Source organism: Mesorhizobium sp. NPDC059025, assembly GCF_042739655.1.
Classification (GTDB): Bacteria; Pseudomonadota; Alphaproteobacteria; order Rhizobiales; family Rhizobiaceae; genus Mesorhizobium.
Window position 1 is genome coordinate 791854 of the sequence record NZ_JBHYIM010000001.1, and the last position, 56453, is coordinate 848306.

The 56453-nt window shown below is 61.5% G+C and carries 51 protein-coding genes, 1 tRNA gene and 1 pseudogene (2 of these 53 only partly in view); 20 read left to right on the plus strand and 33 right to left on the minus strand.

The genetic code is table 11. The features are described 5' to 3' along the window. The 3 genes from ACFWYE_RS03790 to ACFWYE_RS03800 form a co-directional block, all read left to right on the plus strand. Positions 1 to 730 carry the 3' portion of a 3-keto-5-aminohexanoate cleavage protein gene (locus tag ACFWYE_RS03790; RefSeq protein WP_379109639.1) on the plus strand. It extends 95 nt beyond the left edge of the window, so 730 of the gene's 825 nt are visible here — the last part of the coding sequence; its start codon lies off the left edge, out of view; it ends in the stop codon at positions 728 to 730. Continuing rightward, complete coding sequence (locus ACFWYE_RS03795) at positions 723 to 1607, plus strand: siderophore-interacting protein (RefSeq protein WP_379109640.1); 885 nt, start codon at positions 723 to 725, stop codon at positions 1605 to 1607. The genes ACFWYE_RS03790 and ACFWYE_RS03795 overlap by 8 nt, the downstream gene beginning before the upstream one ends. A gap of 85 nt (positions 1608 to 1692) precedes the next feature. Further along, positions 1693 to 2853 (plus strand): serine hydrolase domain-containing protein, encoded by a 1161-nt coding sequence (locus ACFWYE_RS03800; protein WP_379109642.1) that lies wholly within the window; start codon positions 1693 to 1695, stop codon positions 2851 to 2853. Here ACFWYE_RS03800 and ACFWYE_RS03805 read toward each other — a convergent pair. Continuing rightward, the gene (locus ACFWYE_RS03805; protein WP_379071058.1) at positions 2850 to 3533 is read right to left on the minus strand and encodes a GntR family transcriptional regulator; all 684 of its coding nucleotides are present in this window, start codon (positions 3531 to 3533) and stop codon (positions 2850 to 2852) included. The genes ACFWYE_RS03800 and ACFWYE_RS03805 overlap by 4 nt on opposite strands. Before the next feature lie 369 nt (positions 3534 to 3902). Here ACFWYE_RS03805 and ACFWYE_RS03810 point away from each other — a divergent pair, with 369 nt between their 5' ends. The 3 genes from ACFWYE_RS03810 (at position 3903) to ACFWYE_RS03820 (ending at position 7534) form a co-directional block, all read left to right on the plus strand. Continuing rightward, on the plus strand, positions 3903 to 4754 hold the full coding sequence (locus ACFWYE_RS03810) for an alpha/beta hydrolase (RefSeq protein ID WP_379109643.1): 852 nt from the start codon (positions 3903 to 3905) through the stop codon (positions 4752 to 4754). Between the two features lie 53 nt (positions 4755 to 4807). Continuing rightward, positions 4808 to 6382: an ABC transporter substrate-binding protein gene (locus tag ACFWYE_RS03815; RefSeq protein ID WP_379109645.1), complete on the plus strand. Its 1575-nt coding sequence runs from the start codon at positions 4808 to 4810 to the stop codon at positions 6380 to 6382. A gap of 93 nt (positions 6383 to 6475) precedes the next feature. After that, a complete protein-coding gene (locus ACFWYE_RS03820; RefSeq protein ID WP_379109647.1) occupies positions 6476 to 7534 on the plus strand; it encodes a C45 family autoproteolytic acyltransferase/hydolase in 1059 nt (352 codons plus the stop codon). 82 nt (positions 7535 to 7616) lie between these two features. Here the strand turns inward: ACFWYE_RS03820 and ACFWYE_RS03825 are convergent, their stop codons facing one another. The 4 genes from ACFWYE_RS03825 to ACFWYE_RS03840 are packed head-to-tail and all read right to left on the minus strand — an operon-like array spanning position 7617 to position 12229. Beyond that, a complete protein-coding gene (locus tag ACFWYE_RS03825) occupies positions 7617 to 9242 on the minus strand; it encodes a dipeptide ABC transporter ATP-binding protein (RefSeq protein ID WP_379109649.1) in 1626 nt (541 codons plus the stop codon). Between the two features lie 40 nt (positions 9243 to 9282). Beyond that, positions 9283 to 10110, minus strand: coding sequence for an ABC transporter permease (locus ACFWYE_RS03830; protein ID WP_379109651.1), 828 nt, complete (start codon positions 10108 to 10110; stop codon positions 9283 to 9285). Next, the gene (locus ACFWYE_RS03835) at positions 10107 to 11048 is read right to left on the minus strand and encodes an ABC transporter permease (RefSeq protein WP_379109653.1); all 942 of its coding nucleotides are present in this window, start codon (positions 11046 to 11048) and stop codon (positions 10107 to 10109) included. Before ACFWYE_RS03835 ends, ACFWYE_RS03830 begins: the two co-directional genes overlap by 4 nt. Then, on the minus strand, positions 11045 to 12229 hold the full coding sequence (locus ACFWYE_RS03840) for a C45 family autoproteolytic acyltransferase/hydolase (RefSeq protein ID WP_379071079.1): 1185 nt from the start codon (positions 12227 to 12229) through the stop codon (positions 11045 to 11047). The genes ACFWYE_RS03835 and ACFWYE_RS03840 overlap by 4 nt, the downstream gene beginning before the upstream one ends. Positions 12230 to 12363: 134 nt before the next feature. Between ACFWYE_RS03840 and ACFWYE_RS03845 the strand changes: the two genes are divergently transcribed. Continuing rightward, on the plus strand, positions 12364 to 13272 hold the full coding sequence (locus ACFWYE_RS03845) for an FCD domain-containing protein (protein WP_379109654.1): 909 nt from the start codon (positions 12364 to 12366) through the stop codon (positions 13270 to 13272). A 53-nt stretch (positions 13273 to 13325) separates the two neighbouring features. Here ACFWYE_RS03845 and ACFWYE_RS03850 read toward each other — a convergent pair whose 3' ends face one another. Then, the gene (locus ACFWYE_RS03850; protein WP_379109655.1) at positions 13326 to 14189 is read right to left on the minus strand and encodes a hemin ABC transporter substrate-binding protein; all 864 of its coding nucleotides are present in this window, start codon (positions 14187 to 14189) and stop codon (positions 13326 to 13328) included. Positions 14190 to 14456: 267 nt separating this feature from the next. Here ACFWYE_RS03850 and ACFWYE_RS03855 point away from each other — a divergent pair, with 267 nt between their 5' ends. Together ACFWYE_RS03855 and ACFWYE_RS03860 are read left to right on the plus strand one after the other, a co-directional pair. Continuing rightward, entirely contained in the window at positions 14457 to 16550 is a 2094-nt protein-coding gene (locus ACFWYE_RS03855; protein WP_379109657.1) for a TonB-dependent hemoglobin/transferrin/lactoferrin family receptor, read from the plus strand. A 32-nt stretch (positions 16551 to 16582) separates the two neighbouring features. Then, complete coding sequence (locus tag ACFWYE_RS03860; protein ID WP_379109659.1) at positions 16583 to 17659, plus strand: DUF2218 domain-containing protein; 1077 nt, start codon at positions 16583 to 16585, stop codon at positions 17657 to 17659. Between the two features lies 1 nt (position 17660). Here the strand turns inward: ACFWYE_RS03860 and ACFWYE_RS03865 are convergent, their stop codons facing one another. Then, positions 17661 to 18167, minus strand: a complete 507-nt coding sequence (locus ACFWYE_RS03865) for a hypothetical protein (protein ID WP_379109661.1) — start codon at positions 18165 to 18167, stop codon at positions 17661 to 17663. A gap of 22 nt (positions 18168 to 18189) precedes the next feature. Here ACFWYE_RS03865 and ACFWYE_RS03870 point away from each other — a divergent pair, with 22 nt between their 5' ends. Next, positions 18190 to 18438 (plus strand): hypothetical protein, encoded by a 249-nt coding sequence (locus tag ACFWYE_RS03870; protein WP_379109663.1) that lies wholly within the window; start codon positions 18190 to 18192, stop codon positions 18436 to 18438. Between the two features lie 92 nt (positions 18439 to 18530). Here the strand turns inward: ACFWYE_RS03870 and ACFWYE_RS03875 are convergent. From ACFWYE_RS03875 to ACFWYE_RS03920, 10 genes and pseudogenes are all read right to left on the minus strand, one after another. Further along, positions 18531 to 19024 (minus strand): annotated as a pseudogene (locus tag ACFWYE_RS03875) (glutathione peroxidase). Between the two features lie 13 nt (positions 19025 to 19037). Continuing rightward, a complete protein-coding gene (locus tag ACFWYE_RS03880) occupies positions 19038 to 19850 on the minus strand; it encodes an MBL fold metallo-hydrolase (RefSeq protein ID WP_379109665.1) in 813 nt (270 codons plus the stop codon). 5 nt (positions 19851 to 19855) lie between these two features. Continuing rightward, positions 19856 to 20650 carry a TatD family hydrolase gene (locus ACFWYE_RS03885; RefSeq protein ID WP_379109667.1) on the minus strand — a complete coding sequence of 265 codons (795 nt, stop codon included), beginning with the start codon at positions 20648 to 20650 and terminating at the stop codon, positions 19856 to 19858. Continuing rightward, positions 20650 to 22203, minus strand: coding sequence for a methionine--tRNA ligase (metG, locus tag ACFWYE_RS03890; RefSeq protein WP_379109669.1), 1554 nt, complete (start codon positions 22201 to 22203; stop codon positions 20650 to 20652). Before metG ends, ACFWYE_RS03885 begins: the two co-directional genes overlap by 1 nt. Positions 22204 to 22300: 97 nt before the next feature. After that, positions 22301 to 23356, minus strand: coding sequence for a DNA polymerase III subunit delta' (locus ACFWYE_RS03895; protein WP_379109671.1), 1056 nt, complete (start codon positions 23354 to 23356; stop codon positions 22301 to 22303). Further along, on the minus strand, positions 23353 to 24027 hold the full coding sequence (gene tmk / locus ACFWYE_RS03900; RefSeq protein ID WP_379109673.1) for a dTMP kinase: 675 nt from the start codon (positions 24025 to 24027) through the stop codon (positions 23353 to 23355). The genes ACFWYE_RS03895 and tmk overlap by 4 nt, the downstream gene beginning before the upstream one ends. A 153-nt stretch (positions 24028 to 24180) precedes the next feature. Beyond that, positions 24181 to 25353: a D-alanyl-D-alanine carboxypeptidase family protein gene (locus ACFWYE_RS03905; RefSeq protein WP_379109675.1), complete on the minus strand. Its 1173-nt coding sequence runs from the start codon at positions 25351 to 25353 to the stop codon at positions 24181 to 24183. A gap of 82 nt (positions 25354 to 25435) precedes the next feature. Further along, positions 25436 to 26629: a septal ring lytic transglycosylase RlpA family protein gene (locus ACFWYE_RS03910; RefSeq protein WP_379071116.1), complete on the minus strand. Its 1194-nt coding sequence runs from the start codon at positions 26627 to 26629 to the stop codon at positions 25436 to 25438. Positions 26630 to 26842: 213 nt separating this feature from the next. Continuing rightward, on the minus strand, positions 26843 to 27733 hold the full coding sequence (locus ACFWYE_RS03915) for a PhzF family phenazine biosynthesis protein (RefSeq protein ID WP_379109677.1): 891 nt from the start codon (positions 27731 to 27733) through the stop codon (positions 26843 to 26845). Between the two features lie 18 nt (positions 27734 to 27751). Further along, a complete protein-coding gene (locus ACFWYE_RS03920) occupies positions 27752 to 28906 on the minus strand; it encodes an epoxide hydrolase family protein (protein WP_379109678.1) in 1155 nt (384 codons plus the stop codon). A gap of 99 nt (positions 28907 to 29005) precedes the next feature. On the opposite strand from ACFWYE_RS03920, the gene ACFWYE_RS03925 reads away from it, so the two are divergent. Beyond that, positions 29006 to 29890, plus strand: a complete 885-nt coding sequence (locus tag ACFWYE_RS03925; protein ID WP_379109680.1) for a LysR substrate-binding domain-containing protein — start codon at positions 29006 to 29008, stop codon at positions 29888 to 29890. Between the two features lies 1 nt (position 29891). Here the strand turns inward: ACFWYE_RS03925 and ACFWYE_RS03930 are convergent, their stop codons facing one another. After that, positions 29892 to 30533, minus strand: coding sequence for a nucleotidyltransferase domain-containing protein (locus tag ACFWYE_RS03930; RefSeq protein ID WP_379109682.1), 642 nt, complete (start codon positions 30531 to 30533; stop codon positions 29892 to 29894). A 26-nt stretch (positions 30534 to 30559) separates the two neighbouring features. After that, a tRNA-Ser gene (locus tag ACFWYE_RS03935) sits at positions 30560 to 30649 on the minus strand. A gap of 245 nt (positions 30650 to 30894) precedes the next feature. Between ACFWYE_RS03935 and ACFWYE_RS03940 the strand changes: the two genes are divergently transcribed. Continuing rightward, on the plus strand, positions 30895 to 31581 hold the full coding sequence (locus ACFWYE_RS03940) for a TerC family protein (protein ID WP_379109684.1): 687 nt from the start codon (positions 30895 to 30897) through the stop codon (positions 31579 to 31581). A gap of 161 nt (positions 31582 to 31742) precedes the next feature. Further along, positions 31743 to 33059: a 30S ribosomal protein S12 methylthiotransferase RimO gene (rimO, locus tag ACFWYE_RS03945; RefSeq protein ID WP_379109685.1), complete on the plus strand. Its 1317-nt coding sequence runs from the start codon at positions 31743 to 31745 to the stop codon at positions 33057 to 33059. A gap of 92 nt (positions 33060 to 33151) precedes the next feature. On the opposite strand, the gene ACFWYE_RS03950 is transcribed toward rimO, so the two are convergent. From ACFWYE_RS03950 to ACFWYE_RS03985, 8 genes are all read right to left on the minus strand, one after another. Beyond that, positions 33152 to 34219 carry a BMP family ABC transporter substrate-binding protein gene (locus ACFWYE_RS03950; protein ID WP_326892048.1) on the minus strand — a complete coding sequence of 356 codons (1068 nt, stop codon included), beginning with the start codon at positions 34217 to 34219 and terminating at the stop codon, positions 33152 to 33154. Positions 34220 to 34269: 50 nt separating this feature from the next. After that, on the minus strand, positions 34270 to 35190 hold the full coding sequence (locus tag ACFWYE_RS03955) for an ABC transporter permease (RefSeq protein ID WP_379071135.1): 921 nt from the start codon (positions 35188 to 35190) through the stop codon (positions 34270 to 34272). Between the two features lies 1 nt (position 35191). Next, positions 35192 to 36307, minus strand: a complete 1116-nt coding sequence (locus ACFWYE_RS03960) for an ABC transporter permease (RefSeq protein ID WP_379109687.1) — start codon at positions 36305 to 36307, stop codon at positions 35192 to 35194. Next, positions 36304 to 37878 (minus strand): ABC transporter ATP-binding protein, encoded by a 1575-nt coding sequence (locus tag ACFWYE_RS03965; RefSeq protein ID WP_379109688.1) that lies wholly within the window; start codon positions 37876 to 37878, stop codon positions 36304 to 36306. Before ACFWYE_RS03965 ends, ACFWYE_RS03960 begins: the two co-directional genes overlap by 4 nt. 121 nt (positions 37879 to 37999) lie before the next feature. After that, complete coding sequence (locus ACFWYE_RS03970) at positions 38000 to 38977, minus strand: quinone oxidoreductase family protein (protein ID WP_379109690.1); 978 nt, start codon at positions 38975 to 38977, stop codon at positions 38000 to 38002. A gap of 2 nt (positions 38978 to 38979) precedes the next feature. Further along, positions 38980 to 39747, minus strand: a complete 768-nt coding sequence (gene pcsA, locus ACFWYE_RS03975) for a phosphatidylcholine synthase (protein ID WP_379073045.1) — start codon at positions 39745 to 39747, stop codon at positions 38980 to 38982. Positions 39748 to 39782: 35 nt separating this feature from the next. Beyond that, positions 39783 to 40397: a DUF1326 domain-containing protein gene (locus ACFWYE_RS03980; protein WP_379071147.1), complete on the minus strand. Its 615-nt coding sequence runs from the start codon at positions 40395 to 40397 to the stop codon at positions 39783 to 39785. 17 nt (positions 40398 to 40414) lie between these two features. Beyond that, the gene (locus ACFWYE_RS03985) at positions 40415 to 41308 is read right to left on the minus strand and encodes a DUF2182 domain-containing protein (RefSeq protein WP_379109692.1); all 894 of its coding nucleotides are present in this window, start codon (positions 41306 to 41308) and stop codon (positions 40415 to 40417) included. Between the two features lie 220 nt (positions 41309 to 41528). On the opposite strand from ACFWYE_RS03985, the gene ACFWYE_RS03990 reads away from it, so the two are divergent. Then, positions 41529 to 42737: a UbiH/UbiF family hydroxylase gene (locus ACFWYE_RS03990; RefSeq protein ID WP_379109694.1), complete on the plus strand. Its 1209-nt coding sequence runs from the start codon at positions 41529 to 41531 to the stop codon at positions 42735 to 42737. Here ACFWYE_RS03990 and ACFWYE_RS03995 read toward each other — a convergent pair. Then, complete coding sequence (locus ACFWYE_RS03995; protein WP_379109695.1) at positions 42714 to 43676, minus strand: AEC family transporter; 963 nt, start codon at positions 43674 to 43676, stop codon at positions 42714 to 42716. The genes ACFWYE_RS03990 and ACFWYE_RS03995 overlap by 24 nt on opposite strands. A 121-nt stretch (positions 43677 to 43797) precedes the next feature. Here ACFWYE_RS03995 and hspQ point away from each other — a divergent pair, with 121 nt between their 5' ends. Then, positions 43798 to 44121, plus strand: a complete 324-nt coding sequence (gene hspQ, locus ACFWYE_RS04000; RefSeq protein ID WP_180882864.1) for a heat shock protein HspQ — start codon at positions 43798 to 43800, stop codon at positions 44119 to 44121. Positions 44122 to 44205: 84 nt separating this feature from the next. Here hspQ and aspS read toward each other — a convergent pair whose 3' ends face one another. Together aspS and ACFWYE_RS04010 are read right to left on the minus strand one after the other, a co-directional pair. After that, a complete protein-coding gene (aspS, locus tag ACFWYE_RS04005; RefSeq protein WP_379109697.1) occupies positions 44206 to 45996 on the minus strand; it encodes an aspartate--tRNA ligase in 1791 nt (596 codons plus the stop codon). Between the two features lie 169 nt (positions 45997 to 46165). Next, positions 46166 to 46582: a GNAT family N-acetyltransferase gene (locus ACFWYE_RS04010; RefSeq protein ID WP_379109698.1), complete on the minus strand. Its 417-nt coding sequence runs from the start codon at positions 46580 to 46582 to the stop codon at positions 46166 to 46168. Positions 46583 to 46807: 225 nt separating this feature from the next. Between ACFWYE_RS04010 and rnd the strand changes: the two genes are divergently transcribed. After that, positions 46808 to 47965 (plus strand): ribonuclease D, encoded by a 1158-nt coding sequence (gene rnd / locus ACFWYE_RS04015; RefSeq protein WP_379109699.1) that lies wholly within the window; start codon positions 46808 to 46810, stop codon positions 47963 to 47965. Between the two features lie 45 nt (positions 47966 to 48010). Here the strand turns inward: rnd and guaB are convergent, their stop codons facing one another. Next, positions 48011 to 49513: an IMP dehydrogenase gene (guaB, locus tag ACFWYE_RS04020; RefSeq protein WP_379109701.1), complete on the minus strand. Its 1503-nt coding sequence runs from the start codon at positions 49511 to 49513 to the stop codon at positions 48011 to 48013. Positions 49514 to 49764: 251 nt separating this feature from the next. Between guaB and ACFWYE_RS04025 the strand changes: the two genes are divergently transcribed. The 3 genes from ACFWYE_RS04025 (at position 49765) to ACFWYE_RS04035 (ending at position 53525) form a co-directional block, all read left to right on the plus strand. Further along, on the plus strand, positions 49765 to 50871 hold the full coding sequence (locus tag ACFWYE_RS04025) for a YjgN family protein (protein ID WP_379109760.1): 1107 nt from the start codon (positions 49765 to 49767) through the stop codon (positions 50869 to 50871). After that, on the plus strand, positions 50843 to 51940 hold the full coding sequence (locus ACFWYE_RS04030) for a M48 family metallopeptidase (RefSeq protein ID WP_379109703.1): 1098 nt from the start codon (positions 50843 to 50845) through the stop codon (positions 51938 to 51940). Before ACFWYE_RS04025 ends, ACFWYE_RS04030 begins: the two co-directional genes overlap by 29 nt. A gap of 169 nt (positions 51941 to 52109) precedes the next feature. Next, the gene (locus ACFWYE_RS04035) at positions 52110 to 53525 is read left to right on the plus strand and encodes a DHA2 family efflux MFS transporter permease subunit (RefSeq protein WP_379109705.1); all 1416 of its coding nucleotides are present in this window, start codon (positions 52110 to 52112) and stop codon (positions 53523 to 53525) included. A 10-nt stretch (positions 53526 to 53535) separates the two neighbouring features. Here ACFWYE_RS04035 and ACFWYE_RS04040 read toward each other — a convergent pair whose 3' ends face one another. Next, positions 53536 to 54246: an RlmE family RNA methyltransferase gene (locus ACFWYE_RS04040; RefSeq protein ID WP_129415311.1), complete on the minus strand. Its 711-nt coding sequence runs from the start codon at positions 54244 to 54246 to the stop codon at positions 53536 to 53538. Then, positions 54243 to 55544, minus strand: a complete 1302-nt coding sequence (locus ACFWYE_RS04045; protein WP_379073047.1) for a Ppx/GppA phosphatase family protein — start codon at positions 55542 to 55544, stop codon at positions 54243 to 54245. Before ACFWYE_RS04045 ends, ACFWYE_RS04040 begins: the two co-directional genes overlap by 4 nt. A 336-nt stretch (positions 55545 to 55880) precedes the next feature. Between ACFWYE_RS04045 and ACFWYE_RS04050 the strand changes: the two genes are divergently transcribed. Further along, positions 55881 to 56453 carry the 5' portion of a lysylphosphatidylglycerol synthase domain-containing protein gene (locus tag ACFWYE_RS04050; RefSeq protein WP_379071177.1) on the plus strand. It continues 378 nt past the right edge of the window, so only the first 573 of its 951 coding nucleotides appear in the window; the start codon lies at positions 55881 to 55883; its stop codon lies off the right edge, out of view.

Here is a 56453-nt window from a genome sequence, read left to right on the forward strand (position 1 = left end):
GGAAATCGCGGCGAGTGCCGAAGCCAGCTTTGCGGCGGGGGCTGTTGCCATTCATCTTCACGTGCGCGATGCGGTCGGTCGCCATGTGCTCGATGCGGACCTCTACCGGCAGGTTATCCGACGGATCAACGTGGTTGCGCCGGAAATGATGGTCCAGGTGACGACCGAAGCCGTGGGCCTTTACAGGCCGGTGGAACAGATGGGGCTGGTGCGCGATCTCGAACCGCATGCGATTTCCGCCGCTGTCCGCGAACTGGTTCCCGATGCCGATGCCGAAGCGGCTGCCGCCGTTTTCTATGAATGGTGCGTCGACCGCAACATCGCCGTGCAGCACATCCTCTATGATGCCGCCGATGTTCTCCAACTTGCTGATCTCACCAGGCGCGGCATTGTCCCGGAAGCCGGGCTTTCGGTGCTTTATGTCCTTGGCCGCTATTCCGCCGGGCAGGAGAGCAGTGCGAGTGACCTTGCCCCGTTTCTGGAGGCCGCCTCGTCACTGCCGGTTCAACCTGACTGGATGGTGTGCGCTTTCGGTCGCGGTGAGACCTCTGCGCTTTCCGCGGCCCTGTCCGCTGGCGGCAAGGTGCGCGTGGGTTTCGAGAACAGTTTGTGGAATGCAGACGGATCGACCGCTGCCTCCAATGAGGAGCGTGTGGCCGCCATCGCTGCGATCGCCAGGCAGCTGGACGCTCGAAGGGACGTCGTGGAAGGAGAAGTCGAACGTGGCTGAACAGAGCGCCTATCGCATTTTCGACGTTCGGCATGCCGGCAGGCAGATTCTGTCGCCGCATATGGCGCGCATCACCTTTGCCGGCGAGGATGTTGCCGCGATGGCGACCTTCGCGCCGGATCAGCGTATCAAGCTGTTTTTCCCGAGAGCGGACGGGACGCTGCCGGCGATCCCGAACCGGCCAGACTGGTACGATATCTATCGCACCGTGCCGCCGCGTGAGCGCGCGCCGATGCGCACCTATACCATACGGTATCTGCGAGCCGACCGCTGCGAGGTCGATGTCGATTTTGTGCTGCATGGCGACAACGGGCCGGCGTCGCGCTGGGCCCTCAACGCAGAACCCGGCGACCCGATCCAGATATCGGCTCCGAACGCCAGATACGACGGCGACATTGGTGGCTATGAATGGCAGCCGCCGGCAGGTGTCCGGCATGTCCTGCTGCTTGCCGACGAAACCGCGTTGCCGGCGGCTGCTGGAATCCTGGAGGAACTGGCTGCGCTGGACGCGCGGCCGCGTGTCGATGCGTTCCTGGAGGTGCCGGACGAGGCGGACAAACTCGACCTGCCGTCCTGGGATGGCCTCGACCTGCGCTGGCTGGTTCGTGAAGGCCAGACGGAAGAGACGCACGCCTATGGCGACAAGATGATTACGGCTGCCAGTCAGGTTGAACTGCCGCGTGATGTCTTGTCCGGTTCGAATGCCGAGGCTCTTGTGGAACCCGATAGCGACGACCTGCTTTGGGATCGCGCTTCGTCCGCACCCGGCAAATTCTACGCCTGGGTGGCCGGCGAAACCGGAGCCGTGAGCCGAATCCGCACGGCGCTCGTCAAGGAGCGGGGCATCGATCGCCGGCTGGCGAACCTCATGGGCTAATGGAAGCTTGGCAGAGAGCGCGAGTAGCCGTGATCGGCCAGACCAGTACAGCGCCCCATCTCTCTTGTTCAATACGGAAGTGAAAATGCAAAACGCCATAACAGACCGCGCACAGATCGACCTGGCGAACTGGCGGACCAGACCGCATTCCTCCTGGGCGTTTCACAATGCTGCCGAGCTTGTGCCAACTGCGACGGTCCGAGGTGCGCGGTTGCAGGAAAGTCCGGCGTGCGAACTGGGTGATTTCGCTGATATCCAGGTCAACGACCTCGACGGGCAGACACGCAGCCTGCGTGAATTCCTGGTGAAGAACCACACCGATGCCTTCGTCATCATGCGAGGTGGCAAGTTCATCGCCGAATGGTGCGCGGATCATAACGACGCTGCCAAGCCGCATCTTGTGTTCTCGGTGTCGAAGTCGATCACCGGCCTGCTCGCGGGCGTGCTGGTCGGAAACGGCAAGCTTTCGTTGGACGCTGTCGCCGGCGACTATGTTCCCGAAGCAATCGGTTCCGCCTATGGGGACGTGCTCGTGCGCGACCTGTTCAACATGCAGGTGAGCCTCGATTTCGATGAGATCTACCTCGACCGCAGCGGTGCCTTCGACCGCTACAGGCGAGCCATGCTCTGGAACCCCGAGCACAGGGATGAGGCGACGCCGGACCTCAAGAGTTTCCTGTGTACCTTGCCCAAGGCCTCGCATCCGCACGGTACCAGGCATGTCTATCGCTCACCCAACACCGACATGGCTGCGCTGGTGATCGAGCGGGCCGCGGGCGAGCGGTTTGCCGAGCTCCTGGGCCGTTTGCTGTGGCAGCCGATGGGGGCGCATACCGATGCGCAGATCACCGTGGACCGCGCCGGCAATCCGCGAGCATCCGGTGGTATTTCAATGACGGCACGTGATCTGGCCCGCGTCGGCGAACTGGTGCGGCTGGGTGGTTGCGGCGTGATTCCCGAGGATTGGGTCGCAGGTCTCTGGGAAGGTGGCGATCGCGCAATCTGGGCAGCTGGCGACCAGGCCGATTGTCTGCCGACGGGCAGCTATCGAAATTACTGGTACGAGACCGGCTCCGGTGAGCTGGCGGCGATGGGCATTCATGGCCAATGGTTGTGGATCGATCCGAAGACGGAAACGGTTATCGTCAGGCAATCGGCGGAAAGCAAGCCGATCGACGAAGCGATGGATCAGGTGATGATCAAGCTGCTGAGGAAGGTCTCGGCTTTCACCAGGAGCGCAGGCTAGCCGGCTTCAGGGAACCTGGCGTGCCTCAGCAGATGTTGATAGCCGTCATTGATGTCCCGGACGATGGCGGCGCGTGCGCGTGCGCCATCGTGTTCCGCAATCGCCGCCACGGCCTCGTCGTGGTAGTCGATGTCGAGGATCGAGGCGAGATTGTCCTCGAAACCGGTGGTGAGGTTGCGCAGGAACGGACCAACCTGCATCCACACCGTTTCGATCAGGAAGATCATCTGGTCGTTGCCGCAATGGCGATAGATCGAGAATTTGAAGTTGAAGTTCTTGCGCAGATAGTCGTTGATGACGCCGGCCTGCGCTGCGTCGGTCAACTCGGCACAGTTGCGGCGTATCGTGCGCAGAGCATTGCCGTTTATGCGCTGCGCGGCAAGTTCCGTCGCCGATCCCTCCAGAAGGGTGCGCACCGCCGTCAGCTGGGAAAACCGTTCGGCCGAGATGACGGGCACCTCCATGCTGCCGTTGGGCAGGGGGCTCAGTGCCCTCAGCGCCTGCAGGCGCATGAAGGCACTGCGCACCGGCATGTCGCTGGTCCCCAGCTCCTTGGCGACCTTTCGCGACGTCAGTTTCTGGCCAGGCGCAAACTGTCCCGACATCAGTGCGCGGACGATTTCCAGATAGACTTTTTCGTGCAGGGGGGCGGTGTCGACCGCAGTCAGTCCAAGTTGCATCTTTTCGGCCATTGGCGGTGCGCTACTTCAGCTTCTGAAATCCACGCATCTAGCTACAGTTTCAAATTGCGAAAGCCACAATGCGTGTCGATTGCGCTCAAGCGGTCGGCGGCCGAAGCTCGCATCATTTCAAGGACATAATGGCTGCTGGCGCGAGGTATCGCAAGCACCGTGGTGGCGACAGGCGGCTTTTGCCGAAGGCATGCACATGATCTTGCCAGCTCGAGGAACCTGGTCCGGGTCCGAGTCCTGATGTTGATGGATGCAAAGTGCGACATTGGTCGCAAAATTCTCGATAAATATGCTTTTCAGTTAAACAAAATCATGAAATAGTCATCATTAACAAAAAGGGTTTCGACGGAGGGTGATATGCGAAACGTCCAGGGGCATGGCAAGAAGCTCTCTTATTACGACTTCGGCCATACGACCGTTTACGCTTCGCGTTACGACCAGCGCTTCGCCTACTGCGCTTATGTGCCGAACGACTATGAAGAGGATGGCGACAAGACCTATCCGCTTGCCGTGATCGTGCACGGCACCGAGCGCGGCATGGAGGCCTATCGCAACGCTTTCGCTGATTTCGCCGAAGCCAACGGCGTCATCGTGCTGGCGCCATTGTTTCCGACCAGCATCTGTTTCCCGGGCGACCTTTCATCCTACAAGATGCTGCGCCACGGCGACCTGCACTACGACGCGGTCATGCTCGACATGATCGAGGAGATGCGCGAGCGCTATCGTATCCGTGGCGAGCGCGTGATGATGTATGGTTTCTCGGGCGGCGGGCATTTCACCCACCGCTTCCTGTTCCTGCATCCGGAGCGGCTGCTTGCTGCCTCGATCGGTGCCCCGGGCGTGGTGACGCTGCTCGACTTCGACAATGATTTCTGGGTCGGCGTGCGCGATTTCGAGAAGGTCTTCGGCAGGAAGATCAACCTCGATGCGATGCGCAAGGTCGCCGTGCAGATGGTGATCGGCGGAGACGATCTGCAGACCTGGGAGATCACCATCACCAAGGATGACGCCTGGTGGATGCCGGGAGCCGACCTTGCCGGCGCCACCCGAAATGATCGCATGCGCGCGTTGAAGGCGAGCTTCGAGAAGCATGGCATCGCGGTCCAGCACGACATCGTGCCGGGCATCACGCATGACGACGAGCACCTCGTGCCCAAGGTCAAGGAATTCTTCGCCCGGACGCTGAAGCAGACTTCGGCGTCCAGCTAGGAACGAACACAATTCGTCAGCTGGAGAACAAAAGAATGGGAACAGCTTTGTTAATGGGAAGACGGGAAGTCCTCAAGGCGATGGCGGCCACGCTGATGGTCAGCGTTGCCTTGCCTGCGATGGCAGAGGAGGCGCCAAGGAAGGGTGGAACGCTCAACGTCCGCCTGAATGCCGATATTCGCGCCACCAACGGCATCCAGCGTGATGCCAACACCGATACGGTTATGCATCAGATCTTCGAAACCCTCGTCGGCTATCGCACCGACCTGTCGATCGGGCCGGTGCTGGCCGAAAGCTGGAAAGTGTCCGAGGACGGCAAGGCCTATACCTTCACGCTGCGTGAGGGGGCCGTCTACCACAATGGCGACAAGGTCATCGCCGCCGACGTGAAATGGAATTGGGAGCGCCGGATGGACCCGGCCAACGAATGGCTGTTCGTCACCAGCTTCGATGGCACCCAGGGTCTCAAGGTCGAATCCGTCGAGGCGATCGACGAGCGTACGGTCACCTTCAAGCTGAATGCGCCCAACGCGCTCTTTCTGCCGTTGCTGGCCGGCGTTCAGGCCAATGTCTGGGTCGCCAGCCCGAAGAATGTCGGTGCCGACGGCAAATGGATCGATGGTTCCGCCATTGGCAGCGGACCGTTCAAGCTGAAGGAATGGGTCAAGGCACAATATATCGCACTGGATCGCTTTGACGGCTACAAACCGATCGCCGAAAAGCCAAGCGGCTTTGCCGGCAGCCGCGAGGCCTATGTCGATCACGTTCGCTTCACGGTCATTCCTGATACATCCGCTGCCGAGACCGCGCTTTTTGCCGGCGAAATCGACATCCTGCCCAATTTCGAAACGACACGGCTCGATGAAGCCAAGTCTCACGGCATGAACGTGGTTTCGTCGCCAGGATTGTCGTGGACAGCGATCCTGATGCAGACCACGGATCCGTTGCTGTCCAATCCGAAGATGCGGCAGGCAATGGCGCATGCGGTGGACATTTCGCAGATCGCTACGGCCCGCACGAATGGCCTGGCCCAGGCCGATCCTTCGGCGGTGGCGCCGGCGAGTGCCTTCTTCGACGACAGCTTTGCATCGCTGTGGCCGCAATACGATCCCGAAAAGGCCAAGGCGCTGGCCGCGGAGGCTGGCTACAAGGGCGAAAAGCTGAAGATCCAGACCAACACGCGTTACCAGGGCATGTACGAGAACTCGGTTCTGCTGCAAGCCATGCTGACGGCTGTCGGGTTCAATGCGGAACTGGAAGTGCTCGACTGGGCGACCCAGCTCGACAACTATCTCGCCGGCAAGTTCCAGCTGCAATCGTTCGGCTATTCCGCCCGCTTCGACCCGTCGCTGATGTACAGCACGATCATGGGTGACAAGAAGACCGACCCGACCGCGCAGTGGGACAGCCCGAAGGCCTGGGATCTTTACCTCAAATCGGTGGCCACGGATAAGTTCGACGAACGCAAGGCCGTGTTCAAACAGCTGCATGCCCTGATGGCCGAAGAGGTACCGATGCTTGGCCTCTATTTCGAACCGTCGGTGGAGGCTGTCTCGCCGAAGGTGAAGGGCTATGCCGCCTGGCCGGCCGAGAACACGCGCACCTGGGGCGTGTGGAAGTCAGAATAGGTTGTCCCGACATCAGACGATCAGATCGGGGGCTCTTTGCCCCCGATCCCGTTTCAAGGAGCAGGTCCGGAATACGGGCAAAGGAGGAAGATCATGCGCACGGAAAGTCTGCCAATTGTCGATTGTGCCGGGGATGCGCGACGACGCGGCCAGGCGCATGGCGAGGCGCTGCGCAGCGCGATCCTTGCCAAGGTCGAACGCTGGCGGGGGGCGATCGGTGAAGCCTATGGAGTGCCGGCTTCATTGTTCCTGCCGCGGTTCCTGGAGGCGACGGATTTCCGTGGAGCGATCATGGCCCATGCGCCAGATCTTGCCGATGAAGTTGTCGGCATCGGCGAAGGCGCTGGATTGCCCGAAGAAACCGCCTATGCGCTGCAGTTGATGGATGAAGAATGGTGGTGGGGCCGTTCGAATGCCGCTCACTGCAGCAGCCTGGCGGTGGCGCCTGCCGATGGCAGGCCCACGCTGGTCGCTCAGACAATGGACCTGCCACGCTGGCATGATGGCGCCCAGGCGCTGCTGAAGATCGAGGATGCAGGCCAGAAAAGCCTCGTTTTCACCTCCGCGGGAATGATCGGACTGATGGGTGTTTCCGGCCGAGGGCTCGGCATCTGCGTCAACACGCTGAGCCAGCTCGCCGTCAATCCACGCGGCCTGCCGGTGGCGTTTGTGATGCGGGGCGCGCTTGCACAGGGTACGGTCGCGTCTGCCGCGGAGTTTTTGGGCCAGGTGCCGCACGCCTCCGGCCAGAACTACCAGTTGGGTGACCGCAGCGAGGCACGCACCTTCGAATGTTCGGCGGGCGGGGTTGTCCCGGTGTCGTTTTCGAATGGCTGTTCGCCGCACACCAACCATCCGTTGGTCAGCAGGGATGGGCGTGATGCGACCGCACGCATGGAAGGCAGCGAGGATTCCCGCGGCCGGCTGCAAAGCCTGCGAACGGATATCGCCATCTTGCCCGACGTGGCCGCCGTAAAGGCAAGTCTTGCGGCACGGCGGACTGGCGGCATCGTCTCGATAACGCCGCAAAGTGCGGCATTGACCGCTCCGATGACGATCGGCTCGGTGGTCTATTCGTTCGGCGAAGACGTCGAGCTTTCCGTCTGTGCCGGTCCGCCAAGCCATGAAAGCTGGCGCGAGATCGCTGTGTGACAAGGCCGCTCGACGCAACCAGCCGGCGAGTGGTGGCTGGTTGCGTCGAGGCTGCAGCCGTTGCCGGTTTGAAAGTCGGGTGTCAGAGCGCCATCACTTGTCTGGTTGGATCGTTCTCGGCGAAACGGCGGTCGATCAGCATCGCCGCCTCCAGCAGCTGGCGGGTGTAAGGATGTCGCGGCCGGTCGATGACATCGTCGCGCTCGCCGATCTCGACGATGCGTCCATCCTGCATGACCGCGATACGGTCGGCAACCTGCTCGACCGCACCGAGATCGTGCGAAACGAACAGGCAGGCGAAGTTGTGCCGGGCCTGCAATTCGCGGATCAGCAGCAGGATCTGCTTCTGCACGGTCATGTCGAGCGCCGAAACCGGTTCGTCAGCGACAACGAAAGCAGGGCGTCCGACAATGGCGCGGGCAATCGCCACACGCTGGCGCTGGCCTCCCGACAACTGGTGCGGAAAGCGGCGACCGAAATCCGGCGACAGTCCAACCTCTGAAAACACCTCTTCGACCCGTTTCTCGCGCTCGGCGGCATTCATCGATCTGGCGAGTTTCAATGGCTCCGCGATGATATCGGCAATTCGCTGGCGCGGATCGAGTGAGGAGTAGGGATCCTGGAAGACGATCTGCATCTCGCGATGCCGCTCCTGGCGATTCGCCTGCTCACGCCCTTCGGCGCCGAGAAAGGCGATCTGACCCGATGTCGGCCTGACCAGGCCGACAATGGCGCGACCGAGCGTGGTCTTCCCGGATCCGGACGCGCCGACCAGCGCCAGCGTCTCACCGCTTCGGACTGTGAGATCGACACCGTGCACGGCGCGCTTGGCTTCGGTCCTGGAAAAGAGCCGGTTGCGACCGGGATAGTCGATGACGACGTTGCTGACCTCTACCACCGGTTTGCCACGACTGCCGCCACGCATGCCGCCGGCACTGCGCCGCGGCAGCGCGTCAAGCAGGCGGCGCGTGTAATCGTGCTTCGGTGCGTGCAGCACTTCCGAGCTCGGACCGCTTTCGATCGCCTTGCCTTCGCTCATCACGATGACGTTGGGGATGTAGTGGGAAACCATGCCGAGGTCGTGGCTGATCAGGAGGACCGCGGTGCCGTTGGCCTGGGTGAGCTCCACCATCAGGTCCAGAACGTCGCGCTGCACCAGCGTGTCCAGCGCCGTGGTTGGCTCGTCGGCGATAAGCAGTCGTGGCTTCAAAAGCATGACAGAGGCCAGCATGATGCGCTGGCGCATGCCGCCGGAGAATTCGTGCGGATAGGCGGCCAGGCACTTTGCCGGTTCCTTGATCCGGATGCGCTCCAGCATTGCCAGCGATCGATCACGGATTTCGGCCTTGCCGAGCTTGTGATGCAATCGCAGGCCTTCGGCCATCTGCTCACCGATGGTGATTGCCGGATTGAGCGAGACCATCGGCTCCTGGAAAACCATTCCGATCTCCGCGCCGCGTATCTTGCGCAGGGTTCTCGGTTCGATGCGGGTGATGTCGTTGTCCTTGAACAGGACACGGCTCTCCGCAGCCGTTACCAGGGGTTGTGGCAACAGGCCGAGGATGGAACGAGCCGCCATCGTCTTGCCGGAACCGGATTCCCCGACGATGGCGATCATGTCGCCGGAAGCCAGGTCGAAATTCAGCGCATCGACGATCCGCTTGCCGTCTTGGCCTATGGTGATGGTCAGGTCGCGTACCGAAAGCATCGGATGTCTCACAAAGCTGGTGCCGTCCATCGTCGTGACCTCAGAGCTTGGGATCGAGCCAGTCGCGAACCGCATCACCCAGCATGTTGATGCCGAGCAGCGTGATCGAGATGCAAAGCCCCGGCAGCACGATGAGGTGCGGCGCCTGGCCGATATAGGGGCGGGCGGTCGACAGCATGCTGCCCCAGCTCGGCGCAGGCGGCGGAACGCCGAGGCCGAGGAAGGAGAGCGCGCTTTCCGAAAGGATCACCCAGCCGAACATCGTCGTCGCCAGCACGATGATCGGCGCCACGCAATTGGGGAGCACGTGGCGAGCCATGGTGATGAATTCGCTGTTGCCCATGACACGCGAGGCTTCGACATATTCGCGCTCGCGGATGGACAGGACGGCCGCGCGCACGACGCGTACGACGATCGGCATGTAGGCAAGCCCCAGCGCGAGCACGATGCCGTCTCGGCTCGCCCCGATCACGGCCATGATGCCGAGCGCGAGCAGCAGGCCGGGGAAGGCGAGAAAGGCATCGTTGATCATCATCAGGATGCGGTCGGTCCAACCGCGCAGGAAGCCGGCCGCGACGCCGAATACCGTTCCGGTGACCAGTGCGAAAAGCACTGTCGCGAAGGCGATCCAGGCGCTGGTGCGGGCCCCATACACCAGCCGGCTCAGGACATCACGGCCGAATTCATCGGCGCCAAGCAGGTGTCGCGCCGAAGGACCTGCAAGCCGCGATGGCAGGTCGAGTTTCAGTGGATCGTAGCCGACCAGCCATGGCCCGGCTATGGCCCCAACCAGAAGAAGAGTGGTCACCGTGATGCCGAAGACGGCGTTGAACTTCAAACGGGATTGTCCAAGGGCCAACGCGATCATGCTGCAACCCTTGGGTCGAGGAGGGGATAAAGCAGGTCGACGACCAGATTGACGACGACGTAGATCGCGGCAACGAACAGCATCGTGCCCTGAACCACCGGATAGTCGCGGGCATAGATGGCATCGACCAGCAGGCGCCCAAGGCCTGGCAAGGTGAACACCGTTTCGATGACGGCTATGCCGCCGAGCAGGCTGCCGAGCACGAAGCCTATCAGCGTCAGGGTCGGTGCGAAGGCATTCTTGAAGGCATGGCGCCACATGACTGCCGACTCGGAAAGTCCCTTGGCGCGCGCGTGGGTGATGTATTCCAGTCGCGCCACCTCTATGGTGCTGGCGCGCGCCATGCGAGCGATCGGCCCAGCCTCGCTCAACACAAGCGTCGTCACCGGCAGGACGATGTAGACAAGCGCCGGCCAGAAACCCTGGCTGAAAGGAACATAACCGATCACCGGCAACCAACCGAGGTGGAGGCCGAAGGCAAGCAGCAGCATGAGGCCGAGCCAGAAACTCGGGATCGACAGGAGAATGGTTGCGACCGCGATGACGCCGACATCGCCCAGGCTGTTCTGGCGCCAAGCCGCCAGCATGCCTGCTGGAACGGCGATCAAGGCAGCGATGAAGACGCCGACAAGCACGATGGTGGCTGAAACGGAAAAGGCGTTCAGCATGAGCGGCAGAACGTCCTGTCCAGTGCTGATCGACCTGCCGAAGTCGCCGGTCAGCACATTGCCGATCCAGATCAGATATTGAGCAACGACTGGCTTGTCCAAACCCATCTGGACACGCATGGCTTCAACCTGGCCAGGCTTGGCGAGGTCTCCAAGCATCAAGGCGGCAGGGTCTCCGGGGATGAAGCGGAGCAGGCCAAAGACAGCGATCGATACCAGGATCAACGTTGGTATCGCGCTGGCGATACGGGTGAGGATAAAGCGGGTCATCTTTCTCCCACTGCGCGGGCAACGGTTTCACGGTGGCCGGCCCCGCTGCGTTCGACGCGGGCAAGCACGGCTTCATCCATGGCGAGATCGTAGCGGGTGAAGTCGCGGCATTCGGCCGGCAGCGGCGCGATCTCCATGACGCCGGCAGCCGGTTCGAAGATGATCATCGCGACCGTCGCGGAGATGTTGCCGCCTTCCTTCCTGATCGGCGGTCGGCAGACGCTGAGCGGCCATGCGAACTCATCGAAGAGAGCCTCCTTGAGATCGGCCACGGTAATGCTGCCCTGGCTCCTCAACAGCCGGCGCTTTACGCGATAGTCCCGGTAGAAGCTGTCTGGAACGTCTTTAAGCCCGGTTTCCCTGAGCTTGGACAATGCAACCGGACTCTGCCAGTGGTTGGCATGCACGATGAGATCTCTGTCGGGATAGATGGAGAAGGCTTCGTCAGGAGCGCATTCGAGGTCGACGGCAAAACCTTCCGCAGTGGACAGGATCATGTTGTTGGAGCCGGACTTCGGCGTGATCGCCACGACGCGCACGGCGTCCGCGAAGTGTGCGGCTTCCAATGCCCGGCGCCTGATGAAAGGCAGGGGAATTCCGATTTCGCGGTAATCGCGATCCGATTCCAGATAGTTGGCGGTAATGCCGATGCCGGCCGCATTGAAGCCACTGCGGGCCAGGCCACCGGCTTCAGTGAAGGTGATCAGATCCGGGCCGTCGTCGCGCTTGATGCGCAGCACGATGGATGTTTCGGCGCATTCTGCCCGCCAGTCCCAGTTCTGGCCGTGGATCAACCTGCCGTCGCGTGTTGCGTCAGGCAGGATCACAGCACCGGTGCAGCCATCCGGCTCGTCGTCGGTTATGCCTTTTTCGCGCCGCGCCAACTGCAGCACTTCCGTGCGGGCGTTGACCATGAGGATCGATGTCAGGTCGACATTGGCGCCGGCGGCGATGCCCTCCATCTCTTCCACGAGATCGGGGGCCCATTCCCGCAGACGAGGGAGGAAGATCCCGGAGAACCGGCTGATCTCTTCGCGTGCAAAGCCAAACTTCTCCAACTGCGAAGCATAGAGCGAAATCGACAGGCCGATGCGCGCCCGGGCCTGCTCGCCATAGGCTTTCCCGCGCTCGGACGGAGTTCCGCTGACGTCGATGAGTGGGAAGGGTGGAACGACTGTCATGCGGCTACCTCGAAAGCAATGATTGTCGATCATAATGCATTTTGATTACATGAAAAGCACTATTTTTGACAAATCACCCTCTTCGTAATGTCTCGTGACCTGACTATAATGCTGCAAGCCAATCAGGAGGGCGCATGGATCGACATGATGAGGAGAGCGACCGTGGCGAGGCCGCAAGCCCGCTGCAGATCGATCTGGCGCGGCGCATCCTCGATCGCATCCGCGATTCCGGCTGGGGCGTTGGAACCCGTGTCTCCGTGCCGGATCTCGCACGCACCTTTGGTGTCTCCCGCTCGCCGATCAGCGGCGCTCTGGAACTCCTGGTCTCCAAAGGTATCCTGGCGCCATTGGAAACCCGTGGATTACAGGTCGCGCTCGACGTGACTGGTCTCGACACGGCGGAGGTGCTGCCCAGTTCCCCGCTCGAGGAACTCTACCGACGTATGATGCGCGAGCGTGCGCTTGGAGATCTGCCGCAGGAGGTGTCGGAAGCCGAACTGATACCGCGTTACGGCGTTTCGCGCGGCATCATCCGCAAGCTCCTGCTGCGTTTCGCGGCCGAGGGCCTGGTGCAGCGTTTGCCAGGGCACGGCTGGCGTTTCGCGGATTCGCTGGTCGGCGAGGATGCCTACCGCGAGAGCTATGAGTTCCGTGCTGCTGTGGAATGCGCAGCTTTGCGTTCACCGGGTTTCCATGCCGACCCGCAGGTGCTGATGCCGGTGCGGCGGGCGCATGAGCGCGTGCTGAGCGATCCTGGCAGCATCAGCGGCGACGAGTGGTTTCGCATCAACGCGTCGTTTCACCAGGGGCTGGCGATCTGCTCGGGCAACCGCTTCCTGGCCGATGCGGTCCGCCAGCAGAACAATCTGCGCCGCATGCAGGAATCGGCCGGTTTCGACGAGCTTCCGTCCGAGCGGATCGAGCAGTCCTGCCGGGAGCACCTCGCTATACTCGACGCCATAGATGCTGGCGAGATGGAATGGGCCGAGGCACTGCTGCGGCAACACCTGAGACAGGCGTCGGAATTCGCAACGCTGTCGTAGTGTATCTAGCCAGCACTCGCGACCTTCGAACCCGACTGCCGGCAGGGTATTTGTCAGTTCCCGACGGCGATATCCGGGTACAAGGCCTTGGCCAGGTCGCGTATGGCATCAGCGGTGCGTGGGCCGAAACCAATCATGTAGGCGCCATCGAGCACGAGAAGCGCCTTGGTCTTCGCGGCAGGGGTTGCGGCCAGTGCCGGGACGGCAAACACTTCGCTCGCTGTCGGTCCGCCTTTGCCGTCGCCCATCATCAGGATGACGTCGGGCGCGAGCTCGATCAGTTTCTCCTCCGACGCGGCCTTATAGCCAACGACTTCCGCCATTGGATTGACGCCGCCGGCATAGCGGATGATGGCATCGGCAGCGGTACCGGAACCTGCAGCGGTCAGGCGTACGAGGCCGTGGAAAAACACCACCTTCCTGCGTTTTTCCGTCGGGATGCTGGAGGTAAGCTTCGCAGCGACGTCGAATGTCTCGATCACCTGATGAGACAGGTTCGCGCCCGGTTGCTTCAGATCGAGCGCTGCGGCGACAAGCTCGATCTTGCGCAGGATTCCGTCGCGGGAGTTATCCTCCGGAACATAAACGATAGGGATCGTCAGGGACGACAACACGTCGACGGCTTCCGCTGGCCCGATGTCTTCCGCTGCGATGATCAGATCCGGATCGAGGGCTGCTACGCCTTCGACGGAGAGCTTGCGCCTGTAGCCGACATTCGGTTTGTCGGCAGCGGCTTGCGGATATTTGCTGCCTCTGTCGACAGCGACGATGCGATCTCCGGAGTCGAGCGCATAGACGATCTCCGTGATGTCGGACCCAAGTGTGAGAATCCGCTTTGCTGGGCCTGTTTCGACCTGGCGCCCGCGCGCATCGACCACTTCAGCCGCTTCCGCATTCGAGCAGGAGGAAAATGCCATCAGGAAAGAGATTGCCAGGGTTGCGAGGCATCTGGTCCACCAAAAACCCACGACGTTACCCGGATACAGGCCTGTGGCCATGGCGTCAGTCCTCGATTTGGCAGGGGTTCATTTTCTGTTTGAAGCCTATACGAATAAAGTTGACTAATGTCATCAAGTTTAAATATCTAACCGCTGCTGTCGCCGAGCGGCAGCGCATTCAAAACTGCCAGCCGCGCCCATCGGGTACCGCCAGCCATGCATTTCATGAGCGGGGGCTCGATCCGAATGAGACTGACAAACAAGACGACGTGGCTGGCGGGAACGGCACTTCCAATCCTGTGTTGTACCGTGATGGCTTTGCCCGCCAACGCCCAGGATGCTCAGCCGACAGCCAGGGCAGCCAAGACCAAGAAGCTCAATCCCACGGAAGCGCAGCAATCGACGATGCTCGATCGCATCACCATCACCGCCACCATGGTGAAAGGGGCCGTCGTCGACGCGTTGGCGGCAATCAGCGCCGTCGACAGCACGGAACTCGAGCGCATACAGCCCGACACCGCCGCGGATATATTCCGGGCCACGCCCGGCGTTGCCGCGTCGATGAACGGGGACGATCCGGCTACGGCAATCAACATTCGCGGCCTGGAGCAGTATGGCCGGGTCGTTGTGACCCTTGACGGTGCCAGACAGGATTACTGGCGTGTCGGCCACGGCTCCGGCTCGTTCTATGTGGAACCGGAGCTGATCAAGGAGGCGACCGTCATTCGTGGACCAAGCTCCAATGCTTACGGCTCTGGGGGCATCGGCGGCGTGGTTTCCTTCGATACAAAGGATGCAAGCGATTTCCTCATCGCGGAGGAGCGGTGGGCGCTTAGCGAGAAGCTCGGCTATGAAAGCAATGGCAGGGGCTTCACGACCAGCACGACCGGTGCGTACCGGTTCAGCGAGGATGCCGACGTCATCGGCAACCTCGTCTACAGAAATCGCCATGCCTACAAGGACGGCGACGGCAGCGAGGTCCCCTGGACCGGCGAAAAGGTGACAAGCGGCTACTTCAAGACCACCCTGCGCCCGGCAGACGGCCATGAGCTCAAGCTTGGCCTGATCCTGCAGAACTACAATGATTTCATCACCGGTTCGAGCGGCTCAACGTCGCCGACGCTGAGCCGCTACGATGCCGACACGGTGAACCAGACCTATACGGCAGCCTATACGTTCCGGCCCGAGGACAACCGGCTGATCGACTTCAGCGCCAATCTCTATCACAACCGGACCAAGGCAGATCAGGCGCAGGTCTGGCCGAAATCGGCAATCGGCCAGTCGCGCTACTACGACGTCGCAACGACCGGGTTCAATCTCAAGAACTCCTCGCGTTTCGAGGCGTTCGAGTTCGCTCACACCGTCACCTATGGCGTGGACTACTACTACCTGACAGGGGATTCTGATGCCGCGCATTTCGGCGCCGGCAAGCAGCAGGGTTACGGTGGTTTCGTGCAGTGGCAAGGAGACTACAACAACTGGCTGCAGGTCATCACCGCGCTGCGCTACGATGGCTATACGCTCGACGGACAAACCAGAACCAAGCCACCAGTTGACGCGTCGGTCTCCGGCGACCGCTGGTCGCCGCGCGTGACCGTTGGCATCACTCCGGTAGAGGGGTTCCAGTTCTACGGAACCTATGCCGAAGGCTATAGGGCACCGGGACTGCAGGACGTCTATCGCGGCGGTGGCGCGCATGGTTCCGGTGACAGCTACATACCTAATCTGTTGCTGCAGCCGGAAACCGCAAGGAGCTGGGAGGCCGGCGTCAATCTCAAATACAACGACGTGCTGATGGCCGGCGATCTGGTTCGCGGCAAGGTCAATCTGTTTCACACCGATGTCGAGGACTACATCGACGTCGATCTGACCAAGACACTCAGAACCGCCATCAACATCGGCAATGCGCGTCTCAAGGGTGTCGAAGCCGAGATGGTCTATGACTATGGCGTTGGCTTCATAAATCTTTCCGGCGCGCTGATCGACGCCAAGATCGTCGACGGTGTCTATGCCGGCCAGACCCTGAACAACACGCCACTCGACCGCTTCGCGGCAACCATCGGCTTCCGTGCCCTTGAGGACAAGCTGACCTTCGGCGCGCAATTCCTCAGCATCGGCGAGATCACCCGGACCAGCAGGTCAAGGCCGAAGGATCCATCGGTCGTCGACCCCGGCTTCAACCTGGTGAACGCTTTTGCGAATTGGCAGATCAACGACCACACCCGGCTGGATTTCGGCGTCGATAATGTCTTCAACACGTCGTACACGGACCGCAAAGTTCATGGTCGACCACGGCTGCGACCGAGCAAGGGAAGGGAAGGACCTTCAAGATTGCACTGACCGGCCGCATCGGCGGCTGAGGAGGGGAGATGATGAACGTCCTGAACTGCGAAGCGCGCCTGCAACTGCCGAACCTTGAGCGATATCTCCATCTCATCACCGACAGGGTGATGAGTTTCGACGCCAGAATGTTCCGGAATGACGAAAGGCTCGACTTCCGCTTCGCCTTTGGCGAAGCGGCATTTGAGATGAAACCCGATGTGCTGGTCTTGCGCGCCGGTGCTGGCGATCGCGATGGACTTGCGCGCATCAAGGATATTCTCGCCACCGCTGTGGAGATCTATGCCAAGGAGGACGAACCCGAGGTCGTCTGGATCGGCGACCTTGCCGGAGACACACGGCCTGCACAGTTCCGTGAAATGACGGTCATCCACGTTGCCGATCTGACTCCGCATATGCGACGCATTCGGCTCGCGGGTGAGGATCTCGTCCGTTTTGGCAAGTTCCAGGGCATGCACATTCGCATTCTGTTTCCGACGGCAAGCGTTCCGGATCCGGTTTGGCCGAGCCTCGGCGCCAACGGATTGCCGGTGTGGCCCTCGGACGACCGACGACCGACGGCTCGCGTCTACACGATCCGCGCGCTTGATCTGCAGGCCGGGCACATCGATGTCGACTTCCTGATCCATGACGGGGAAAGCGTCGGCTCGGCATGGGCCATCCGGGCGAGGGCAGGTCACAAGGTCGGCATCATGGGGCCTGTCGGGCGCCCCGTGCGGCCGGCCGATTGGTACGTGCTCGGAGCGGATGAAACGGGATTGCCGGCGATTGGCCGGTTGCTGGAGACGTTGCCGCCGCAGACCAGGGGCATCGCCTTCGTCGAAATCGCCGACAGAAACGAAAGGCAACAGATCAACAACGTCACCCAGATCGAACTGCACTGGCTGGAGCGGGACGGCAGGGCGGCGGGAACGGACGGGCGCCTGGCTGAGCAGATTTTGTCGGCGCGATGGCCCGGGCAGGGCACTGCCTTTGGCTGGTTCGCGGCGGAGGCGGAAGCCGCCAAGCTCGTTCGCAGCACCTGGCGCGATCAGATGGGGCTCGGCCGCGACCAGACCATCGCCACCGCTTATTGGCGTCGCGGGCAGGCGGGGCTGATGGCGGGGTGAGTTATCGATGACATCCTTCGTCGCCGGCTTCGGCGAAGGATTTAGCCGCGACGTCATATCGATAGCCAATTGTCTGTGTGCTACAGGCGTCCTCGTATCGCGTGCAGGCTTCCATCGAAACGCATAGACCGCTCTGAGCGCCCCAGACCTTGGCCGGCGGCTTGTCATAGATACCATCGTAGATCGTCTGTGTTCGATCGCCGCGGTCGTGCCAGGTCGCCGTAATCTCAGAACGAAAGTGATCGTAGCCGGCGCTGCTGTATCCGATCGTGTACCGGACAGTTCCGATGCCGGAAACGTTGGCCGTACCGGATGCCAGATTTTCCCAAATCTCTTCCGCGTAAGCAACCTCTGCAGTGAATGCGAAAACGCATAAAAGATAGGCCCACAGGGTCGAGAAACGAGGGTATGAGAATCCTGAAAAATTCAACGGGAACAACTCTCTACCGCCATCTTCTGTCAATTTAAGTCGGCCGACGTTTTTTAGGTGACAGGTGACTTGACCCAACAAGTCAGTCTATTCCGGCAGCATGAAGACCCTCGGAAAGCTGATCCTATCAGCCGTATTGGCACTTTTCTGCAGCCTGATCGTCGCGGGACTTTTTCTGCCCGTCTACGGCATTTTCGAGGGTGGTACGCACAATTGCCTGAACGTTGGCATCGGAGATTGTGTTTCCATCATTCCTCTGAGCGCGCTGATCTACGGGCCGTTGTTTGCCATTGCCGGTGTTCTGGTCGGCACGCCCATCCTTTTGCTGATCCTGTCATGGCGTGACTGATACGCAGAGGCAAGCGACACATCGTTCGGAGCCCCATATGAAAGTCGCATAAGATAGATTATGGAACTGGCGCGTTGAGCAAGGGGCGCCAGTCAGGCGGTTCGTGCAAGCTCTTTCGCTATCGCCGCAACAAGCCGTGGATCGTCCGGCGTCACATCCGGAGCAAAGCGCGCCGCGATCTTGCCGTCACGGCCAAGAAGAAACTTCTCGAAGTTCCAGAGGATCTCGCCGTTCCCACCAACTGGGATGCCTCGGGCCTGCAGCATCTCACGCATCGGCCCATCGCCTATCGTCTCGGGAGATGATGCAATCAGTTGCCTGTACAGCGATCGTAAGTGCTGGTGCAGAACGCGACGATCTCAGCATCGGATCCAGGTTCCTGGCCCTTGAAATCATTGGCTGGAAACGCCGCTATGACCAGGCCCGCGTCGCGATTTTCCCGATAGAGTTTCTCCAGGCCTTCATACTGCCGGGTCAGCCCGCACTTCGAAGCGACATTGACCACGAGAATGACCTTGCCGCTGTAATCGCTCAGCGTGGTCTCAAGTCCGTCGGCACGTTTCACCGGAATATCAAGCAGTTCCACTGGATCGCTCCATTCATGGATATGGGATTTCGATGATCATTCCGTCGAAGGCCGGATCGACATTGTCCGGCGTTTCAGCTTGCACGGCCGTGTAGTCCAACGGGACATGCATATGCGTCAGCACGGCTCGTTTCGGCGCGAGCCGTTCGATCCACGACAACGCTTCGCTGAGCGAGAAATGGCTCGGATGCGTTCTGTATTGCAGAGCATCGATGATCAGGACGTCGAGATCCTTGAGGCGGGCGGCCGTCGGCACCGGAAAGTCGGACACGTCCGGACAATAAGCCAGTTGGCCGAGGCGGAAGGCCAGCGAGACGATGTCGCCATGCACCTGCGGCAATGGTTCGAAGGTGAGGGCGCCCCCCTCTCCTTCCACCATGAATGGCCGATGATGCTCGATCAGATGCGGCTGCAAGATCGGCGGATAAGAGCTTCCGGGCGGCGTCTCGAAACAATAGCCGAAGCCCTGTTTCAGCCGTTCCATCGTTGGTCCATCGGCATGGATATCCATCAGGCGATCCCGGCCGATCACAAAAGTGCGCAGGTCGTCGATGCCATGGATATGATCAGCATGCGCATGCGTATAGACCACGCCATCGATATGCTTGACGGACGCCAGCAGCATCTGAGCGCGAAAATCCGGTCCGGTATCGATGGCGACCGTGGTCCTGGCGCCATTGGCCTTGATACGCTCGACCAGGGCCGCGGCGCGCATGCGGCGGTTCCTGGGATCGGCAGGATCACAATTGCCCCAGTCACCATTCAGGCGCGGGACGCCAGGCGACGAACCGCAGCCGAGAATGGTGAGGCGGAGCCGGTCGGCCACGGCGCTCAGTTGCCTTGCTGCGTCAGGCGCGGCATTTTCGAGAACAGGCGGAAGAAGTTGTCGGTGGTGATCCGGGCAATTTCGTCCCGGCTCACGCCGATCGTTTCCGCCAGGACCCTTGCGGTTTCAGCGACATAAGCCGGTTCGTTGCGTTGGCCGCGATGCGGTACCGGAGCAAGGTAGGGCGCGTCTGTTTCCACCAGCAGCCGGTCGTGTGGCACGTCCTTCGCTATGTCCCGCAACTCGGCAGAGTTCTTGAAGGTCAGGATGCCGGAGAAAGAGACATAGCCCCCCAGTTCCACGCCAACCTCGGCCAGCCGCCGGCCTGAGGAGAAGCAATGCAGGATGAAAGGGAAGGCGCCCTTCCCTGTCTCGTCGCGCAGGATCGCGATCATGTCGTCGTCGGCATTGCGTGCGTGAATGACCAGCGGCAGTCCGGTTTGGCGCGCGGCTGCGATATGTGTACGCAGGCCTTGAGCCTGCGCATCGCGCGGCGCCTTGTCGTAAAAATAGTCGAGGCCGGCCTCGCCGATCGCGACCACCTTCGGGTGCTCGGCCAGTCGAACAAGATCCTCCGTCGTGATGTCGAGCTCCTCGGCGGCATTGTGCGGATGCGTGCCGACGGAGCAGAACACTTCCTTGAAAGACTCTGCAATTTCAATGATCTGCTGGAACCGCTTCACGCGTGTCGATATCGTGACCATACGCCCGACACCAGCCGCCAAAGCGCGGGCGACGATGGCCGCCCGCTCCTCGGCAAAATCCGGAAAATCCAGATGGCAATGGCTGTCGACAAGCATCAGGCTGTCGCTTCCGGCGCTGGTTCGACGTAACGCGGAAACACGGGCTGCGGCGCTGGAAGCGGCGTGCCCGGCACCAGCGCAAATGCGTCCGCCAGATGCTCGAAATCGCGCTTGTCATCAGCCACGGCCAGCGTATCGAGCAGCTTCGCGGCGGAGCCCGGGATATAGGGCTGGCACAGGATGGCGACGCGCCGGATGATCTCCGCCGTCGTCCACAGCACCGTTTCCATGCGCGCGGGGTCGGTCTTCTTCAGCGCCCAGGGTTCCTGTGCGGCGAAGTAGCGGTTGGCATCCGCGACGACCGCGAAGATCGCAGCCAGTGCCTGATGGATGGCCTGCTCGGTCATCGCCTTGCGCGCTGTCGCCAGCGCTGCGGTTGCCTGCTCGAGCATCGCCTTGTCGGCCTCGGCAAGCGTGCCGCGCTGGGGCACCACGCCATTGCAGTTCTTCGCGATCATCGACAGCGAACGCTGCGCCAGATTGCCGAGATCGTTGGCGAGGTCGGCATTGGTGCGGTTGACGATCGCCTCGTGGCTGTAGCTGCCGTCCTGGCCGAACGGCACCTCGCGCAGGAAGAAATAACGGACCTGGTCGAGGCCATAGTGATCGACCATCGTAAACGGGTCGATGACGTTGCCGACCGATTTCGACATCTTCTCGCCGCGGTTGAACAGGAAGCCGTGTGCGAATACGCGCTTCGGCAATTCGATGCCCGCTGACATCAGGAAGGCCGGCCAATAGACGGCGTGGAAGCGCACGATGTCCTTGCCGATGATGTGCGTTGCCGGCCAGTAGCTCCACGAAGGAGACTGGGTGTCCGGGTAGCCGGCTGCGGTGATGTAGTTGGTGAGCGCATCCACCCAGACATACATGACGTGTTTTTCGTCACCCGGGACCGGGATGCCCCAGTCGAAGGTGGTGCGTGAGATCGACAGGTCCTTCAGGCCCGATTTGACGAAGGAAGCCACCTCGTTGCGTCGTTCGGATGGACCGACGAAGTCGGGCTGGTTTTCATAGAGCTCCAGCAGCTTGTCCTGGTAGGCCGAGAGCCGGAAGAAGTAGCTTTCCTCCTCGACCCATTCCACAGGTGTGCCCTGTGGGCCATAACGGACATTGTCGGCGCGGACCTCGGTTTCCTCCTCGCCGTAATAGGCCTCGTCGCGCACCGAATACCAGCCGGCGTAGCCACCCTTGTAGATGTCGCCATTGGCCTCCATCGCCTTCCAGATGGCCTGGGAGGACGCATGATGGCGCTGTTCCGTCGTGCGGATGAAATCATCGTTCGACGCATTGAGCGCCTGTGCCATGCGCCGGAACTCGGCAGCATTGCGGTCAGCCAGTTCGCGCGGCGTGATTCCTTCCTTCTTGGCCGTCTGCAGCATCTTGATGCCGTGCTCATCCGTACCGGTCAGGAAGAACACGTCCTTGCCGTCGAGCCGCTGGAAGCGGGCAAGTGAATCCGTTGCGAGCAGTTCGTAGGCATGACCTATATGCGGCTTGCCGTTCGGATAGGAAATCGCAGTGGTGATGTAGAATTTCTCACGGGACATTGTGGGCCGTCATGAATGTCTGAATGGAAGAATGTGTGAACGGATATCGGGGCGTGGATATCGCATCGGCATGGCGAAAGCCATCCCGGGAGGGCCGTCACATTCGCATCGCAGAATTCAGTCGGTCGATCATCGTGAGTGCGTGTTGCTTCTTGTCGAGATTGTAGGTCTCGGTCTCAGATATAGCGCGCTGCGCATCTTGCCAAGTGTCGGACAAGAGTTTGGCACGCCTCAGATCCCCGACGATCGCAGAAGAGCTTGCCGCCGCGGACAGCAATTCGAGAGCGTGGCGGTTGAAGGTTTCGAACGGGATGGCCTGATCCCGACCTGCTACCGTCTCTGCCAGCTTGTAGGCGCCGGCGAGGTCCACCCGACCGGCCGAGACCAGCTTTTCGAGCGCTGCCGCAATTTCCAGGCCGCCATATTGCGTCAGCAGAACAGCGGCCCGCGCGCTGCCCCCTGCCCGCTCGGCAAGTGCTGCACGTTGGGCGGCGTCATCCGGTGTGCTCTGGCCGATTGCGTCCAACACCGTCATCAGGTCGCGCTCAGCAAGCGGCGCGAGCCTCAGCACCTGACAGCGCGAGCGGATGGTCGGCAGCAGGCTGCCCGGCGCATGCACGATGAGCACGAAGATCGTACGTGCGGGCGGCTCTTCAAGATTTTTCAACAACGCATTGGCAGCATTGGTATTCATGTCGTCAGCGGGATCGACGATCACCACCCTGTAGCCGCCATCGTGCGACGTCATTGACAGGAACTGTCCGACCTTGCGGATCTCGTCTACGGTAACCACACTTTTGAATGCCTTGGTGCGATCATTCATCGGCCGTGTGAGATGCAGGACGGAAGGATGCGCGCCCATCGCGATCTGCCGGTAGAGCCCCGATGCGGGATCAGGAACAACCAGGGTTTCCGGCGCCAGATTGCCGTTCGGGTTTTTCAGCAGATGATACGCGAGGTGGAAGGCAAGCGTAGCCTTGCCGATGCCTGCCGGCCCGCACAGCATCAGCGCATGTGGGAGCTTGCCCGCCTTGTAGGCTGCGGCCAAAGTTGTGGTGACGTCCGCATGTCCGATCAGGCGCGGGTTCTCGGCGGGCTCCGGAACCTCATCCAAAGTGTCGTGCTGTTCGGGCGCCAGCCGCTCGAAACTCATGCCGGCGCCCTGTGACTGGTTTTGGTCGGCCTGGACTTCTCCAGCATCGCGAACACGGCATCCGTGACCGCATGTTCGACCGTGTTGGCGTCTCCGGAAGCGTCGATGACCACGCAGCGCTTGGCTTCCGCCCTGGCAATGGCCAGGTAAGCATCGCGGCGCTGTTGATGAATGGCCAGCGTCTCCTTCTCGAAGCGGTCGGGCGTTTCGCCGGGGTTGCGGCGGGCTGTTGCGCGGCGCAGCCCCTCTTCCGGATCGATGTCGAGGATCAAGGTGAGGTTCGGCACCATGCCATTGATGGCCACGCGCTGCAGGGTATCGATGAACGCCGGGTCGAGGCCGCCGGTGGCACCCTGATAGACACGCGAGGAATCAATGAAGCGATCGCAAAGCACGACCGCGCCGCGCTCTACAGCAGGTCGGATCACCTGTTCGACATGATCGGAGCGCGCCGCGGCGAACAACAGTGCCTCCATCTTCGGTCCGAAGGGTTCAGCCGCGCCGGACAGCAGAACATGCCGAATGGCCTCGGCCCCTGGCGAGCCGCCAGGCTCCCGGGTCACCAGGACATCATATTTCTTGCCGCGCAGCCGCTCGGCCAGCCGCTTGATCTGCGTCGACTTGCCGGCACCTTCGCCGCCTTCGAAAGTGATGAAAGATCCGTTCGCCAAACGCTGCGCCTCGGTTGTGGCCCCGACATCAAACATAGGTGTCCAACGCCGCTGCGGCGAGAGGACTAGATCGTTTCCGTTTTCAAGGAAACGCTCTAACTTCTTGTTTTATCCAATTCCAGACGGAAACCGTTACACTTTCCTGGGATTGCTCTAGCGCAGCCAGCCGACCGCCAGCTCCTTGACCGCATCGGCCGCGCGGCGCGGCAGTGAGCCGACTTCCACCGTTTCGGCCGCGAACACCGGGGTTTCCTGGCTCAACGTGTCGCCGATCCAGACGCGCAGCGTGCCGACAGGCTGGCCGACCTCGACAGGCGCCGGTAACGGGCCGTTGTAGACAATGCGCGCGGTGACCTTGTCGCGATTGGAGATCGGCAGGACAAGGTCGATCGCTCCCTTGGCTTTCAGCGCCACGCCGGATTTGACCCCCCCGAACACTGCTGCTTCGCCAACAACTTCATCCTTGGCGAACACTTCGGTCTTTTCGAAGGAACGTAAGCCCCAATCCAGCAACTTGCGGACCTCCTCCGAGCGCTCCCGGTCATTGGCCAGGCCGCTCATGGCAGCAATCACCCGCTTGCCACCCTGGTTGAGCGCGCCGACAATGGCAAAACCATCCTGCTCACTGGCACCGACCGCCAGTCCCTCGGCACCGGCATCCATCGCCAGCAAAGGATTGCGGTTGCGCTGGGTGATCTTGTTCCAGGTGAAATCCTTGAGCGCGAAATAGGGATAGAATTGCGGATATTCGCGCGACAGGCGCAACGCCAGCAGCGCCATCTCGCGCACTGTCGTCTTCTGACCTTCCGCCGGCAGCCCGGTGGCGTTGACGAAGGTCGAGATCGGCAATCCGATCTGACGCGCGCGCTCGTTCATTTGAAGAGCGAAATTTCCTTCCGAGCCGGCAAATCCTTCGGCGATGATGATGCAACCGTCATTGGCGGCCTGCACGGCGATGCCCTTCATCAGGTCTTCGAGCCGGATCGCCGACTTGAGCGCGGCGAACATGGTCGAGGTGCCCGAGGGCGCGCCGCCCCTGCGCCACGCGTTTTCGCTGACCACGAAAGTGTCGTTAAGCGTCATGCGGCCGCTCTTCACGGCATTGAAGGCCATTTCAAGTGTCATCAGCTTGGCGAGCGACGCTGGCTGGATCGGTTTGTCGGCCTGCTTGGAGAACAGCACCGTGCCGGTCTCAGCGTCGATCATATATGCGGTCGCCGCCTTGGTTTCGAAAAGCTGTGCGGCCGCCGGCAATGCCGACAGCGCCAGGAGGGCAAGGCCAAGCAGGCCGGCCAAAGAAGAGCAAAAGCGGGATTTGGCAATCATAATGGGACGTTATCAGGATCGCCCGTCACGGATCAATCGTCGGCAGGCCCGGGTGATGACTTATCCGCGTGCTCGTTGCCGATCAGTCGCGAACGGCGAAAGCGTCCGGCGCGCCGTGGCTCCAGGCCGCTTCCAGCATGCTGTCCACGCTCATGCGGCCGTCCTGGTAGAGATTGACCGAATACCAGTCCTTGCCGTCGAGCTTGGCCTGATCGATCTCGACACGGCCGTAGGCTTTCAGCGCTGCCGCCACCTGCCTTGCCTGTCTGGCGTCGTCGAACGTACCGGCAGCTACATAGTCGTCGGACGGATCCTCCGGCTGCTTCCAGCTGCCCAGTGCCGCCGCGGGTCCCTCCAGCGCCGCAAAGGCACTTGCGGAACGCTCCGTGCGCTCCGCGGCATAGTTCAGGCTCGCCATCTCGAATGGCAGTTTCGGGCTGACGGCGAAGTCCGGCCGTGCCGGCGCAATCGGGCCGAAATCCGGCAGCGCGACGCTGTCGGCCCCGATCGGCTGCGCAGCCAGGACCGGCTCAGGCAGCGAAGTCGTATCGGTCAACTGGCCGGGGAATGGAATGGCAGCGGCACTTGCACGCACCGGCGCACTTGGCATGGAACCGTTCATGGCAACCATCACGCCGGTCGGCAGGCCGTCGGACGGATCAGGTATCCTGTTGCCGGGATGATAGGAGGCCATGAGATAGGAATCGTCATTGCCCTCGAGCGGCGCACGGCCGACATAATCGACCTTGACGCGGGCAGTGCCGATCTTCGAATAGCCGAGCATGTCGGCTGCGCGCTTGGACAGATCGATCAGGCGGCCTTCATGATACGGGCCCCGGTCATTGACGCGCACGATGACCGAGCTGCCATTGTCAAGATTGGTGACTCGGGCATAGCTCGGCAGAGGCATTGTCGGATGCGCGCCGGTGAGCTGCGACAGGTCATAGACCTCGCCGTTGGCGGTCATGCGGCTGTGAAAGGCCTCACCGTACCAGGACGCGGTACCCGTCTTGGAGTAGCGCTGCTCTTCCTTGGGATAATACCATTTGCCGCGCACCTGATAGGGCTTGCCGAGCTGGTCGCGCCCTCCTCCACGCCGCATGGCGACACGCGGGCTGGCTTTCACACCATATTCGGATTCGGCGAAATATTCCTTCGAGCGTTTCTTGCTCACCATGCTCTTCGGTTCGGACGAAGCGCAGGCAGCGAGAAAGCCGACTGAGACGGCCAGCAGCGCGTAGGTGGAAAAACGACGAAGACGCGCCGAACTTGGCATGCTGGAACTGTCCCCTCCGAACAACGGCGACGCTACTCAAACACAGGCGAAGCCGACGCGCTTCGTGTGACAACCTGTCCGACGCCCCGATCCCCAGAGCCCCTTTTTGCACAGGAAATGCTTATCACACGCTTAACCGACTATGGTTCGAAGCTGGCGAGATTGTGGCGAAATGACGGCATTGTGCCGCGGAGCTTATCCACACTTGCCCCTTCAGAGCCAGAGTTTCCCTTCCGCGGCCATCACCCCGCTCGCACTGATCCGTACCGCAAGACCATCGATCTCAACTTCGATCAGGCTTGGGCGGCCAAGTTTCCTGCCCTGCTCGATAACGACGCGTCCCGGCGAAGCGAAGCCGTGGCGGACGAGATGGGCAGCCAGGGGGCCCGCAGCCGTGCCAGTAGCCGGATCCTCACCGATGCCCATCGTCGGATTGAAGAAGCGGGCATAGGCGACGGTGTTCGGGGTCGATGGGTCGAGGCTGTACACGTAGCAGCCTTCGCCTCCGGCCTGTCTCAGGATCGCGCCGAGTGCCTGAACATCGGGTCTCGCGGCATCGACGGCTTCGCGATCCTTGAGCGCGGCCATCAGATGGCCCGCGCCGGTGTCGACCACCTGTACCGGCGGGGCGTTGCCATGGATGGCGTCAGGCGCCAAGCCAAACGAAGCCGCCAAGCTCGCGTAATCTTTCACCTGGTTTCCCCATCTGGCGTGGGATTGCGCCATCGTGACACGGATAGACTGACCGGGTGTCGCGTCGATCGACAGAGGAAAGAGCTGCCCGCCGATCTCTTGTGTGAAGTCCGTTCGGGCTCCGCGCAAATTCAGCCGTCCCGATTGCGCCAGCCAGAGCCAGGCGCCGAGGGAGTTGTGTCCGCCTGCCCCGAACACCTCGTGGCCCGCAGCCGTGAAAGAGCGCAACCGCAGTGTTGCGTCGGGATGCGTTGCCCGCATCACGAAGGTCGTCTCGACGAGGTTGAACTCACCGGCGATGGCGGCCAGCCGGTCGTCCGGTAGCTCATCTCCGCCGTCCACCACGGCCAACGGGTTACCCTCGAGTGGGCTGGCAGCGAAAACGTCGATGATGGCGAATGGCAGTGACATGGGTTCTCCCGCTAGCGGTCAGGCGTTCAGTTTCGAAAAGAATGCGCGGATGTCATGCGCCAGCAGATCCGGCGCGTCCGACGCCGCAAAATGACTGCCGCGCGGCATTTCGGTCCAATGCGCGATGTTGTTGGCGCGTTCCGCAAAGCTGCGCACCGAGCGGAAATCATTCGGGAAAACCGCAACGCCGGTCGGCGTCGGGTTCATCACCTCGCGGTAGCCGGCACCCGTCTGCTGGTCTTCGTAGTAGACGTTTGCCGCCGATCCGCCCGTTCCCGTGAACCAGTAGAGCGATGCCTGCGCCAGGAAACGATCGCGATCGACATTGGCGATGTTGTTTCCGTCGAAACCGAACCAGAGTTCGGTATTCCATGCCATCTGGGCAACAGGCGAGTCGACGAGCCCGTAGGCAAGCGTGCCGGGGCGCTTCGCCTGTATCTGATGATAGCCGTTGTACTTCTCGAAACTGGCCAGGATCGCCATACCTTCCATCTCGAAGGGGGTGAGCTTATCCATCTCGCCCTCAGCGCCGGTCGGGAACGCGAAGATCTGCAGCACATGCGTGCCGACAAGGCCTCGTGGCTTCAGGATGCCAAGTTCGCGTCCGATGCCGGAGCCCACATCGCCGCCATGCGCGCCATAATGGTCATAGCCCAGCCGTTTCATGAGCGTGTCCCACGCCTTGGCGATACGAGCCGAATCCCAGCCACCTTCGCGAAGTGGACTGGAGAAACCGAAGCCAGGCAACGAGGGGATCACCAGATCGAAGGGCAGACCGCCATCAGTCGGATTGGTCAGCGGCTCGATCAGCTCAAGGAATTCCATCACGCTGCCCGGCCATCCGTGGCTGAGGATCAGCGGAAACGCACCGGGATGCCTGGACCTGATGTGCAGGAAATGGATCGGCTGACCGTCGATTTCCGTGATGAATTGCGGATAGCTGTTCAACCGGGCTTCATGCTCGCGCCAGTCGAAGTCATTCATCCACTGGTCGACGAGTTCCATGACAAAACTGACCGGCTGGCCACGCGAGTGATCGTTGGTCGTCGCATACGGCCAGCGTGTCCTGCCGAGCCTTGCCTTCAGGTCGACGATCTGCATGTCCGGGACCGCGACCTTGAATGGCCGGATTGCCGTCGTATCAGATGGTGCGGCGCGGCTGGCCAGGGACATGTTGTCCTCCTTGCTTGGAGCGTTTCGATGTCCTGACTTTTGCTGCGGTGGCCTTCGAAAAAAATGGAGATTTTGCCCGCGAGCCTATAGAATATCTATATGGTTGCTTTGAATCGCATTCCCCTGAACGGCCTGCGTGCCATCGAAGTGGCAGGCCGCCTTGGCTCGCTGGCAAAGGCGGCGGACGAGATGGGCATCAGCGTCGGTGCGGTCAGCCAACATGTCATCCGCACCGAGAAGCTGCTTGGACGCCCGGTATTCGAGCGTACAGCGCGCGGCCTGACGCCGACACCGTTCGGCACGCGCATGCTGGCGTCGCTGGAGCCGGCATTCCGATCGATCGCACAGGCTCTCGATCAGGTAGGCGCAACCGATCGCACCGTGCTTGCAGTAACCACCACGCCGGTCTTCGCCACCCGATGGCTGGTGCCGCGGCTCAGCGCGTTTCAGCGCAAGCGCCCCGAAATCCAGGTGCGTATCGAAACGGGTCTTACATTGACCGACCTCGATCGGTCCGATCTCGATGTCGCTTTGCGGATGGGGCGGGGCAAATGGCCAGGCACCAGCACGGACTTGCTTCTGAAGCAGCGTATCTTTCCGGTCTGTGCTCCTGCGCTCGCCGCAAACCTGAGGATGCCGACCGATCTGAAATCAGCTCCAGTGATCCGCTATCCTGCCATGGAGAACTGGACGGACTGGCTGGCGCCGCATGGCATGATCGAGGCCGATCTGCCGCAAGGGTTGAGTTTCTCCGATGCATCCCTTTCGCTGGAAGCCGCTATGGCCGGCCTAGGCGTGATGATCGCCTGGCAGGCAATCGCCGCCGACGCACTTGCCGACGGCCGACTGGTCAAGCCATTCGAGTGGGAAGTCGAGACCGGAATCGACCTCTGGTTCGTCGCGTCCGCAGCCCATGCCAACGATGCCAAGATCATTGCCTTCAAGCGATGGCTCAAGGCGGAACTGGCCGGACAGGAACGCTGAGCTAATCCGGGCGACTTTCCAGAACCTGGCCGCTATTGGAGCAATGCAGCGGCGCTATCCATTCATGGCCAGGATGCATCGTCTCGAGCCAGCCGATCAGGTCGGCTCTCTCCCCGGCATCAAGGCGGGGCAGCGCGGCCCGAAAATCGAGATCATCCTTTTCGCGGCGATGCTTCGCCTTGAACAGCAGCACGATCGCTGGCGCCAGATAGGCAATTCCGCCAGCGTTCTTGCGGATCGCCTCGGCTCTAGGCACTCGGATCGAAGGGTTCCGCTTGTAGACCCAGAAGTCCGGGGTTCCCCGCTCGATCATCATGTCCACGCGCCAGCAACCAGCGGTCATGTCCGCTCCCCAAAGCTGCCAGAGGTTCGAGGGAAGCGCAGCCTTGGCAGGATGATGCGTCAGGATGCCATCACGGGCGGCAAAGAATTCGAGATCCGACAAGAGCCGACGGCAATGTCCGACCTGATCCGGCAGAACAGCGAACTCCAGATCTTCGTGCTCGCGGGTCTGGCGCCCGTGCCACAGGTCCAAAGCCCACCCGCCGACGACATACCAGGCGGGTGGCGTATCGTGCCCGAGCATCGAGGCCAGTTCCTGCGGTGACCAGGCCCCCCAGGCATCTTCTGGAAGAGGTTTCATGGAAACGCTGTGCAATCCTCGGGAAATGGCGGAGGGAGTGGGATTCGAACCCACGGTGACATCGCTGCCACGCCGGTTTTCAAGACCGGTGCCTTAAACCGCTCGGCCATCCCTCCACTGCCCGGTAGAAAAAAGGCGACCGCCTTGCCGTGCCGAACCAGTCGGAACCGGCTTTAGCGCTTTCCTGTTCCCAGCGTCAACGGCATCGACGCCATCATCGCGATTGTCGGTGGTTGCAGGGCAATTAAGTAGTGGCTGAAGTGCGGTCTTTCCACGGCCTTTCCGCGCCTGGAACTTGACGCCACAGGTCGATGCTCGTAGGGCCAGATTCATGAACCCCCGATGAGGAGCGCTTCCATCGATGGAAATCTTCACCGCAGCAGGTTTGTCGGCTCTTCTCCAGGTCATCGCCATTGACCTCGTCCTGGCCGGCGACAACGCAATCGTCATTGGCCTAGCTGCGGCCGGCTTGCCTAAGGATCAGCGCAAGAAGGCAATCCTCGTCGGCATCGGCGCCGCCACGGTGCTGCGCATCATTTTCGCCCTGATCACCCAATGGTTGCTTGCCATCGGCCCGATGCTGCTCATCGCCGGTGGCCTGTTGCTGCTGTGGGTGTGCTGGAAGATGTGGCGCGAGCTGAGCGTCACGCACGAGGAAGAACACGAGGCCACGGAGGCCCTCGACGATATCGACAGCGGAAAAACCTCGTCCGGCCCCGCGCGCAAAACCTTTGCCCAGGCTGCCTGGCAGATCGTCATCGCTGACGTTTCGATGTCGCTGGACAATGTGCTTGCCGTCGCTGGTGCTGCGATGGAGCACCCGACGGTGCTGATCATCGGACTTGCCTTGTCGATTGCGTTGATGGGTTTTGCCGCGTCCTTCGTCGCCCGCTTGCTGCATCGCTATCGCTGGATCGCCTATATCGGCCTGGTCATCATCCTCTACGTCGCACTGAAGATGCTTCTCGATGGTGCGGTCGAACAATTCCCTGAACACTTCCAGTTCCTTACGCCGTGGTTTGGCAAGGCGGTCGGTGCCGCGCATTAAGGCGACCAAGACTGGTCGCCAGGCAGGTGCGGTTTGCTTGCTCCCGGAACTATGCTATTGCGCCGCTGAATTGAGCGCCGCTTAAGGCGCCCCAACTGAAAACCAGAGATTTCCGGGCCGGCCCTTCAAGGGTTCCGGCCCGCGTCCATTGGAACGCCACGATGACCGCAGCGCCCCGTATCAGTTTCGTCAGCCTCGGGTGCCCGAAGGCACTCGTCGATTCCGAGCGCATCCTGACGCGGCTGCGCGCGGAAGGTTATGAGATATCGCGCAAGCATGACGGCGCCGACCTCGTCGTGGTCAACACGTGTGGCTTCCTCGATTCCGCGCGGGACGAATCCCTCAATGCCATCGGCACTGCGCTGAAGGAGAACGGTAAGGTCATCGTCACGGGGTGCATGGGCGCGACGCCCGAACTGATCCGCGAAAAGCATCCGAATGTCTTCGCCATCACCGGCCCGCAGGCTTATGAGAGCGTCATGGCGGCGGTGCATGAAGCTGCCCCGCCGGCACATGACCCGTTCACCGATCTGGTGCCGCCGCAGGGCGTCAAGCTGACGCCGCGCCACTACGCCTATCTCAAGATTTCCGAAGGCTGCAACAACCGGTGCACCTTCTGCATCATTCCCGACCTGCGCGGCGATCTCGTGTCGCGCCCGGCCGCAGATGTGTTGCGCGAAGCCGAAAAACTCGCCGCCGCAGGCGTCAAGGAACTGCTCGTCATCTCGCAGGACACCAGCGCCTATGGGGTGGATATCAAATATGCCAGCAGCCCGTGGAAGGATCGCGAGGTCCGCGCCAAGTTCCTGGACCTGTCGCAGGAACTGGGTGAACTCGGCATCTGGGTGCGCATGCACTACGTCTACCCCTACCCGCATGTCGCGGACGTCATTCCGCTGATGGCCGAGGGCAAGATCCTGCCCTATCTCGACATTCCCTTCCAGCACGCCTCGCCGCAGGTCTTGAAGAACATGCGCCGGCCCGCCCATGGCGAAAAGACGCTGGATCGCATCCGTTCGTGGCGCGAGGCCTGCCCGGATCTCGCCATCCGCTCGACCTTCATTGTCGGATTCCCCGGCGAGACCGAACAAGACTTCGAAATGCTGCTCGACTGGCTGGACGAAGCCAGGATCGACCGGGCCGGCTGCTTCAAATACGAGCCGGTGAAGGGCGCGCGCTCCAACGATCTTGGCCTCGAGCAGGTCCCGGATGACGTCAAGGAGGCGCGCTGGCACCGCTTCATGCAGCGCCAGCAGAAGATCTCTGCCGCACAGTTGCAGAAGAAGGTCGGCAAGCGCCTGCCCGTCATCATCGATGAAGCGAATGGCGCCGTCGCCAAGGGCCGTACCAAATATGACGCGCCGGAGATCGATGGTTCTGTGCACATCCAGTCGCGTCGGCCGCTGCGTGTCGGCGATATCGTCACCGTCAAGGTCGATCGCGCCGATGCCTATGACCTGCACGGCATGGCCGTCTGATCCGCTGGGCGGGCTGCGCAGAGCGCAGTCGTTCGGCTGAATGAAAAAGGGCGCCCTGAGGCGCCCTTTTCTGTTTCCGGCAAGTCGCTTGCTTACTGCGGCAGCTTGTCGTCCACGCCCTTGACGTAGAAGTTCATGCCGAGCAGCGTCTTGTCGTCGGCAACTTCGCCATCCTTCAGCCAGGCTGAACCGTCCTGCTTGGCGACCGGACCGGTGAAGGGGTTCCAGCCGTCGGCGATCTTCTTCTGGGTGGCTTCCGCCATCGCCTTCACGTCATCCGGCATGTTGGTGTAGGGCGCCATGAAGACCGCTCCAGCCTTGATGCCTTCCCAGCGATCCTCCGGCTTCCAGGTGCCGTCCAGAGCCTTTTCGACGCGTTCGATGTAATACGGACCCCAATCGTCGACGATCGCGGTGTACTGCGACTTCGGTGCGAACTTGATCATGTCCGAAGCCTGGCCGAAACCATGCAGGCCGCGTTCCTGCGCCACCTGCAGCGGCGCGGTGGAATCGGTGTGCTGGACGATGATGTCCGCGCCCTGGTCGAACAGTGCCTTGGCGGCATCGGCTTCCTTGCCCGGGTCGAACCAGGAGTTCACCCAGACGATCTTGGCCTTGAAGTTCGGATTGATCGACTGCGCGCCAAGCATGAAGGAATTGATGCCCATGACCACTTCCGGGATCGGGAAGGAGACAATGTAGCCGGCGACGCCGCTCTTGGACTGCTTGGCAGCGATCTGACCGAGGATGTAGCGGCCCTCATAGAAGCGGGCATTGTAGATGCCGAGATTCGGACCGGTCTTGAAGCCTGTGGCGTGTTCGAACTTGATGTCCGGGAACTTGTTGGCAACCTTCACTTCGGCATCCATGAAACCGAACGAGGTGCCGAAAATGAGCTTGCAGCCCTGGCGCGCCAGGCGCTCGAAAGCGCGCTCGGCATCCGGGCCTTCGGCGACGTTTTCGAGATAGGCGGTCTCGACCTTGTCGCCCAGCTTTTTCTCGACCGCAAGGCGGCCCTGGTCGTGCTGGTAGGAGTAGCCGAAGTCGCCCACAGGTCCGACATAGACCCAGCAGGCCTTGAATTTGTCCGCAGCTTCAGCGGAGACGGCAACGGACATCGCCGCCGCCGACGTCATCAGGGCAATCAGTAGTTTTTTCATGATGTTACCTCTCTGGATTAACCTTGCTATGCTGGTCTTTTTCTGTGTTGTCAACGATCCGGAACGAAAGCCTGGCCGAGCGATGCGGGGGTGTTCATCATGGTGAGACGCTTGTTGCGCGAGATGATGACGAGCACCATGATGGTGGCGAGATAGGGCAGCGATGACAGGAACTGCGACGGGATCGGTATGCCGAAGGCCTGCGCGTGCAGCTGGCCGATCCAGACTGCACCGAAGATGTAGGCGCCAGCGAGCACGCGCAGTGGCCGCCAGGACGAAAACACCACCAGGGCCAGCGCGATCCAGCCGCGGCCGGCCGTCATGTTCTCCACCCACTGCGGTGTATAGACCAGCGACAGGTGGCCGCCGGCAAGACCGGCGCAGGCTCCGCCGAACATCACTGCCAGATAACGATATCTGATGACCTGGATGCCCAGCGCATGGGCCGATGTGTGACTGTCGCCGATCGAGCGCAAGGTGAGCCCGGTGCGGGTCTTGAACAGGAACCAGGATACGCCGAACACCAGCGCGATCGAGATATAGAAGATCGGGTCCTGGCCGAACAGCAACTTGCCGACCACCGGCAGGTCAGTCAGCACCGGAATGTAGAGATTTGGCAGGCGTTCGCCTGGCAGGCCGACGAAGCTGGTTCCAAGCATGCCGGACAGTCCAAGTCCGAGAAGGGTCAGTGACAGGCCGGTCGCGACCTGGTTGGTGGCAAGCGACAGCGTCATCACCGCGAACAGCAGCGAGAACAGCGCGCCGACCACGACGGCCGCAAGGAGGCCGATCCAGGGCGAGCCGGTCAGCAGACCGGCACCAAAGCCGGCGACAGCGCCCATCACCATCATGCCTTCGACGCCGAGGTTCAGGACGCCGGAGCGCTCGACCACCAGTTCACCGATAGCCGCGATCAGCAGCGGCGTTGCCGCCGTGGCGATCGTCAGGAGAATGCTGACAGTGATATCCATGTCAGTGAGCCTCTTCCAGTTTCGGCGAAGCGTCGATCTTGGGGGCTGGTGCCAGGCCGACAAGCCGGATGCGATAGTGGATCAGCGTGTCGCAGCCCAGCACGAAGAACAACAGCATGCCCTGGAAGACACGCGCCACCTTGTCGGAGATGCCGAGCACGCTCTGCGCCGCCTCTCCGCCGAGATAGGTCAGGCCGAGCACCAGGCCTGCGGCGACGATGCCCAACGGATTCAAACGGCCAAGAAAGGCGACGATGATGGCCGTGAAGCCGTAGCCCGGAGAAATCGAGGGCTGCAGCTGGCCGATAGCGCCGGAAACCTCCGAGATGCCGGCAAGCCCCGCGAGGGCGCCTGAGAGCATGAAGGCGAAAAAAACCATGCGGTTGAACGAGAAGCCGGCGAACCGCCCTGCCCGCGGACTTGAGCCCAGCACGCGGATTTCAAAGCCTTTCAGCATGCGGCTCATCAGGATCCAGACCAGGACCGCGGCGACAAGCGCGAAGACGAAGCCCAGATTGGCTCGGCCGGACATCGGCATCAACTCAGGCAACACGGCTGACGGGTTGAACTGCACGGTCTGCGGGAAGTTGAAACCCTTGGGGTCGCGCCAGGGCCCGCGCACCAGCCAGTCGAGGAAAAGCTGTGCGACATAGACTAGCATCAGGCTGGTCAGGATCTCATTGGTGTTGAACCGGGTCTTCAGGAATGCAGGGATCGCGGCATAGGCCGCACCGCCGATCATGCCCATCAGGAGCATGAGCGGCAGCACGAATGGGCCCTGCAAATCCGGATAGAGTACGGGTATGGCGGACCCCGCGATCGCACCGAAGACGAACTGGCCCTCGGCACCGATGTTCCAGATGTTGGAGCGGAAACAGACGGACAAGCCGACGGCGATCAGGATCAGCGGAGCTGCCTTGATCGCCAGCTCGTGCAGTTGCCACACTTCGGTGATCGGAGAAACGAAGTAGGTGTAGAAGGCCGTGAGCGGATTGATGCCGAGCAGCGCGAAAAGGATCGCGCCTGCCACTATCGTCAATCCGAAGGCGATGAAGGGCGATAGCGCCGAAAACAGCACGGAGCGTTGCGGGCGCTTGACGAGTTCCAGGCGCATCACGCGGTCTCCAGTCTATGCTCGACGTGACCGGGTTCGGCGCCGCCCATCAGCAGGCCGATCCTTTCGAAGGTCGCTTCCGCGATCGGGATAGGCTTGGACAGTTCGCCATTGTGCATCACCGCGATGGCATCGGAGATCTCGAACAGTTCGTCGAGATCCTGGCTGATGACCAGAACGGCCGAGCCGCCACGCGCCAGTTCGATCAAGGCCTGGCGGATGTGGGCGGCGGCACCGGCATCGACACCCCAGGTCGGCTGGTTGACGACCATCACCGTCGGCTGGCGATCCAGCTCCCTGCCGACAATGAATTTCTGCAGGTTGCCGCCTGAAAGCGCGGCAGCTTCGGGATCGGGCGCGCTCTTGCGCACGTCCATGAACTTGATGATGCGCTGTGCTGCTTCATAGACCGCACCGTCCTTGACCATGCCGCCCGAACCGACAAATGCCTTGCCGTCGGTCGCATAGCGCGAGAGCAGCAGATTTTCCGAAAGCTTCATGCGCGGTGCCGCGCCGTGGCCCAGTCGCTCTTCCGGCACAAAGGCGGCCCCCAGCAGACGACGCCCGGTGATGCCAAGCTTGCCGGCGTCCTTGCCGCGAATGCGCACGGCATCGGCACTCGTTTGCTGCGCTTCGCCGGACAATGCCTCGAACAGTTCACCCTGGCCGTTGCCTGCAACGCCGGCGATGCCGAGGATCTCGCCAGCCTTCACGGAAAGCCAGATGTTCTTCAGCGGCATGGAGAACGGTCCGGCGGGCTTTCGGCTCAAGCCGCAGACGCTGAGCAGTTCCTGCGCGCCATCGAGCGTGATCGGTGTCCGTTCGGCAGCCTTCACCTCGTTGCCGACCATCATGCGGGCGAGCGACGAAGCCGTTTCCTCGCGCGGGTTGCAATGGCCGACAACCTTGCCGTGGCGCAGAACCGTTGCCCGGTCGCACAGGCGTTTCACCTCTTCCAGGCGATGCGAGATGTACAGGATCGACTTGCCTTCGGCGCGCAGCCTTTCAAGCGTTTCGAACAGCTTGTCGGCTTCCTGCGGCGTGAGCACGGAGGTCGGCTCGTCGAGGATGATCAGTTGCGGTGCCTGCAGCAGGCAGCGGATGATCTCGATGCGCTGGCGCTCGCCGACGGAAAGGTCTCCGACAAGCGAGTCCGGATCGAGCGGCAGTCCATAGGAGTAGGACAGCGCCCGGGCCTTCGCCGCGATCGAGCCGATCGGGGCGCCATCGTCGAGCGAGAGCGCAATGTTTTCTGCTGCGGTAAGCGCTTCAAACAATGAAAAATGCTGGAATACCATGCCGATGCCGAGCTTTTTTGCCACGCTCGGGCTGGTCATCTTGACCGGCTGTCCGTCCCAGCGGATTTCTCCGGAATGGGGTTCCAGTGATCCGAACAGCATCTTCACCAGCGTCGACTTGCCAGCACCATTCTCGCCGAGGAGCGCGTGGATCTCGCCTTTCTGGATGGTGAGGTCGATGTGGTCGCACGCCGTCAGCGTGCCGAATACCTTCGTCAGCCCGCGAACCTCGAGCAGGCTCGTGGCGGCTTCTTGTGCACTCACAGTGCCTCCCATTCGGTTTTCCCGAATATGTTCTGTGTTCCCGCGATCATCGTAGGCAGCAGCGACTTAACTCCGATAGCGGCACGCAAATTGAAAGAGCTTCAAGAATTTCAGCAAAACGCCGGTTGAAGGCTCATGGAACAAGCACAGTCGTTCCCGTCGTCTTGCGTCCTTCAAGGTCGGCCTGGGCTCTGCCGGCATCTTTCAAGGCATAAGTCTGGTTGATCTTGATTTCGACAATGCCCTTCGCCACCACGTCGAACAACGCCTTGGCCGAAGCTTCGAGATCTTCGCGTCTGGCATTGTAGACAAACAGTGTCGGTCGAGTGGCAAACAGCGATCCCTTCTGGGACAGGAGCGCGATGTTGAAGGGCGGGATCGGCCCGGATGACTGGCCGAAGCTGACGAAGGTGCCAAGCGGGCGCAGACAGTCCAGCGAGCCTGGAAAAGTGTCCTTGCCGACGGAGTCATAGACCACATCACATTTGCGGCCATCGGTCAGCCGGGCCACTTCGGCGACGAAGTCCTGCGTCCCGTAGTCGATGACGTGGTCATAGCCGTGTGCCTTGGCGAGGTCGGCCTTTTCCCTGGAACTTGCAGTGCCGATCACTGTGGCACCGAGATGCTTGGCCCATTGCCCGAGGATCAGCCCGACGCCGCCGGCGGCGGCATGATAGAGGATCGTATCGCCCTGACCGACCTTGAAAGTGCGCCGCAGCAGGTATTCGGCCGTCATGCCCTTCAGCATCATGCCGGCAGCCTGCTCGTCGCTGATATCATCCGGGATCTTCACCACACGGTCGGCGGCGATCACGCGCTGTTCGGAATAGGCACCGATATTGATCGCGTAGGCGATGCGGTCGCCTGGCTTGAGCCCACTGACGCCTTCGCCCATTTCCAGCACCACACCGGCAGCTTCGCCACCAGGAATCAACGGGAGACCATTCGGGGCCGGATAGAGCCCGGTGCGAAAGTAGACATCGATGAAGTTGAGACCGATCGCCGTGTGTCTGACAAGGATCTGGCCGGGGCCTGGCCGACCCGGATCGGCGTCTTCATAGACCAGGGCTTCGGGACCGCCATGGGCGTGGATGCGGATAGCTTTGCTCATCTTCACACTTTCCTGGCGCCAAGGTTCGGGAAGAACTGCATGACGCCGCCGATACAGAACAGGTAGATGCCGGTGATGCTGATGCCGATCTTGGTGAAAAGGCTGACCTGTTCGCCCAGGACACCGATCTGATTGTAGAAACTGGCGAGGGCCGACTGCGCCAGAGCCAGCGCGCCGAAAGCGCACCAGAGCAGCGTAACGGTCAGGTTCACGGGCCGCAGCCGCACGACACGGACCGGGTGCAGGAAATTGATCGGCACGAAGGTGAGGACGCCGGCGATCACCACCACGGCGAAGGACACCCATTGCCCTGGTTCAATGACAAACAGCGTGAAGACCACCATGTTCCACACCACCGGGAACCCTTTGAAGAAGTTCTCCTTCGTCTTCATGCCGGTATCGGCATAGTAGATCGCGCTGGACACCACGATGATTGCCGCCGACAGGAATGAAAGCCCCTCGCCCATGAAGCCGCGCTGATACAAGGCGAAGGCCGGGATCAGGACATAGGTCACGTAATCGATGATGTTGTCGAGCAGTTCGCCCGACCAGGTCGGCAGAATTTCCTTCACCTCCAGCTTGCGCGCGATCGGTCCGTCGATGCCGTCGACGAACAGGGCAAGGCCGAGCCACCAGAACATCGCTGTCCAGCGTTCCTCGCTTGCCGCCACCAGCGACAGGAAGGCCAGGAACGAGCCGGATGCGGTGAGCAGGTGGACGGAGAACGCCCTCGCCTGCGGCCAGGTCACCTTCTTCTTCGGGCGCGGGATACGCTCGGCGAGCTTTTTCGCAGTTGTTTTCTTCGTCACGGGCCCCGCCAATCCAGCTTGCAGATCTCGGCCGAGCGGCCAGCGAAATTCCAGTTGCGGCCAAAGGCACGCATGCGGCTCTTGTCGGACTTCGCGACGATAATCTCCGGTGCGATCCAGTATTCCGAGTTGCTGATCACCGTGTCCTTGCCGCGTGCCTTGCCGGGAACCGGCGTGATGGCGCCATCGATGATCTTCGGAATCTGGAAGATGCGCGTGCGATCCTGCGTCTCATAGCTGATCGGCACCTGTTCGACGCCGAGGAACTTCCCCACCAGGATCGACAAAAGCGAGGTCGTGCCGCCGGCCTTGCCGGTGAAAATACGCGTCACCGCCTTGACCGCGTGGATCGATGCCCGCTTGTCGATGAACAGGCCGGCGGTCCAGTTGCCGCGGCTCATGTAGCCCGGGATTTCCATGATCAGCCCGAGATTCAGGCCGGAAAGATCGACTTCGCCGAAATGACCGGCATCGATTCGAAAACCCGCCCAGGTCTGGCAATAACCTTCCGTTGGCGGATGGTTGCCGAGCGACAGCACGCAAGGGCAAAAAACCGTGCAATTGCAGGAGAGTACAAGCTCGCCCTTCATTGCCCAGCTGTGGTCGGTCATTGCCTCGTGTCCCTCTGTCACAGGGACACTAATAGCAGGGCGCCGGACCATACAAGCAGTATCGTTCCGGCGATCCGGCTGGGCAGGCGGCCATTCACTTGTTTTTCGAGGATGGCAAACAGTCCGAGCAGCACCATCCAGAACAAATTCATGATGCCGACGGCGAACATCACCAGCATCAGTGCCCAGCAGCAGCCAAGACACCATATTCCCTGCTCAAGCCCCAGACGGAATATGCGCCAGGGCTTGTCGCTCCAGCGGGCGAAAAGAATGGAAAACGGCCGGCGGCATTTCTTGAGGCAGGCTTCTTTCAATCCACTGAATTGATAGAGGCCGGCGACGGCGAGCAACAAGGCGGCGACGATGCCGTTGGCGGGGCCAAACGTCTGCCGGTCGGGGTCTGCCATCTGCAACCCCAGCGTCAGGGCAGCAAAACCCGCCGACGCCGCCAGCCAGACCGCCAGATAGCCGGCCACCAGGATCGAGGGATGCACCACCTGTTCACCCTTGATGCGGGCGGTGTCGGCGATTTCGCAATAGGTGCGCATCATCGGGGCCGCCGAAGGCAACATGGTCGCCACCGCCATCAGGCACCACATCAGGATCAAGGCGGAGAATTGACCGGCGGAAGCGACCTGGAATGGAGCCGGCCCGACGCACATTGCCATGAAACGCGCAAGGAAATCGGGCAGCGGTATTGCCGGCAGATCCTGCAGCAGGCCACCACCTGGAACTGCACCGGCAAATCCGGCTTGTACATTGCGGACCGCCATCGCGGCGAGCAGAAGCCATGCCAGCAGAACAGCACCGGCAATGGCCGGCAGGACCAGGAAAAACGGCCTCGTGCCGACACCGGCAATGGTTCGCCCGACGCGGTCGAGATGGCTGAAATCGTCGCTCTGGCCGGTCACAGAGCGTTTCCGGTTTCACGGAAACGCGGAAACTCTCTCTCTTTCCTTGTTCTCACGCAATTCCGGACGGAAAGCCGTTTCACACTTTTTCTAGAATTGCTCATAGGCTGAATCGCCACGTTGATCATGCAAGTACGGCTGCACTATATGCATTGTTCATGGCAGGTCGACCGCCACCGGACACTCTCCGATCCGCCAGCAGAGAACACAGCGAGTGCCGATGTCAGACTCCAATGCCCATATCATCGTTGCCGGCACCGGTCCGGCTGGCCTGATCGCGGCTCTTGGTTTTGCCCATGCCGGTTTTCCGGTGTCACTCGTCGGGCCAGACGCCAATGTCTCCGATGGCCGCACGACTGCGCTGATGAACCCCGCGCTGAAAGTACTCGACAGAATCGGCATTCTTGACGAATTGCGAGCCGTGGCTGCTCCGCTCAAAATCATGCGCATCATCGATGCCACGCGACGCCTCATCCGCAGTCCGGTCGTCACCTTCCGTGCAAGCGAGATCGACGAGGAGCAATTCGGCCTGAACTTTCCAAACAATGTGCTCAATCCGACGCTGGCCAAGGCGGTTGAAGCCTCGCCCGGGATTGAATGGCGCAAGTCCCTGGTCGCCGGCTGGTCTCTTGAAAAGGATGCTGCAACAGCACTGCTCGCTGACGGCACTTCCGTTTCCGGCGCCCTTGCCGTTGCCGCCGACGGCCGCCTGTCGCCGGCGCGTGAAGCCGCCGGCATAACGACCGCGAGGCGCACTTATCCGCAGGCTGCGCTCGTGCTGAATTTCTCCCATCGTGTCGAGCATGATTTCGTTTCGACCGAATTCCATACCGAGACAGGCCCGTGCACGCAGGTTCCCCTGCCCGGGAACCGATCGAGCCTGGTCTGGGTGGTCGAGCCGGAAATGGCCGAGGAGTTGGCGGCGCTCGATGATGCTGTACTCTCGGTCAAGGTCGAGGAACGCATGCAGTCGATGCTCGGCCGTGTCAGTGTCGAGCCTGGCCGACAGATCTATCCGCTCTCGGCCACCACGCCGCTGCGTTTCGCCGCAAGACGTATCGCACTGGTTGGTGAAGCCGCACATGTCTTCCCACCCATCGGCGCACAAGGGCTCAACCTTGGCATCCGGGATATCGACGATCTCATCGACGTTGCATCGAAACATCGGGACGACCCTGGTGCCATCGCGGCGCTCGCTGCCTACGATTTCAAGCGGCGGCCCGACATCCTGGCCAGAAGCGGAGCCGTCAATCTGCTCAACATGTCATTGCTTTCAGACATGCTGCCCGCGCAGATGGCGCGCAGCGCAGGCCTTGGCCTGCTTGGTGGGTTTGCGCCGCTGCGTGCTTTTTTCATGCGCGAGGGGCTCCGCCCCGGCAGCGGGTTCGCGGCGATAGCCGGCGGATTAAGGGAACAGGTCCGGCGGTAGGATGCCGTTGCGGATCAGATAAAGCAGCCCCGTCACGGTAAACACCGACAGGCAGGTGGTGATCAGTACGCTGGCTGAAGCGCGCTGCACCCACACCCCATATTGCTGGGCGATGACGAAGACGTTGGTTGCCGTCGGCAAGGCAGCCAGGAGCACCGCTGAAAACAGCCAGGCCGGCGAGAAATTGCCGACGGCGCTCAACACCACGTAGCAGAGCAGCGGGTGCACTATGAGCTTGAGCAGCGCGATCGGCAGCATTTCGGCCGGGACACGGTTCAAGGGCCGCAATGCCAGCGTCACCCCCATCGCAAACAGCGCGCAGGGAGCGGCCGCGTTCGACAGATAGACGAGCAGCCTTTCCGCCGGCAGCGGTGGTCGAAACTGGAAATAGGCGGCAGCGACGCCGATTGCCGTAGCGATGATGAAAGGGTGAAGGACGATCTTGCGGATGACATCCAGGATCAGCTCGGGCGCAGGCCTCTTTTCGCCGCCGGACAGCGCCATCATCATCGGCGCAACGGCGAAGTGGATGATGTTCTCGAAACAGAAGATGAGCGCTACCGGTACCGCCGCCTGTTCGCCGAAGGCGAGCAGCGCCAGGCCGGGGCCCATGTAGCCGATGTTGCCATAGGCCGCGGCCAGCGCCTTGATGGTCGATTGAGCGATCTCGCCGCGTGACAGGATGACGGAAGCGGCGAACATCAGGGAAAAGACGACATAGGTCGAAAAGACAGAGCCGAGGATGAAGTTCCATTCGGTCAGCTTCTCGAACGGGGTCTTGGCGAGAAGCTGGAAAAACAGCGCCGGCAAAGCGACGTAGACGATGAAGGTGTTCATCCATCCCAGCGCCTCCAACGGCTGCCTGGTCAGGCGCGCCACCAGAAAACCCAGGAAGATCAATCCGAAGAACGGCAGGACCAGACCGATGACTTCCGACATGCCGTTCCCCGACGATTCTCAGCCCGGCCTATAGGCTGATCGGAGGAGGTGCAAGCTTGGCAGGATTGAATTGCGATGGTTCCTGCGCCAAATAACAATGGAAAGTTGTGTGGTGAGTGTGATGAAAACAGCCAGATTCTCGATCGGACAGGTGGTTCGCCACCGGCTGTTTCCGTTTCGCGGCATAATCTTCGATGTCGACCCGCAATTCGCCAACACCGAAGAGTGGTATGAATCGATCCCCGCGGAAGTCAGGCCGCGCAAGGATCAGCCGTTCTATCATCTGCTGGCCGAGAATTCGGAGACCGAGTACATCGCCTATGTCTCGGAGCAGAATCTGCTCGAAGACGATTCCGGGGAGCCCGTGCGGCACCCGCAGATCAACGAGCTGTTCGACAAGACCGCGGACGGGCGCTACGAGCCCAAACATCACTCCAGGCACTGACCCGTCAAAACGCTGGTTTCGGCACCACAAAAAAGGGCTCCGGATTTCGGAGCCCTTTTGATCGGTTGGTTGCGCGGTGGCTGATCAGGCGTCCTTCTTCTGCGGCGTTACGCGCAGTTCGAGTTCGCGCAACTGCGTCAGCGTCGCCGGGCTCGGTGCTCCCATCAGCAGGTCCTGCGCCTGCTGGTTCATCGGGAAAAGCGAGATCTCGCGCAGGTTCTTGGCGCCGACCAGAAGCATGATGATGCGGTCGATGCCGAACGCCGCACCGCCATGCGGCGGCGCGCCGTACTGGAAGGCGCGATAGAGTCCGCCGAAGCGATCTTCCACGTCCTGCTGGCTCAGCCCCACCTTTTCGAAGGCCGCCACCATCGTCTCAGGCGACTGGTTGCGGATCGAACCGGAAGCGATCTCGAAGCCGTTGCAGACGGCGTCGTACTGGAAGGCCTTGATGGTGAGCGGATCCTGGTTCTTCAGCGCCTCCAGGCCGCCTTGCGGCATCGAGAACGGGTTGTGCGCGAAGTCTACTTTCTTCTCGTCCTCATTCCACTCGAAGAACGGGAAGTCGACGATCCAGCACAGCTCGAAGCGGTCGCGATCGACAAGGTTCAGCTCCTCGCCGGCACGGGTGCGTGCCTCGCCGGCAAATTTGTAGAACTTGTCCGGCTCGCCAGCGACGAAGAAGCAGGCGTCGCCGTCATCCAGGCCGAGCTGGGTACGGATCGCCTCGGTGCGCTCCTCGCCGATGTTCTTGGCGAGCGGGCCGGCGCCTTCGAGCTTGTCGGCTTCCTTGCGCCAAAAGATATAGCCAAGGCCGGGCTGACCCTGCTGCTGCGCCCAAGCGTTCATGCGGTCGCAGAACGCACGCGAACCGCCCGTCTTGGCCGGGATAGCCCAGACCTGGACCTTCGGGTTCGAAGCGATCATGTTGGCGAAGACCTTGAAGCCGGAACCATCGAAATGGCTCGTCACCTGCTCCATGACGATGGGGTTGCGCAGGTCTGGCTTGTCGGAGCCGTATTTGCGGATCGCCTCTTCATAGGGGATGCGCGGCCATTCCTTGGTCACCGGCTTGCCTTCGGCGAACTGTTCGAACACCGAGGTCATAAGCGGCGCCATGGTGTTCCAGACGTCTTCCTGGGTGACGAAGCTCATCTCGAGGTCGAGCTGGTAGAATTCGCCTGGCAGGCGGTCGGCGCGCGGATCCTCGTCGCGGAAACAGGGCGCGATCTGGAAGTAGCGATCGAAGCCCGCCACCATCAGCAGCTGTTTGTACTGCTGCGGTGCCTGCGGCAGCGCGTAGAAATTGCCCGGATGGATACGGCTCGGCACCAGGAAGTCGCGTGCACCTTCCGGGGAAGAGGCCGTCAGGATCGGCGTCGAGTACTCGGCGAAGCCGGCGGCCGTCATCTCATGGCGCATCGCCGCAATGACTTGCGTGCGCTTGACGATGTTCTTGTGCAGCGTGTCGCGACGCAGATCGAGGAAACGGTACTTCAGGCGCACGTCCTCGGGGTAATCCGGCTCGCCGAACACCGGCAGCGGCAGTTCCTTGGCAGCCGAAAGCACTTCGATCTCACGCGCGAAGATCTCGATCTCGCCGGTCGGCAGGTTGGAGTTCACGGTTTCCGCGGTGCGTGCCTTCACGTCGCCGTCGACGCGGATCACCCATTCACCACGCACGGTCTCCGCCGCCTTGAAAGCTGGCGAATCCGGGTCGGCGACGATCTGGGTCAGGCCGTAGTGATCGCGCAGGTCGATGAACAGCAGGCCGCCATGATCTCGTACGCGATGGACCCAGCCGGAGAGCCGGACATTCTGGCCGACATCCGACTTCCTGAGGGCTGCACAGGTGTGGCTGCGGTAACGATGCATAGGACTGCCATTCCAAGATTTCAGGGGTTCAAGCAAACGGGGCGGCGCAGTGCGCGCCATGCCCGAAAATTGGCGCGAAAAGCGCATGCAAGCCGGCTTTTGTCAAGGTGAACGCGATAACTGAAGGACTATCCCGTCGCACCGGTCGTTTTGCCGGAGCTGCGGCTGCTCAGAATTGCTTCTTCAGCCAGATGGTTGCGTGTCCGGGTGGATAGTCGTCGATACGACCGAATTCCTGGAAGCAGTGCCGCTTGTAGAACTCCGGTGCCTTGAAGGAGAAAGTCTCGAGATATGCGCCAAGGCAGCCATGTTCGCGCGCGATGACCTCTGCCTTGCCGAGCAACCGGCTGCCAAGGCCGCCCTTGCGGTTGACGGGGCTGACCCACAGCCAATCGACGAACATCCAGGAATATTCGATGTGGCCCTTGAGGCCACCCAGGACGCTGCCATCGTCATCGCGCGCCAAGATCCAGACCTGTTCATGGTTGTACGGTCCGCCTTTCGCGACATTGTATTCGTCCAGCCCCTCGCCGATCATATCGGCGATCTCCTCATCGACTTCCGCGCTTACGGTCAACGTCGCCATGTGGACACCTGAGATTTCGCTTGAACAAAGGCTGGCAGGACTGCGCGCAGAACACCTTTTCTGGTTCTGTTTCGCAGCAATGTTTGCGATTCCCACTCAGCGGTTTCAAATCTGGCGGGAAAAAGGCCGATATACACCGCCTATGGCGAGATTGCGCCTATAGACGACTTGACGAAGGCGGTCGGCAGGCGAGACAAGATCGCATTCCTTGCCAATGAGATTTTGATGCATCTGATAACAACCCAAGACGAACTGGATGCGGTTGTTCGCGAACTCGCCAAATCCGAATTCGTCACCGTCGACACCGAATTCATCCGCGAAACCACGTTCTGGCCCGTGCTCTGCCTGATCCAGATGGCAGCTCCCGGCGTCACCGCGCTGATCGATCCGCTCGCTCCGGGGTTGGACCTGAAGCCGTTCTTCGATCTCATGCGCAACGAGAAAGTGGTCAAGGTTTTCCACGCCGCGCGCCAGGACATCGAAATCATCGTCCATCTTGGTGATCTCGTTCCGCATCCTGTTTTCGATACCCAGGTCGCCGCGATGGTCTGCGGCTTCGGCGACAGCGTCTCCTACGATCAGCTGGTGCAGAAAGTGACTGGGGCCCGCCTCGACAAGTCGTCGCGTTTCACCGACTGGCGCCACCGTCCGCTCTCCGACAAGCAGCTCGACTACGCCCTGGCCGACGTCACCCATCTGATCGACGTCTACCAGCATCTGAAAGAACAGCTGGCCCGTGAGGATCGCGCCCATTGGCTGAACGAGGAAATGGAGGTGCTTACCTCCCGCGAGACCTACGACCCGCATCCTGAGGATGCCTGGAAGCGGCTGAAGATGCGGTTGCGCAAACCGCAGGAGCTGGCGGTGGTGCAGGCCGTCGCTGCCTGGCGCGAGCGCGAGGCGCGGGAGCGCGATGTGCCGCGCGGACGGGTGCTGAAGGACGACGCGATCTATGAGGTCGCGCAACAGGCGCCGCGCGATGCCAATGCGCTCGGCCGTCTGCGCACCACGCCGAAGGGCTGGGAGCGCTCCGCCACGGCGACGTCGCTGCTCGAAGCGGTCAACACGGCGCTGGCGCGTCCCAAGGAAGAGATGCCGAAACTGCCGAAGGTGTTTCAGCCGCCGGAAGGCACAAGTGCAGCATCGGAATTGCTGAAGGTGCTGCTCCGGATCGTTGCCGAGAAGCAGGGCGTTGCCGCCAAGGTGCTGGCGACGAGCGACGACATCGACCGGATTGCCGCTGAAGGCGAGGATGCCGACGTGCCAGCGCTGCAAGGCTGGCGTCGTGCCGTGTTCGGCGATGCCGCGCTCCGGCTGGTGCGCGGCGAAATCGGCATCAAGTTCGAGAAGCGCAGGATCGCCGTCTTCGACCTGAAATCCTGATCGCGAGGGCAAAACTGCCCTCGCCCGTCCCAGGCAGTCTGCGGCTCAGGCGCCGCCATGATAGTTGGGGCTTTCGCGCGTGATCGTCACGTCATGCGCATGGCTTTCGCGCAGGCCCGCATTGGAGATGCGTACGAAGGTCGCCCGTTCGCGCAGGTCGCCGAGGTCGCGGGCGCCGACATAACCCATCGCCGCCCTCAGGCCGCCGGCCAGCTGATGAAGCACGCCGGCCACCGGGCCCTTGTAGGGCACCTGTCCTTCGATGCCTTCCGGAACCAGCTTCAGCGTATCGCGCACTTCCGCCTGGAAATAGCGATCGGCTGAACCGCGCGCCATCGCACCGACCGAACCCATGCCGCGATAGGCTTTGAACGAACGGCCCTGATGCAGATAGACTTCGCCGGGGCTTTCGTCGGTGCCGGCAAGCAGCGAACCGATCATCGCCGCATTGGCGCCAGCCGCCAGCGCCTTGGCAAGATCGCCCGAATATTTGATGCCGCCGTCGGCGATAATCGAAATGCCGGCCTTTTCGGCCGTTTCCACCGCCGACATGATCGCCGAAAGCTGCGGCACGCCGACGCCGGCGACGATGCGGGTGGTGCAGATCGAGCCTGGGCCGATGCCGACCTTGACGCCGTCGGCACCGGCATCGATCAGCGCCTGGGTGCCGGCCGCCGTGGCGACGTTGCCAGCGATGATTCGCACGGAATTGGAAAGCTTCTTGGCCCGGGTCACCGCGTCGAGCACGCGCTGCGAATGGCCGTGAGCGGTGTCGATGACGAGGAGATCGACGCCGGCGTCGATGAGGCGTTCGGCCCGCTCGAAGCCGTCGTCGCCGACGCTGGTTGCCGCAGCCGCGCGCAGGCGGCCCTGTGCGTCCTTGGTGGCATGCGGGTTGAGCTGCGACTTCTCGATGTCCTTGACGGTGATGAGGCCGACGCAGTTGCCCTTCTTGTCGACGACGAGCAGCTTCTCGATACGGTGCTGGTGCAGCAGGCGCTTGGCCTCGTCCTGATCGACGTTTTCCTTGACGGTGATCAGGTTCTCGCGCGTCATCAGTTCGTAGACTTTTTGCTCCGGGTTGGAGGCAAAACGCACGTCGCGGTTGGTGAGGATGCCGACCAGTCGGCCGGTGATCTGGCCGCCGGTGCCGCCGTTCTCGACGACCGGGATGCCGGAAATGCCGTAGTGGCGCATCAATCCGTGCGCATCGGCCAGGGTCGCGTCCGGGCCGATGGTGACAGGGTTCACCACCATGCCCGATTCGAATTTTTTCACCTGCCGGACCTGCTCGGCCTGTTCGGCGGGTGTGAAGTTGCGATGGATGACGCCGATGCCGCCGGCCTGGGCCATGGCGATGGCCAGCCGCGCTTCGGTCACCGTATCCATGGCGGCCGAGATGATGGGAACGTTGAGTTCGATGTCGTTGGCGATGCGTGTGCGGATATCGGTTTCGCCCGGCATCACTTCGGAATGTCCCGGCTGCAGCAAGACGTCGTCGAAGGTCAGCGCCAGGGCGCCGGTAGCGGTCTCGATGATCTTTGCCATTGCCGATCCTTGTTTAAATGCGAAACGGGCGCTGACCCGGATGGGTGCGCCGACTCGAAGTTCCCTTTCAGGATTGGCGGTGGCTGGTAACACGTCTGATCGCCGATGGAAAGCGACAACGCCTATGTCGGAAGTCACAACGAATGTCGCGTGAACTCTTGTGGCCCAGCTGTGGCCAGTTGCGTGATTGCAACCGCACTGCTTTACATCGCGCAGTTACAGTTTCCGGCGCGAGAGGGGCGGCGAAATTCATGACAAGCATTCAATGGGGGCGAGAAGGTCAAGCTGGGGTCGCTGTGGACAGAAATGTACCTGGCAACCTGGAGCGTTTTTCCTTCAAAGGTCGAGCCGGAGAGTATTTTGGAATCTGGATCGTCAATGTGCTTTTGACGATCATCACGCTCGGTATTTATTCGGCCTGGGCCAAGGTCCGGCGCCAACGCTACTTCTACGGCAACACCTATCTCGCCGGATCGAGTTTCGAATATCACGCCAAACCAACGCAGATTCTGCTCGGCCGTATCATCGTGGTCCTGATTCTGATCGTGTACAATGTCCTGCTGAATGTGTTCCCGGTTGTCGGCTTGCTTTTTGTGCTGGTTTTCTTCACGGCAATACCCTGGTTCATCATGCGTGGCCTTCGATTCAATGCTCGCGTGACGAGCTATCGCAACGTACGGCTGAACTTCAATGGCGGTTACTGGGGAGCGTTTCGAGCGTTCGTTCTGTCTGGCTTCGTGGCAGGCATATCGCTTGGCATCTTCGCTCCCTACGCGTCCCGCTGGAGCTGGCACTATCTGCTTGATAATCTGACCTACGGAGATCGCCCGATCGCATCGGATCCAAGGATAGGCGACCTTTATCGGCACTGGTGGCTGCCAGCCATCCTGACTGTCGCCGGGCTAGCCGTCCTTGGTTTCCTCGTCACGGTTATAGGCGCGGCTTACGGCGCATTCGAAGTGCCGCAGGATGGAGTGGTACACCCCGGTCTCGTGCTGGCGATATACGGCATCCTGCTCGGTCTGTTTCTGGTCTATACCTTGCCTGCGTTGCTCTACAAGGCTGGCGTCCGCAACGTCGTTTTGAATACAACCGTGCTCGACCAGCGGCACCGTTTCATGTCAGAGCTCGGCAAGTGGCGCTATGCGTGGATCGCCATCACGAATTTCCTCGCAACGATTTTCACGCTCGGTCTCGCACGCCCTTGGGCGGCGGTCCGCATGGCGCGTTATCTGGCAGATCATACCGGCCTGCATGTGGTCGGCTCGCTCGACAGCTATATCGGCGCGGTGCGTGACACCGGTTCCGCAGTAGGGGCTGAATTCATGGATGTTGAAGGCTTCGACTTTGGCTTCTGAGGTCATCCAGAAAACCGTCTCAGGTCTCTGGCGCCTGTCGGGTTCCGCCAAGGCAACGCCTGCAGTCTTGGGCATTGACGATTCTGCAACGATGTCGGTGAAGGGAGAAGGCGTTGCCGTGTCCCTGCCGCTATCAACGCTTCAAATCTCTGACCGGATCGGCTCAATACCCCGCTACATCACTTTTGCTGACCAAGGTGTTTTCGAAACAGCGGATAACGATGGCATCGACGCTCTGATGAAACCGCATGTCAGGCGCCATTTTAACCTGATTCATCAGCTCGAGCGGTTTCACCCGCGCCTTTTCGTTTTCGTGGCATTGGCAATAGCCCTCTGCTTTGCGCTGTATCGTTTTGCCGTGCCCGCCCTCGTCGAAGTCGCCGTGCTTGTGACGCCACCTGTAGTGCCGCAGCTTATGAGCCAAAGTGCCTTGGTTTCTCTTGACAGGACCGTGTTCAGCGAAAGCGGATTGGCGGTCGAGCGGCAAAAGGCGCTGGTCGAAAAATTCATGCAGATCGCAGCGTTCACGCCGCACGGAATCCAAGGTGATGATCGCCAGCCAACCCGCTACACCCTCAATTTCCGCAAGGGTGGCATCATCGGTCCGAACGCATTTGCATTGCCGGACGGCACAGTTGTCCTGACGGATGAGCTCGTTGAACTGGCCGGACAAGACGATGAAATTGTACTCGGGGTGCTCGCTCATGAGATCGGCCATGTCGATCACCGGCACAGCCTTAGGCAACTCTACCGTGCCGCCGGCCTCGCCACGCTGATCATGTTCATCGGTGGAGACATCGGTTCCGGAACCGAGGATGTTCTGGTGCAAGGCTCAGCCGTGCTGGCTCTTTCGTACTCACGCAGTGCCGAGGCTGAAGCTGATCGCTACAGCGTCGAACTGATGCACAAAGCTGGTCACGATCCTCTTGCGATTACACGTTTCTTCGAGGTGCTGCGGGACAAGATGGGCGATTCCTCCGACAATGGCTTCCTCTCCACGCATCCAGCGACGCCTCAGCGTATCGCCGAAACGCGCCGTTATGCAGAAGAGGTCGCGGCCAAAAAATAGTGCCCGTCTCCGGTTTGCGTCAGCTCTGGAATGATCGCATACAGCCTTGGACGCTTGCAATGCCGACCGGGTCGCACAAAAGTGACCGAACCAAATGAGACGCAACGGCATTGCCGTGATATCGGCGTCGGCAATTGATCCTGCCGCAGTTTCAAGGTTCAGATTTTTCGTGAACAGAACTATTCCGCTCGTTCTGGCCGTCGCATTGTTCATGGAGAACATGGACTCCACCGTCATCGCCACATCGCTGCCGGCGATCGCGACGGACATCCAAACGAGCCCGATCGCGCTCAAGCTGGCGCTCACCGCCTATCTGGTGGCGCTCGCCATTTTCATCCCGATCAGCGGCTGGATGGCGGACCGCTTCGGTGCGCGCAATGTGTTCCGGGCGGCGATCGCCGTGTTCATCCTGGGTTCTGTTGCCTGTGCCGCATCTTATTCGCTCGAGACCTTCGTGCTCGCCCGCTTCTTCCAGGGCATGGGCGGCGCGATGATGACGCCCGTCGGGCGCCTGGTGCTGGTGCGGGCAACGCCGAAGAGCGATCTCGTCGCCGCAATGTCCTGGCTGACCATACCGGCACTGGTCGGCCCCCTCGTCGGCCCGCCCGTCGGCGGCTTCATCACCACCTATTTCTCCTGGCACTGGATATTCCTGATCAATGTGCCGATCGGCATTGTCGGCATGGTTCTGGCGACCCGCTACCTGCCTGAAACGCCGCCCGGCGAGACGCCGCCGCTCGATTATGTCGGCCTCCTCCTGAGCGGCCTCGCTGCCTCGGGCATCGTTTTCGGACTTTCGGTGGTCAGCCTGCCGGCGCTGCCGCCCATCATAGGCTTCGTCACCGTGATCGTCGGCGTGGTTTGCGGCGGGCTGTATCTCTGGCACGCACGCCACGCCAGGAACCCGCTGCTGGCGCTCGACCTGTTTCAGAACCAGGCTTTTCGCGCCTCGGTCCTGGGCGGCGGCCTGTTTCGCATCGGCATCGGTGCGGTGCCGTTCCTGTTGCCGCTGATGTTCCAGATCGGCTTCGGCCTGTCACCATTCCAGTCCGGCATGATCACCTTTGTCTCGGCGCTTGGCGCCATCGGCATGAAGTTCGTCACCGCCTGGCTGTTCCGTGTCGCCGGCTTCCGCCGTGTCCTGATCTGGGGCTCGCTGCTGGCGGCCGTATCCATTGCCGTCTATGGGCTGTTCACCCCGACGACGCCCTATCTGCTGATGCTGGCCGTGCTGCTTGTCGGCGGCTTCATCCGTTCGATGTTCTTCACCGGCGTCAACGCGCTGGCCTTCGCCGAGATCCCGGCCGAAGACACGTCAAAGGCAACCCCCATCACGGCGGTGGCGCAGCAGCTGAATATCGCACTCGGTGTCGCCCTGGCCGGCGGCATCCTGGAGGTTTCCACCAAGCTGCATGGCGGCCCACTGACCCTGAGCGATTTCCACATCGCCTTCTTCATCGTCGCGGTGGTGGCGGCGCTCGCGGCGCTGTCCTTCATGCGGCTGTCGCCGGATGCCGGCAATGCCGTCTCCGGCTACAAGGCCCAGCCCGGAAAGCCAATCGAAAGCACTGCACCGACAGCCTGAAGTGTCGTGCCTACTCTTCGGTCGGTGCCCGGCCCTTGAAGTCCTTGGCCAGCAGATAGAGCTCGACCGATTCGTCGCGTGAAGCCGGCGGCTTGACGTGATGAACCGAGCGAAACGAGCGTTTCAGCATGTCTAGCAGTTCGTTTTCGGTGCCGCCCTGGAAGGTCTTGGTCAGGAAGTGCCCGCCGGGCTTCAGCACCGACATGGCGAAATCGGCCGCCACCTCGCACAGATGCATGGTGCGGAGATGGTCGGTGCGACGATGTCCGGTGGTCGGCGCCGCCATATCCGAAAGAACGATGTCCGGTTCGCCGCCCAGGGCCTCGATCAGCCGTGTCGGCGCCGCGTCATCGAGGAAATCCATCTGCACGATGGCGGCGCCGGGAACGGCATCCATCTCCAGATAGTCGATGCCGACGACATGCGGCGCCTCTGCCGTCGATTTGGTGCGCGCTGCCGCCACCTGGCACCAGCCGCCGGGCGCAGCACCCAGGTCGATGACCTTCTGACCCGGCTTCAGCAGGCGGTGCTTGTCATCGATTTCGATCAGCTTGTAGGCAGCACGCGAACGATAGCCATCCGCCTTGGAACGCTGGACGTAAGGATCGTTGAGATGCCGCTCCAGCCAGCGCCGGGACGATTCCTTCAGGCCGCGCTTCTTCTTGACCTTGGTGCGCAGGACACGTGTCGTGCTGCCCGCACCATCTTTCTTGTTGGTCATTGCCGGCCCTCTGTCCGCCAGGAACCACGCGTGGCGCGGTCATCGGCCATCAATTCACTCAATATCCCTTCGCGCAAGCCACGGTCGGCGACACGCAGGCGCTCCGACGGCCACACCGCCCGGATCGCCTCGAGGATCGCGCAACCGGCAAGAACCAGGTCGGCACGGTCGGCGCCGATGCAAGGATTGGCGACGCGCTGCTGGAAATCCCAGCCCAGCAGCTTTTCCACCATGCGGTCGACATTCTCCCGCCCCATCCACAGGCCGTCGACGCGGCGGCGGTCGTAGCGCTCGAGGTCGAGATGGACACCGGCGAGCGTCGTCACCGTGCCGGAGGTGCCGAGCAGGTGGAAGTGCGGGCCTGCCACGAGGTGGCTGAGCCGATGACGTCCTTCGAATGCGGCAAGGCGCCCCGCGACATCGTCGACCATCGCCGCGAAGCTTTCCCGGGTCACCGTGCGGCCGCCGAAACGTTCAGCCAGGGACACGACGCCGACCGGCAGCGAGGTCCAGGAGACGATATGATTCGCCAGGCGTTGCGAGCGGCGATTGCTGAGATCGATCAGGGCGATCTCGGACGAACCGCCACCGATGTCGAACAGCACCACGCCCTTGGTTTCGCGTTCGATCAGCGAACCACAACCCGAAACGGCAAGCCGTGCTTCGGTTTCGCGATCGATGATTTCAAGCTTGAGCCCAGCTTCGCGCTCGACCCGTTCCAGGAATTCCTCGCCATTGGCTGCCGACCGGCAAGCCTCTGTAGCGATCAGCCGGGCGCGGGCGACCTTGCGGATGCGCAATTTGTCGGCGCAGACCTTCAACGCCTCGATGGCGCGGCCCATGGCTGCGTCGCCCAACCGGCCGCTCGCCGAAAGCCCCTCGCCGAGACGTACGATGCGCGAAAAGGCATCGATCACCCGGAACTGGCCGTGGCGTCCCGGCACCGCCACCAGCAGGCGGCAATTGTTCGTGCCGAGATCGAGCGCGGCAAAGACCGGCAATTCGCCGTTCCAGGCGGAACGAGGACTTTCCTCCGGGGCTGACGCTGCGGGTTGGAGCTTGGCAGCGACAGGAGGCTGTCCTGCTCTCGCCTGTGTCCCGGCTGTGGCCGTAGCAGGCGTTGCGCCGTCCGCTGGCGCGAAAACCTTGCGCCCGCGCCGCCGCTTGCGTCGTTTACGTCCCTTGGCTGCCTGCGGAGCAGAGGCGTGCGAATCCCATCGCGTGCCACTGTTGCTCTGTCCCTCTCGGCCTGCGGCCCGGGATCCAGGATCGGGCGATGCCGAAATCCCCTCCGACATGCCGCCCTCCGGCGCTCCAGCGCCGGCGTCGCGGTCTTTCACTGCTTATCCTTCCAGTGCCGCGCGAACCGGGTATCCCCGGACGCTGCTGGCACGCACATTTCGTAAGTTGGCGCCAGAGTAACAGCGCCGCGCCCAATCACCAAGTCCCGCCCGAAAATTGTCGATTACCGTAGCGGCGTCACACATATCGCCGTAAACGCGCCACAACTGTTGAATAGCCGGCTTCGATCGGGCATTTCTGGTTCGGCGGGTTTGTCGGTGCGGTTGCTACCGATGAAGCCCGTGCGGGGCATCTAATTGTGATGGGTTGGGGTTGCTGATGGCCGTGACGGCATGAATTTCAAGCGTTTTATCTGGCCGGTCATCGGCCTGGCGGCTGTCGCCTTTTCAGTGTGGGTTCTGTTCAACGAACTGCGCGGCATTTCCCTGGACGATGTCTGGGCCAGTCTCGCTGCGATACGCTGGACGCATTGGCTGCTGGCCGCACTGAGTTCGATCATCGCTTACGCAGCCCTTGCCGGATACGACCATATTGCCCTGACTCATCTCGAGAAACGGGTGTCCTGGCTGTTCGTGACGCTCTGCTCCTTCACCACCTACGCGCTGTCGCACAACATCGGCGGCTCGGTGTTCTCCGGAGCGGTGATCCGCTACCGCGCCTACGCCACGCGCGGCCTGTCCGGCCAGGAAGTCGGCGTCCTGGTCGCGGTCTGCTGGATCACCTTCGTGCTGTCGTCGATCCTGCTCGGCGGCATCGTGCTGATCCTCATACCCGACCTGTTCGAGCGATTCGCCGATGTCAGCGCCTTCAAGGAAGTCGGTTATGGCGGGCTGTCGGCCGGCGCCGGCATCGCGATGATTCTCGTGGTGGTTGCCTATGTCTTCGGCAGCTGGCTGCACTTGAAG

Bases quoted from the DNA above. Each gene is read 5' to 3' on its own strand.
- ACFWYE_RS03800 (WP_379109642.1), top strand. From the start codon at position 1,693: ATGCAAAACGCCATAACAGACCGCGCACAGATCGACCTGGCGAACTGG.
- ACFWYE_RS03805 (WP_379071058.1), bottom strand. From the start codon at position 3,533: ATGCAACTTGGACTGACTGCGGTCGACACCGCCCCCCTGCACGAAAAA.
- ACFWYE_RS03810 (WP_379109643.1), top strand. From the start codon at position 3,903: ATGCGAAACGTCCAGGGGCATGGCAAGAAGCTCTCTTATTACGACTTC.
- ACFWYE_RS03815 (WP_379109645.1), top strand. From the start codon at position 4,808: ATGGGAAGACGGGAAGTCCTCAAGGCGATGGCGGCCACGCTGATGGTC.
- ACFWYE_RS03820 (WP_379109647.1), top strand. From the start codon at position 6,476: ATGCGCACGGAAAGTCTGCCAATTGTCGATTGTGCCGGGGATGCGCGA.
- ACFWYE_RS03825 (WP_379109649.1), bottom strand. From the start codon at position 9,242: ATGCTTTCGGTACGCGACCTGACCATCACCATAGGCCAAGACGGCAAG.
- ACFWYE_RS03830 (WP_379109651.1), bottom strand. From the start codon at position 10,110: ATGATCGCGTTGGCCCTTGGACAATCCCGTTTGAAGTTCAACGCCGTC.
- ACFWYE_RS03835 (WP_379109653.1), bottom strand. From the start codon at position 11,048: ATGACCCGCTTTATCCTCACCCGTATCGCCAGCGCGATACCAACGTTG.
- ACFWYE_RS03840 (WP_379071079.1), bottom strand. From the start codon at position 12,229: ATGACAGTCGTTCCACCCTTCCCACTCATCGACGTCAGCGGAACTCCG.
- ACFWYE_RS03845 (WP_379109654.1), top strand. From the start codon at position 12,364: ATGGATCGACATGATGAGGAGAGCGACCGTGGCGAGGCCGCAAGCCCG.
- ACFWYE_RS03850 (WP_379109655.1), bottom strand. From the start codon at position 14,189: ATGGCATTTTCCTCCTGCTCGAATGCGGAAGCGGCTGAAGTGGTCGAT.
- ACFWYE_RS03855 (WP_379109657.1), top strand. From the start codon at position 14,457: ATGAGACTGACAAACAAGACGACGTGGCTGGCGGGAACGGCACTTCCA.
- ACFWYE_RS03860 (WP_379109659.1), top strand. From the start codon at position 16,583: ATGAACGTCCTGAACTGCGAAGCGCGCCTGCAACTGCCGAACCTTGAG.
- ACFWYE_RS03870 (WP_379109663.1), top strand. From the start codon at position 18,190: ATGAAGACCCTCGGAAAGCTGATCCTATCAGCCGTATTGGCACTTTTC.
- ACFWYE_RS03885 (WP_379109667.1), bottom strand. From the start codon at position 20,650: ATGCTTGTCGACAGCCATTGCCATCTGGATTTTCCGGATTTTGCCGAG.
- metG (WP_379109669.1), bottom strand. From the start codon at position 22,203: ATGTCCCGTGAGAAATTCTACATCACCACTGCGATTTCCTATCCGAAC.
- ACFWYE_RS03895 (WP_379109671.1), bottom strand. From the start codon at position 23,356: ATGAGTTTCGAGCGGCTGGCGCCCGAACAGCACGACACTTTGGATGAG.
- ACFWYE_RS03905 (WP_379109675.1), bottom strand. From the start codon at position 25,353: ATGATTGCCAAATCCCGCTTTTGCTCTTCTTTGGCCGGCCTGCTTGGC.
- ACFWYE_RS03910 (WP_379071116.1), bottom strand. From the start codon at position 26,629: ATGCCAAGTTCGGCGCGTCTTCGTCGTTTTTCCACCTACGCGCTGCTG.
- ACFWYE_RS03915 (WP_379109677.1), bottom strand. From the start codon at position 27,733: ATGTCACTGCCATTCGCCATCATCGACGTTTTCGCTGCCAGCCCACTC.
- ACFWYE_RS03920 (WP_379109678.1), bottom strand. From the start codon at position 28,906: ATGTCCCTGGCCAGCCGCGCCGCACCATCTGATACGACGGCAATCCGG.
- ACFWYE_RS03925 (WP_379109680.1), top strand. From the start codon at position 29,006: ATGGTTGCTTTGAATCGCATTCCCCTGAACGGCCTGCGTGCCATCGAA.
- ACFWYE_RS03930 (WP_379109682.1), bottom strand. From the start codon at position 30,533: ATGAAACCTCTTCCAGAAGATGCCTGGGGGGCCTGGTCACCGCAGGAA.
- ACFWYE_RS03940 (WP_379109684.1), top strand. From the start codon at position 30,895: ATGGAAATCTTCACCGCAGCAGGTTTGTCGGCTCTTCTCCAGGTCATC.
- rimO (WP_379109685.1), top strand. From the start codon at position 31,743: ATGACCGCAGCGCCCCGTATCAGTTTCGTCAGCCTCGGGTGCCCGAAG.
- ACFWYE_RS03950 (WP_326892048.1), bottom strand. From the start codon at position 34,219: ATGAAAAAACTACTGATTGCCCTGATGACGTCGGCGGCGGCGATGTCC.
- ACFWYE_RS03955 (WP_379071135.1), bottom strand. From the start codon at position 35,190: ATGGATATCACTGTCAGCATTCTCCTGACGATCGCCACGGCGGCAACG.
- ACFWYE_RS03965 (WP_379109688.1), bottom strand. From the start codon at position 37,878: ATGGGAGGCACTGTGAGTGCACAAGAAGCCGCCACGAGCCTGCTCGAG.
- ACFWYE_RS03970 (WP_379109690.1), bottom strand. From the start codon at position 38,977: ATGAGCAAAGCTATCCGCATCCACGCCCATGGCGGTCCCGAAGCCCTG.
- ACFWYE_RS03980 (WP_379071147.1), bottom strand. From the start codon at position 40,397: ATGACCGACCACAGCTGGGCAATGAAGGGCGAGCTTGTACTCTCCTGC.
- ACFWYE_RS03990 (WP_379109694.1), top strand. From the start codon at position 41,529: ATGTCAGACTCCAATGCCCATATCATCGTTGCCGGCACCGGTCCGGCT.
- ACFWYE_RS03995 (WP_379109695.1), bottom strand. From the start codon at position 43,676: ATGTCGGAAGTCATCGGTCTGGTCCTGCCGTTCTTCGGATTGATCTTC.
- hspQ (WP_180882864.1), top strand. From the start codon at position 43,798: ATGAAAACAGCCAGATTCTCGATCGGACAGGTGGTTCGCCACCGGCTG.
- aspS (WP_379109697.1), bottom strand. From the start codon at position 45,996: ATGCATCGTTACCGCAGCCACACCTGTGCAGCCCTCAGGAAGTCGGAT.
- ACFWYE_RS04010 (WP_379109698.1), bottom strand. From the start codon at position 46,582: ATGGCGACGTTGACCGTAAGCGCGGAAGTCGATGAGGAGATCGCCGAT.
- rnd (WP_379109699.1), top strand. From the start codon at position 46,808: ATGCATCTGATAACAACCCAAGACGAACTGGATGCGGTTGTTCGCGAA.
- guaB (WP_379109701.1), bottom strand. From the start codon at position 49,513: ATGGCAAAGATCATCGAGACCGCTACCGGCGCCCTGGCGCTGACCTTC.
- ACFWYE_RS04025 (WP_379109760.1), top strand. From the start codon at position 49,765: ATGACAAGCATTCAATGGGGGCGAGAAGGTCAAGCTGGGGTCGCTGTG.
- ACFWYE_RS04030 (WP_379109703.1), top strand. From the start codon at position 50,843: ATGTTGAAGGCTTCGACTTTGGCTTCTGAGGTCATCCAGAAAACCGTC.
- ACFWYE_RS04040 (WP_129415311.1), bottom strand. From the start codon at position 54,246: ATGACCAACAAGAAAGATGGTGCGGGCAGCACGACACGTGTCCTGCGC.
- ACFWYE_RS04045 (WP_379073047.1), bottom strand. From the start codon at position 55,544: ATGTCGGAGGGGATTTCGGCATCGCCCGATCCTGGATCCCGGGCCGCA.